Genomic DNA, 51,662 nt, shown 5'->3' on the forward strand with positions numbered 1-51,662 from the left:
TGTAGCATTACTAAAATTAGGCCAACAGGCCAGTATCAAGCAAATCTAATCTAGGCATGCGAAGCAAGCTTTGGGGCATAAACGAGCTGGAGTAGTAATCTCGAAGATGTTTATACAACTCTTTATTTCAAAGAACTATGTATGCTATTTGTAGTAAAAAGTGGTAAACGAGGCCGGACGGCTCTTTATCGAAAGAATGGCACGCCTGATTTTCAACCAGAGCGCGAGGGATTTTGCTTTTGCCTTAACAATAAATCTAAATTGCAGACGTAAAAAAGCCCCAACTAATGTTGAGGCTTTTTTACACCACTCTCTATTACTAGAGATTATAATGGTACCCGAGGCCGGACTTGAACCGGCACGCTTATTCAGCGAGGGATTTTAAATCCCTTGTGTCTACCGATTCCACCACTCGGGCAAAGTGTTGTTTTAACCGTTACAAATAGTAACCATTAAACGCAATTTTGTGGAGGCGCGACCCGGAGTCGAACCGAGATCGACGGATTTGCAATCCGCAGCATAGCCATTCTGCCATCGCGCCATGCTTTCCAAAATCAAATCCATCGGAGAAGATAAGAAATTGGAGCGACATATCGGGTTCGAACCGATGACCTATACCTTGGCAAGGTATCGCTCTACCAACTGAGCTAATGTCGCATTTTCAATCTTTACAAACGCTTTATTAAATCCACAAGAAAGGTATCATCTTTCAACCTGTCCAACTGAGCTAATATCGCATTTTCAATTATTACAACCTGAGGATGTTTCCCCTGACTGCGGAATGGCATTCTACCGATTTGATCTGGATAGTCAATCAATAACAACAGTATTATTGCAACAAAATGACTGTTTGATGCATAAATCATCATTGTGCTGATTATTTGATAATTTAACACAAATTATCGTCACTAATAACTCAATCAATAATGCGTAAACTACATTATTTGAAAGTGCTAAAAGGCATAATATAAAAAGCACCTCATTTGAGGTGCTTTTACTATCTAAACTTTATTAGTTAGCCGGCAGCTAACTAAACTGACTTAAGCATTTGGCAAAGATAATGTGGTTAATCCTAACATTTTTTGCATCACACCAACAACTTGACAGCTGTAACCAAACTCGTTGTCGTACCAGACATATAATATGGCACGCTTGCCTTCTGCAATGGTCGCCTGCGAGTCAACAACACCAGCATAACGTGAACCCACTAAGTCACTTGATACAATCTCTGTTGACTCGGTAAAGTCGATTTGATTTTGTAAACAAGACTGTAGAGCGATGTCTTTAAGGTATTCGTTTAACTCGTCACGGTTGGTTTCAGCGTTCAAATTAACACTGATAATCGCCATTGATACATTAGGCGTTGGTACACGGATAGCATTACCGGTTAACTTACCTTGTAAAACAGGTAGCGCTTTAGCTACTGCTTTGGCGGCACCCGTTTCTGTAATAACCATATTTAATGGCGCACTACGACCACGACGCTCAGCACTGTGATAGTTATCGATTAAGTTTTGATCGTTGGTATACGAGTGAATCGTTTCAACGTGACCATTTTCAATACCGTACTTATCGTTAACAGCTTTTAGTACTGGGGTAATGGCATTAGTGGTACAACTTGCCGCCGATACAATGGTGTCTTCGTCTAAAATATCATTTTCGTTAACGCCGTAGACCACATTCTTAATTGCGCCTTTAGCTGGGGCTGTTAGCAATACTTTGCTTGCGCCAGGGCTTTTAAGGTGTAGGCCTAAGCCGTCTTCATCTTTCCAAATGCCAGTATTATCAACAACTAATGCGTTGTTGATACCGTATTGAGTGTAATCAACTTGGTCTGGAGAGTTGGCATAAATGATTTGAATATACGTACCGTTTGCGATGATGGCGTTATTTTCTTCATCAACTTCAACTGAGCCGTTGAACGGACCATGTACTGAGTCACGGCGTAATAAACTGGCACGCTTTTCTAAATCACCTTTTTTACCGCCACGTAATACAATGGCACGTAAACGCATTTTATTGCTTTTACCTGTACGTTCAATCAATAAACGGGCAAGTAGACGACCAATACGACCAAAACCATAAAGTACAACATCGCGTGCAGGAGTATCATCACCATGGTTGACAGCAGGTGCTAATGCATCTGCCATGTAAGCTTCAATACCGCTTGCGTCCTTGTTGTTACGCCAGTAGTTGATCGCCAACTTACCGATATCCACTCGACAATGCTTAATTGCTAATTTGCTAAGGGCTTCAACAAATGGGAAACTTTCGCGAAGGCGTAACTTTTCACCAACATGACGACGTACTAAACGGTGTGACTTAATGATTTCGATGGTTGATGCGTTTAATAATGGCTTTCCATAAACCATTACTTCAACACCTTGGTTACGATACAATTTACCGAGCAATGGTTGCATTGCTTCAGCCATTTCGAAACGTTCTTGCCAGCTTTGTAAATGTTTATCTGCGCTCATGTAGGGATCCTTTATCTCACTTTTCCAGTTTTTTTAACAGAAAGGTTTGAGTAACAAAAAGAAAAGACCAATAATAAGTTTATTGTATGGGCAAAGCCCTCTTGGTCGGCGACATTGTAATGAAATATTAGCAATTTCGCCAGTAACAAATTTTCGCTAAACGTGTAATTTTATTAGACAATTTAACTCTCGGAGACAATTTTGAGTCGAAATTTTGTATTAATTACATCATTTATTGCTATGGGGGCTATATTTGGTCTTTTTGGCTGCAATAATGACCGTAATAGCGACCTGATTTGTAAAAATAATCCTGAACTTTGTGCAGATTTGCACAAAGATAGTTGGTGTAGGTTTGAAAAAGGTGATCTTATTCGCCATCGATACCTATTAAAGCAAACGCCTGAGCCCAGTGGTAAACAACTTTATCAACAATTAATCTACCTTGAAGACTATAGTCATTGCATTGAACTTGCCGCTGGCGTCAAACATAAGCTCAATACCGATCGTACCCGAGACCGTGAGCGGGCTTTTGCGGTAAGCACACAAACATTAGCAGAGTTACAAGAGTTTACTCGCACGAACAATGATGTTTATTTAGCGTTTTATCGCTGGATGCGTTTTAATGACCCAGCAGGCTTAGCAATCGTTGAACAACACTATCAGCAAGGTCAATTAACTGACCCAGACATGATTAGCCAACTTGCTGCTCACTATGTCCGTTCGTCACCAGATAATGCAAAAAGCTTGTATTTACATCTTTTAGGCACAACCGACTCAGGCCAAATTAACCCCGACTGGTTTTTAGCCCTCGCCTCAATTTATCGGCATCAACAAAATCCTGAAAAAGAATACCTGTTAACACGGGCTTATTTATTGCTGAGCTTACAACATGCTGATGAAGCTCAATTGTTGGCTATGGTTCATGGCAACCAACAATTAGCCCAAATATTAGATTCACAAGCCTCTGAACTGGTGGCGGCGGTAGCGAGTGAACGATTTGCTGGTAGTGAAAGTGAAATGTTGCTGAAATAAACTACGATCATGCTATCTCAATCGCATAATGAATTAATGGATGATATATGCCAACTTACAAAACTGTGCTTAAATTATCTTCAAAACGTGCTAAATGTAAAAAAAATACGAAAATTATCACCCTAAATTGCCCTTTTGGGGTAATTTCACTTGACCATTACGGTTAATTTGGTAATTTTACAACTAGGCGATCAACATGCCACCAAATTATTTTATCACTTGAGGGATATGAGATGACTATCCGTGTTGCTATTAACGGCTATGGCCGTATCGGAAGAAATGTTTTACGCGCACTTTATGAAAGCGAAAAAGATTACCCAATCGAAATTGTTGCGGTAAACGATTTAGGTGACGCATCAATCAACGCACATTTAACCAAGTACGATTCTGTACATGGACGCTTCAACGCAAAAGTTGATCACGATGATGAAGCCATTTATGTCAATGGCGACAAAATCTTAACGTTCCAAGAACGTGACCCATCAAAGTTGCCTTGGGCAGAGTTAAACGTTGACGTAGTGTACGAATGTACCGGAATTTTCACATCTAAGGCAGCGGTACAACCTCACTTAGATGCTGGCGCAAAGAAAGTGATCATTTCTGCACCGGGTAAAAACGTCGACGCTACCGTTGTTTACGGTGTTAACCAAGACGTCTTAACTGCAGACATGACTGTGATTTCAAATGCTTCATGTACCACTAACTGTTTAGCACCTGTGGCTAAGCCGTTAAGTGATGCTGTGGGTATTGAATCAGGTTTAATGACTACGATTCATGCTTATACTAACGATCAACGTTTATCAGATGTATATCACACTGATTTACGTCGTGCTCGTGCTGCGGCAATGTCAATGATCCCTACACAAACAGGTGCTGCTGCAGCTGTAGGCTTAGTCGTTCCTGAGCTACAAGGTAAGTTTGACGGTTTAGCAGTTCGTGTACCGACTGTTAACGTATCATTAGTTGACTTAACGTTCTTGGCGTCACGTGACACTACCGTTGAAGAAATCAACCAAATTGTGACTGATGCTGCTAAAGCTTCTCCGTTAAATCAAGTATTAGCGATTAACGAAGAGCCGTTGGTGTCTATCGATTTCAACCACAACCCATTCTCATCTAATTTCGATGCGACACAGACACGTGTTAAAGGTCGTTTAGTGAAAGTAATGGCATGGTATGACAACGAATGGGGTTTCAGTAACCGCATGTTAGACAACACTGTTGCACTAATGAACGCTAAGTAATCTACCTTGTAGATTAGCTAGTTGAATTTAGCTTAAGAGCCTCGCATTGATGCGGGGCTTTTTGTTACTTGCAGCAAATCATTTTAGTCTTATTCAATACGTCCTGTGTTCATTAACGTCTCAGCCCCAACTCCTAAGAAATACCATTGCGCATTAATAAGTGACGCGCAATGGTATAAGTAAAGCCAGTGCATAAAAAAGCCGACAACATGTCGGCTCTTTTACAATAACTAACCTAAGCTAAATGTTGATTAAGCATTGCCCTTCACTTTCATGTTTAACTCTTTGGCAAAATCAAGCATGCGTGTCAGTGGGATAAGCGCCTTAATGCGTAGCTCATCATCAACAAAGATTTCATGATTGGTTTTATCACTATTGATCAATGACTGTTCAATGGCTTGTAAACCGTTCATCGCCATCCATGGGCAGTGCGCGCAGCTTTTACACGTTGCACCGTTGCCGCCAGTAGGCGCTTCAAGCAGTGTTTTACCCGGCGCCGCTTGTTGCATTTTGTAAAAAATGCCGCGGTCAGTGGCCACAATAAACGTATCATTTGCCATTGTTTGCGCTGCTTTAATCAACTGGCTGGTAGAGCCTGCAGCATCAGCAAGTTCAACCACGCTAGCTGGAGATTCGGGGTGAACCAAAATGGCTGCCGTTGGATGCAGTTTTTTAAGCTCACGTAATGCTTTTGCCTGAAACTCATCATGCACAATACATTCGCCCTGCCACAACAACATATCTGCACCAGTTTGTTTATTGATATATGAACCTAGGTGACGGTCTGGAGCCCAAATGATTTTTTTATCTTGGCTGTCTAGGTGTTCTACAATCTCTAAAGCAATACTCGAGGTTACCACCCAATCTGCACGCGCTTTTACCGCCGCGGAGGTGTTGGCATAAACAACCACAGTGTGGTCTGGATGAGCATCACAGAAGTCATTGAACTCTTCGATAGGACAACCTAAATCTAATGAGCAGGTTGCTTCAAGGGTTGGCATTAAAATGGTTTTTTCTGGACTTAAGATTTTGGCGGTTTCGCCCATAAACTTAACCCCAGCAACAATCAATTTTTTTGCTGGATGATCACGGCCAAAACGCGCCATTTCTAGCGAGTCAGATACACAGCCGCCCGTCTCTTCTGCTAAAGCTTGAATTTCAGGATCGGTATAATAATGGGCAACTAACACCGCATTTTGATCAATCAATAGTTGCTTAATTCGTGCTTTATATTGTGCTTTTTCAGCGTCAGACAACACGGCAGGTTTGGGTGGAAACGGATACTCAATAGTTTCAATTTTAGGTGCCGACAGACTCATACAGGTTCCAAACTAATGACAATATCAGAGTATTATACGAAAAAGAGCTTAAAAACAAAAGGACGCTTTATGCGTCCTTTAGGTTAAGTTAGTCTAATGTAAACTATCTCATTGCGATTATGCTTAACGCATTGCTAAAAGCATTTCTTGCGGTTGCTCTAAATAATGTTTCCACAGGTTACAAAAACGAGCAATGGTGCCACCGTCAATCACACGGTGATCGCCAGACCAGCTCACTTGCATAATTTTACGCGCTTCAACTTCACCTTTGGCATTAAAACGTGGCAATACCTGTAACTTGCCTAATGCCACAATAGCCACTTCAGGTTTATTAATAATTGGCGTCGCTATTGTGCCACCTAATGCACCAATATTAGAGATTGAAATCGTACCGTCTTTTAAATCTGCTGGTGATACTCGTCCACTGCGAGCCGCAGTCGTTAACCGGGTAATATCAGCGGCAATATCTAAAATGGATTTGCTTTGTACATCTTTAACATTGGGTACCAATAAGCCCACTTTTGAATCAACAGCCATACCAATGTTATGTCGTGATTTATACGTCAGTTCGGTGCAATCTGCATTTACTTGGCTATTCAGTATCGGAAACTCCGTCATAGCAAGTGACATGGCTTTCATAAAGAAAGGCATCATCGTCAGCTTAACTTCATCACTTGAGTGACGTTGTTTCATTTCTTCACGCAAAGCGACTAATTCTGTTAAATCAAACTCTTCACAGTAGGTAAAATGTGGAATAGTTGATACAGACTCAACCATCATCTTAGCCATCACCGCTTTAACGCCTTTGATAGGTTCAACGCGATCTGCGCCAGACTGACTAATGGTAGCCACTTCTGTACTGGTTGGCGTTGCGACACTCGACGTTTTTGCTGGGGAGACAGCAGGTTTAATTGCTAAACCTTGTTGATGGCGTTCAATATCTTCTTTATAAACTCGGCCGTTTTTACCACTGCCAGCAACAAGTGCGATATTGATATCAAGTGAGCGAGCCATACGTCGTACCGCTGGACTGGCTAAAGCCTTGCCTTGTGCCACGGGCTCACCCGTAACAGGCGCACTTTTGCTTGCAGCTTGTTGAACCACTTGCTCTGCCGCTTCAGTCATTGGCGCGTCTTCACTTTCTACTTGGATAGCGAATAGAGGCGAATGCACTTTAGCAAGTTGGCCTTTACGGTAATGCAATTTTACAATTTTACCGGCTTTCATCGCGGGTATTTGCACTAACGCTTTGTCGGTCATCACATCTGCAATAGGTTGATCTTCAACCACCATATCGCCTTCTTCAACAAGCCAATCAACTAGTTCACACTCAACAATGCCTTCACCAATATCGGGCAGTAAAAAGTCTTCTATGTTTGAGTGACTCTCGGTGACTATCGCAGTAGTTACAGCTTCAACCACGGGCGTCACTTCTGCTGTAGGAGTTTGAGCGTGCCCGGTATCATCACTATCCATTTCAACCGCATAAAGTGGTTGATGCACAATGGCAATATCGCCTTTGGCATAATATAACTTGGTAATTTTTCCGGCATGGGGCGCTGGAATTTGCACTAACGCTTTATCGGTCATCACATCGGCAATCGGTTGGTCTTCAGTGACAATATCACCTTCGCTAACTAACCAATCGACTAATTCACATTCAACCACACCCTCACCGATGTCGGGTAAAATAAAGTCTTTAATCATATCTTACTCCTAAAACGCCACTGAGGCCTTGATGGCTTCGAAGGTTTTCAATTCATCAGGCATGTATTCTTTTTCATGAATTAACGGATACGGGGTATCTAATCCACACACACGGCTAATTGGCGATTCAAGCGATAAGAAACACTCTTGTTGTATGGTTGCAGCGATTTCACCGGCAAAACCACCGGTTAGCGGCGCTTCGTGGTTAATCAACAATCGACCGGTTTTAGTCACAGATTTGGCAACGGTGTCAACATCCCAAGGCGCTAAAGTGCGTAAGTCGATAATTTCGCATGAAATACCTTCTTTTTCAGCACGCTCGCAGGCCTTTTCAACAATTTCCATCTGCGCGCCCCATGCAAGCACAGTAATATCGCGACCTTGCTTAACCACTTGAGCTTTACCTAGCTCAATTTGGTAGTCGCCCGCTGGCACTTCGCCTACAGAGGCACGATACAAACGCTTAGGCTCAAAGAAAATCACTGGGTTTGGGTCGCGTATTGCAGCCAACAACAGGCCTTTGGCTTGCTCAGGATTACGCGGCACCACCACTTTTAATCCAGGTGTTTGCGTAAAATAAGCTTCTGGCGATTGTGAATGATAATGACCACCGGCAATACCGCCACCATAAGGTGTGCGGAACGTTAATCCACCCACATCAAATTGATTACCACTGCGGTAGCGAAATTTAGCTGACTCGTTGACGATTTGATCAAATGCCGGAAAAATATAATCAGCAAACTGAATTTCAGCAACGGCTGTCATGCCATAAGAAGCCAGGCCATTGGCAAAGCCAGCAATACCTTGTTCGGTTAATGGAGTATTAAAGCAACGCTCTCGACCATATTGCTCTTGCAAGCCAGAAGTTGCACGGAAAACACCACCAAAGTGGCCAACATCTTCACCAAAAATAACCATGCGCTCATCGGCTTTCATGGCAATTGATAACGCCTCATTGATGGCGTGTAACATATTCATTTGAGCCACGATTAGAGTCTCCCTGCGCTTTTTGGATAGGCCTTTGGATACTTATTAATATGCTCTTTTAACTCTTTAAGCTGCTTTTTAAGCGCAGGTGTCGGTTTATCAAGCACATCTTCGATGATTTCATCCAGTTTCGGGATAGGCAATTTCTCAGCCACTTTTACAGCAGCTAATACTTCTTCACGATAACGTTCAAATAACGTGGCTTCTTCAGCTTCGTTAGTCCAACCTTTATTAATCATCCATAATTTAAAGCGTTTAACCGGATCGTGTTGCTGCCATTTGGCTTCCTCATCTTTTGAACGGTAACCCGATGGATCATCTGATGATGAATGCGCGCCTAAACGGTAGGTCATGGCTTCAATTAATACCGGGGCATTATGCTCTAACGCGTATGCACGAGCCTGTTGGGTGGCGGCTAACACGGCTAGCATGTCATTACCGTCAACACGGATAGTGTGCATGCCATAACCCACACCACGGCTAGCAATACCATTACCGGCAAACTGCTCTTCTGTTGGCGTTGAAATGGCATAACCATTGTTACGACAAAAGAATATAACCGGTGCTTTTAATACTGCTGCCATGTTTAAGCCAGCATGAAAATCACCTTCTGATGCAGCGCCTTCACCAAAGTAACAGATGGCAACATTACGTTTACCTTGTAACTTCATGCCGTAAGCCACGCCTGTAGCTTGCGGGATCTGCGTTGCTAATGGTGACGAAATGGTTTGATAATTGAGCTCGCGGCTGCCGTAATGGATTGGCATTTGACGCCCTTTACCTAAATCTTTTTCATTACTGAACATTTGGTTCATAAATTGTTCAGTACTGAAACCGCGATAACGCAATGAGGCATGCTCACGGTATTGAGCTAAAATAACGTCATCTTTATCGAGGGCGGCAGTGCTACCAATAATTGAAGCTTCTTCACCGGTACAGGTCATGTAAAAACTGATACGGCCTTGACGTTGCGCACCCAACATACGCTCGTCTAGTACGCGTGTGAAAACGCAGGTGTCGAATATTTTATCGGCTAAAGGCTTGTCGATAACGGGTAATACGGCATTTTCATACGTGGTGCCGTCAGCTTGCAAAATACGCAAAATGGGGATGTGCAATGACGCTTTGTCTAAGAAGCTGACACGGTGCACTGTTTCATTGGTCAGTGGTGCGTTGCTCATATTATGCTCTTGTTATTGTTGAGCGATATTCAATATTAATATCGCTTCATTTATATGGTTCAAGTAAACATTACGTTAACGTAAACTACCTATCAATACCTACTTTCATTGTAAACGTATTTTACTCACGATTAACATGTATATATTGCTTTACGACTAGACAATCGTTTCGTTCAGCGCGGGCACTAAACACAATACCGTACGCTGACCAACCGGTACGTTCGCATTAGGGAATACTATCGCTTCTAACGGTTGTTCTACTGTGATTTGCTTCCCGCCTTCTGTTGCTAAGACTTCACCTTGCTTAAACGCACTAAAATTCTTGGTGTCACCAGCAAAGCTAAACTCAAAATCATCAAAATGTTTATTGATTGAGCGTGAAACTTTGTACAAATTGACTTTATCTGGGTCAAAGGTTACTGCGGGCAATGATGATTCCGTGATTAACTTTTCAAGCATAGTATGAGTTTGGGTAAATCGACTCATATCATTTTGGCCAAATGGCATCACTTTACCTAACTCAACGGTAAAGGCGTCTGCTTGAAATTGCTCAGAAGAGTAATAACTAAATGTAGTGGTGGGTTCATGATGGAATAAAATGGTGTCAACGCCGCAATCAGCTAAGAACATCATTTGCTCGCCGCTGAATGCGCGACCTGGGCGGTACGGATAAATGGCAAATTTTTCGTGCTTTGATGGACGAATAGCCGTGTGTAAATCGTAATGGATCCGTTGGCGGTCACTGTTAACATTAAAGAAGTCTGCCACATATTGCTCTAGCGCTTTAGCACGATGGCGTTCTGGGTGGGTTAAGCCCTCACCTTTTGAATGAGCGCCGCTAAATAACCGGTTCATATTTTCGTTTATAAAGCGGGTTTTGTTAAGGATGGCCGCTGGATTACCAATCAAAAACATCACACGTTGTTTAGCAATAATACGCTGGTTGAGTAAATCGCTAATGAGTTGGTTACAAATTTCGATGGGGGCGGTTTCATTACCGTGTACCGCACATGACAACACAATATCTTTACTGGCTGTTGCGGGAGAAAACGAGATCACGCCAGTGTCTAGCACCTCAACGCGAGTGTGTTGACCCAACATAAAATGATACCCGGCAGGTAATTGAGTTGGGTTTGCTAAGGTATAAGCTAAAAAATCATTGTTTATCATAAGGTCAGATAACACGATTAACTCCTTGTTTCATTATTATACGGCGCAGTAAATACCACGTACCTGTGGATTCATTCGCACTTATTGGCGCGGATTCTATCATAGCCCTAGCGTATTTTATTGTTGCTATAAGTTAGATTTATTTATTAAGCAAAGTTTGCTTGCAAAACATCAAAATATTCCACACAATTATAGCCATCTAGACTTCTATATTTGTTTTAAGGGTATGTCATGGCGTTAGCAACATTTGGTGCAGGTTGTTTTTGGGGTGTTGAGTATTTTTTTCGCGAAATTAATGGCGTGAGTAACGCGACTTGTGGATACATGGGTGGCAAAGACAGTTCAACTACCTATAAAGAAGTTAAAACAGGTATTACAGGCCATGCAGAAGTCGTACAAGTTGAATTTGACCCAGAAGTGGTTAACTACAGTGAGCTCTTAGATGTATTTTGGAAAAACCACAACCCAACCATGCTCAACATGCAAGGTGGCGACATTGGTACCCAATATCGCAGCACGATATTTTTCCACGACAAAGAGCAAAAAGCCCAAGCTGAAACATCTAAACTGGCATTAGCGCGCAGTGGTAAATGGGGGCAACGCCATATTGTGACTGAAATAGTGCCATTACAAACATTCCATGTGGCAGAAGAGTATCACCAGAATTATTTAGAAAAAAATAATCTACCCACGTGTCATTTAGTGTATTAATCGCTGTAAGATTAAGCATCTAACCAATTTTATCAGCAATTCAGGCTGGTTTATGGACGCCATTTCCCAGCCTGAACAATAATATTTACACAATAGATTAGCGCAATCGATTTACTACCGTTAACTTCCCTTTACCCGCCGATGTAAATTCCATACAATTCCATGCATATTGCTTAAGGCATGTTATCGGAGAACAAAATCATGAGTGAACCTCGTCACGTTAACCTATTAATTTTAGGTTCTGGCCCTGCGGGTTATACCGCTGCAGTTTATGCTGCACGTGCAAATTTAAAACCTGTAATGATCACAGGTATGCAGCAAGGTGGCCAATTAACCACTACAACAGAAGTTGAGAACTGGCCAGGCGATGCTGAAGACTTAACCGGTCCAGCGTTAATGGAACGTATGCAAAAGCATGCTGAAAAGTTTGATACCGAAATTATTTTCGATCACATCAACGAAGTTAATGTTACTGAGCGCCCTTTCCGTTTAAAAGGCGACAATGGCGAATTTACCTGTGATGCATTAATTATTGCCACTGGCGCGTCTGCTAAGTATTTAGGTCTACCATCTGAAGAAGCGTTTATGGGCCGTGGTGTGTCTGCCTGCGCAACCTGTGACGGTTTCTTCTATCGCAACCAGAAAGTGGCTGTTATTGGTGGTGGTAACACTGCTGTTGAAGAAGCACTTTACTTAAGTAACATTGCCTCTGAAGTACACTTAATTCACCGCCGTGACAGTTTCCGTTCAGAAAAAATTCTGATCAACCGTCTAATGGACAAAGTGGCTAACGGCAACATCATTTTACACCTAGACCAAACACTTGAAGAAGTGACCGGTAACGAAATGGGTGTAACTGGTCTTAAAAAGAAAAGCACTAAAGACGGTTCTGTTACCGATTTAGACGTTGCTGGTGTATTCGTGGCCATTGGTCACAGCCCAAATACTGGTATCTTTGCTGGCCAGTTAGAAATGAACCACGGTTACTTAAAAGTAAACAGTGGTCTTCAAGGCAACGCTACACAAACTAGCGTTGAAGGTGTTTATGCTTGTGGCGACGTAATGGACCAACATTACCGTCAAGCTATCACCTCTGCCGGCACAGGTTGTATGGCAGCATTAGATGCTGAGCGTTTTCTAGACGCACAAAAGTAATTCTTTTATTCACTCATATATCACCGAGTGAAAGACATATATAAAAAGAGCAGATTTTCTGCTCTTTTTTATTGTCTACAAAATCAAATCTAATCACTCAATCCAACAATAATATCTACACTGCCTTTTGATAAAACACGGCTTCGGTATCTCCCAGTGGGTCGCGGTGAAGTCGTTTATATTGAAATTGCATTCCGAGCTTTTTCATAATCGCAATGGATGCAATATTATCTTCAACAGCTACGGCGCTGATATGCGTCACTTCATCTAATGTACTCATTACTTGCATCACAGCGCTAGCCGCTTCTGTCGCATAACCTTTACCCCAACAGGCATACTTAAAACGCCAGCCAAGTTCAATATTATTAGGCTCTGCGTGGGTAAAAAAATGCATTGGCCGAACTAAAATCCACCCCAAATATTGACCACTTAATTGGTGTTTATCATTTTCGGCGCAATCAAGTGCCTGGACCTTCCACAAGCCCCAACCTTTTTCTGGGTTTAAATATTGCGCTAACCTTGGCAACATCACAGTATCTATTTGTTGTTGCGTGGTTTTAATGCCGCCATTTAAAAAGTGCATTACCCGCTCATCTTGATCTAATTCAAACAATAATGCACCGTCATCAAGCGTTAATAATGACAGTTGTAATCTAGACGTATTGGCAATTTGCATGGGGTTTCCTATAAACCGATTACAATATGGTTAAAAATCAATCTTGGCTGAAACACAAGTTTACACATTGAAACAACAAACAAGAAACATTTCGATTACCATATAAGATATAAAATAGATTAGTTGCAGTTTGTTGGGGAAGACACTGCAATACAAAATCACTTAAAAGGAAGCATTGTGGCTACTAAAAAACAGATAATTTTACCGTTTGTGGTGTTAGGCATTGGCGTTGCCGGTCTGGTTGGGCTTTCTGCATTAAAAAAACCACCAGAAGAGAAACCTCCAGTCGATACCACACCATTAGTGTCTGTTAAAGAGATTATCTATCAGCCTATGACCTTTAACGTTGATTCGTATGGTGTGGTTAATGCCAAATACACCACTGAGATCGTTGCCCAGGTTGGTGGTGAAATTATTTATTTAGACCCAAACTTCGTTAAAGGTGGATTTGTTAAACAAGGTGAAGTATTGGCCAAAATTGATCCTAGCGATTATGAATCAAGCCTACTTGATGCCGAAGCCAATATTGCTTCCTCAAAAGCCTCTTTAGTGCAAGAGCGTGCAAATGGTGAAGTGGCCATAAGAGATTGGGCAGATATTACCAATCAAAAACCGACGGACTTAAGTCTGCGTAAGCCGCAATTAGCCCAAGAGATCGCCAAACTCAAAAGTGCTGAAGCTAGCTTAAACCGCGCAAAACGAGATTTAGAGCGAACCGTGATCCGCGCCCCTTATGATGCATTAATCGAAGCGCGTGACATCGGCTTAGGTTCATATGTCAGCAAAGGCAGCATGATAGGTAAAGTGCTCAACACAGACAAAGCCGAAATTCGTTTGCCTATCGCCGATAGAGAAATGCAATATTTACAAGCAAAAGGCGTAGGTACTTCGGTAAATTTATATAGCAATTTTGCCGGTAGTAAACACACCTGGACCGGTAAGATTGTGCGCAGTGAAGGCGTGGTTGACAGCAAAAGTCGTATGACTTACCTGGTAGCAGAAGTTGACGATCCATACGGCTTAAATACCAACAAAAAAGAATTACGCTACGGTACCTATGTCACTGCAGAAGTCACAGGGCTTAAAGCGGGTAATGTTACCGTTGTGCCTCGTCATTTAGTGATAAACGGTACAGTCGCCATTATGGATGCAGAAAAAACCTTGCGTTATAAACCCGTGACGGTTATCCGCCAAGATGGCGCGAATGTGGTTATCTCTGACGGACTTGAAAACGGTATGCAACTGATTACCTCTGCCCTTGACTACCCTATTGATGGTATGAAAGTAGCACTACCCGAAGACCGCATTCTGCAAAAAGAAGCAGAAAAAGATGCCTCTGAACTTGCGATGGAAGGTGAATAACAATCATGGCTGATACTCACAAAGGACTCATAGCCTGGTTTGCTCGCAACAGTGTTGCAGCAAACTTGCTAATGATCATCATATTATTAGGCGGTTTACTCACCGCGAGCACCATTCGAAAGCAATTTTTTCCAGAAGTTGAAATTAACTGGATTGAATTTAGCGCCGTCTATCCTGGTACTGCCCCCCAAGAAGTAGAAGAAGGCATCACCATTAAGATTGAACAAGCCCTTGAGAGTATTCAAGGCTTAAAACGGGTGATTACCTACTCAAACCGTAACATGGCTCAGGGCTATTTTCAGGTTGAGGAGTCGTACGATCCTTTAGTGGTGCTAGATGAAATCAAATCTGAGATTGACTCAATATCAACCTTCCCGGCTGACATGGAACCGCCAAAGGTTGAGCGGATCAAATTTAGACAAGAAGTAATGTACTTAAGTCTTTATGGTGATATGTCTGAGCGCCAGTTAAAAGATTTAGGCGATAAAATTCACAACGAAATCATGCAACTGCCCAATGTGAATATTTCAGAATATTACGGTGGCTTGGGTTATGAAATTAGCATCGAAGTCAGCAAAGATAAGCTGCGCGAATATGGACTGACATTTAATGATGTTGCCCAAGCGGTACAAGGGTATTCTCGTAATATGTCGGCGGGGCAAATCAAAGCTGAAAATGGTTATATTAACTTACGAGTTCAAAACCAAGCCTATGTAGGCTATGAGTTTGAAGAGTTACCCTTACTGACATTAGATGACGGCACTAAATTATCATTAGGTGAAATAGCCGTAGTCGATGATGGCTTTGTCGATGGCATTCAATATTCTAAATTCAACGGTAAAAACTCTGTCACCTTCTTTATTGGCGCCGCAAAAAATCAAAGCATTACCGACATTGCAGATATTATCCATACCTATGTTGATAAAAAGCAAAAAGCCTTACCGCAAGGGGTTAAGCTTGAGCCTTGGGTTGATATGACCTACTACCTCGACGGACGTTTACAGTTGATGTTAGACAGCATGAAAAGCGGTGCAGTATTGGTATTTTTAATGCTGGCATTGTTTTTACGTGTGCGTTTAGCATTTTGGGTGATGATGGGCCTACCAGTGTGTTTCCTAGGTACGCTACTGTTTATGCCAATGGCATTTATTGATGTCACTATCAACGTCATCAGTTTGTTCGCGTTTATCTTAGTGCTTGGTATTGTGGTCGATGATGCGATTGTGATGGGAGAAAGTGCCCACAGCGAATCTGAAGAACACGGCCAAAGTATTGAAAGCGTTATCCGTGGGGTGCAAAAAGTGGCGATGCCAGCTACTTTTGGCGTATTGACAACCATTGCCGCATTTTTACCTATTACTATGGATGATGGCCCCTCTTCAGCCTTTGGCCAAGCCATTGGTTATGTCGTTATTTTATGTTTGCTCTTTTCATTGGTTGAGTCAAAGCTGATCCTGCCTGCGCATTTAGCACACATGAAAAAACCTAAAGTCGTTAAAGCCGGGTCTAAAAACCCATTGGATTGGTTGCGTAATGGCGTCAACTTTATTCAAGGTGCTGTAGATCGAAATTTAACTAAATACATTGAGAATATTTATCGTCCCTCATTGGAAATTGCCATTAAATATCGCTACGCGGTGATCATGCTGTTTATCAGTTTGATTTTAGTCTGTGCCGGTCTTTATAGCGGTGGTTTAGTGCGTTTTATTGGCCAACCTAAAATCCCTCATGATTTTCCGCGCATCAATATTGAAATGAACGTGGATGCGTCTGAAAAAGCGACTTTAGCCGCAGCGCTTGCCATTGAAGAAACTTTATATAAAGTCGATAAAGAGGTTGAGCAGCAATACGGCCAACGAATGATTTCTGACATGCAAGTTGACCTAAAAGGCCAAACTAATGCAGAAGTGATGACCAAATTAGTTGACCCAGAGTTGCGCCCTATGGACACCTTTGCCCTAGCAGAACTCTGGCGCCAAGCCATGCCATTAATTCCTGGGGTTAAGTCGTTCACCATTCAAGACAGTTTAATGGGTGGCGGCCGTGAAGATGGCGACATCAGCTTTAGACTTGAGGGTAACAACGAAGAGCAACTCATTGCAGCTGCTATGATGTTAAAAGAAAAGCTCAATAGCTTAAAAGGCGTGAGTGATGTCAACGACAGTCGTCAATCAAGTGCCAAAGAGGTGCAGTTCCAATTAAAACCGTTAGCAAACGCATTAGGCTTAACCTTAGCCAATATTGCCTCGCAAGTGGGGAACAGTTTTTATGGTCTCGAAGCGCAGCGTATCATCCGTAATGGCGAAGAAATCAAAGTCATGTTGCGCTACCCTGAAGAGCAACGTAACTCGATTTCGTTGGTACAAGATGTACTAATTAAAACACCGCAAGGTGGTGAACTGCCGTTATCTGAGGTGGCTGATATTAAAGTGGTTCAGGGGGTTAATAGTATCCGCCGTGAAAATGGCAGCCGAACCATTAACGTATGGGGTTCTGTCGATGCTGAACAAGCTGAACCCTTTAAGCTTGCCAAAGATATCCGCGATAACTTTATCCCTGAGCTACTGACTAAGTACCCTCAAGTTCGCAGTGAAGTGTCTGGTAATATCCAAGAACAGCTAGATAGTGCTAACACTCAAATGCGCGACTTTATCTTGTCGTTATTGGTGATTTACAGCTTATTGGCCATACCGCTTCGCTCATACATTCAACCTGTGATGATCATGTCGGTTATTCCGTTTGGGGTCATTGGCTCAGTTATGGGTCACATCATTTTAGACATTGATTTAAGTGCTCTATCAGTGTTTGGCATTATCGCAGCAGCCGGGGTGGTGGTTAACGACTCACTGGTGATGGTCGACTACGTCAATAACTCACGAAAAGCGGGTGTGCCGATGCGTTTAGCGGTGCTCAACGCCGGTTGTAAACGCTTCAGAGCGATTATGTTGACCTCATTAACCACCTTTATCGGTTTGGTGCCTATTATGTCTGAAACTAGCATGCAGGCTCAAATGGTGATCCCAATGGCTGTGTCATTAGCCTTTGGTGTGTTGTTTGCCACCGTGGTAACCCTGTGTTTAATTCCATGTTTATATATTGCCATTGAAGATTCAAAGGCTTTAATTTCGCGAATTATTGGTATTTACTCACCAGCCACGCCAAATAACAAGCTAGAAGAGTCACAACAAAACTAGCACTCACAGCGATAAATGATTAAGGGGCCTTATTTGTAAGGCCCCTTTTTTATCTCATATAAATGAATTACGTGATATGAATACCTCGGTAACATTATTTACTGCCCGCTGATTGAGCGGTGACATAAATAAATAGGTAATAATAAATAGTGCAACATCATCATTTTATTGAGAATATGCTAGTCTGATTAGCATAGGTTATCACCACAGGACACTAATATGAGTCAACGTAGCATTCATTCCCTTTTTAAACCCACGTCAGTCGCGGTTATTGGTGCATCAAATGGTGATAAACGTGCCGGCAAAGGCATTATGAAAAACTTATTATCCAGTGGATTTTCGGGGCCGATAATGCCCGTCACACCAAAATACACTGCGGTAATGGGAGTACTTGCTTACCCTAATATTGAAGCCCTACCAATTAAACCCGACTTAGCCATCATATGTACTAGCGCCCAAAAAGTGCCCGGCATTGTAGAACGGCTAGCTCAATTTGGCTGTAAAGTGGCCATTATTATGGCTTCGGGTATGGCGTTAAAAACCGACGAGCACGGTAACGATTTGCTCACTCTAACCAAACAATATGCTAAACGTTATGGTATGCGGCTATTGGGACCCAATAGCCTCGGGATGATTTTACCGCCCATCGGCTTAAACGCCAGTTTAGCCCATGCTGGTGCCATACCTGGCAAGATTGCTTTTGTGTCTCAATCAGCAGCCATTTGTACCACAGTGTTAGATTGGGCCAACAATAAAGGCATTGGTTTTTCATCGTTTATTTCGCTCGGTGATGCCACCGATATCGACTTTGATGAGCTGCTGGATTACCTCGGCCGCGACAGCAAAACCAGCGCTATCATGCTTTATATTGATTCCATAAATGAAAAACGCCATTTTTTATCTGCAGCCCGCGCCGCTGCGCGTAATAAACCTATTTTTGTGATCAAATCTGGCCGCAGTCATGAAGGCGTTAAAGCAGCCATGCTCCATACCGGCGGCATTGGTGGTAATGATGCCGTATATGAAGCGGCGTTTCGTCGTGCCGGTATGTTGCGGGTAAATGATTTAATTGAATTGTTTGCCGCAGTAGAGAGTCTTGCCCACTCAACCACATTAAAAGGTGAGCGGTTAATCATTATGAGCAATGGCGGCGGCCCTGCAGTATTGGCGGCTGATGAGTTAATTATCAAAGGCGGTAAATTAGCGCAGCTGTCTGACAACACCATTAACGAACTGAATCAGATTTTACCTGATACCTGGTCAAGGCAGAATCCTATCGACATGATTGGTGATGCAGACTACCAGCGCTATGCTAAAACTCTCGAGATTTTAATGAATAGCAATGATGCCGACACGATTTTAGTGTTGCATTCGCCGTCAATATTGGCTGAAAGTGTCGAGATTGCCACAAGCATCATTGACACGATTAATAAAAACCCGAATCGGCATAAGTTAAATATTTTAACCAACTGGAGCGGTGAAGACTCGGCCTATCTGGGGCGCAAACGCTTTACTAAAGCCGGCATTCCTACGTATCGGACCCCAGAGGGGGCTGTACGGGCCTTTATGCACATGGTCGAATACCGCCGGAACCAAAAATTATTGCAAGAAGTGCCGTTGTCGATACCCGACAATATCCCTGCCGATCGCAACATTGCCAAAACCTTATTACAACAGGCTCTCGAACGCGGACAAACGGTGGTAGAAACCCATCAAGCGGTTGATATATTAAAAGCCTATGGATTAAACACCATTGATACTTGGTTTGTCAGTGATGTTGACGAAGCGGTTAATGTCGCCAATAGCGCGGGTTACCCGGTCGCGCTAAAAGTGCAGTCACCTGACCTACTCTATAAATCAGATGTTCACGGCGTGGTGCTCAATTTGACTTCAGATGACGATGTCAGCCATGCAGCGCATTCGATTATCGACAGGGTTCATCAAATCAATCCACAGGCAAAAATTGATGGGTTGATTATCCAAAAAATGGCGTTAACTGCAGGCGCACAAGAAATTCGCGTGTCGGTCATTAACGACCCAGTATTTGGGCCTGCTATTTGTCTTGGCGAAGGTGGGTCTGATTGGGATCCTACCCGCGATGCCGCCGTAGCATTGCCACCACTGAATATGGCCTTAGCGCGTTACATGGTGATTCAAGCACTCAAAACCAATAAACTGCGCGACAAGCATTTACCACTGGGCCTAGACATGAATGCGCTATGTCTTATGTTGACCCAAATATCTCAGTTAGTTATCGACTGCCCAGAAATTGCTGAAATAGACATCAACCCCGTGTTAGCCGCGGGAGAAAAAATCACCTTGTTAGATGTCAATATGCGCTTGCATGACAACCCACAAGACAATATTGGTCGTTTGGCTATCATGCCTTACCCCAAAGAGTTAGAACAAACATCGACGCTTAAAAATGGTTTAACCGTTATGTTAAGGCCCATTTTGCCAGAAGATGAGCCCAAGCACTTAGAGTTTGATAATTCATTGAGCGATGAAGACAGATACAAACGTTATTTTGGAATGCGTTCAAGGATGACCCATGAAGAGATGGCAGTACTCACACAAATCGATTATGCGCGTGAAATGGCGTTTATTGCGACCACCACAACCACAAAGGGTGAAGAATTAACCTTAGGTGCAGTCAGAGCCTCTATTGACCCCGATAACACCGAGGCAGAGTTTGCGATGGCTGTCCGCAGTGATTACCAGGGGATTGGTCTGGGTAAGCTTCTGCTTGAAAAGCTGATTACGTACTACAAAAACAACAATACCTTGTACTTAACCGGTTTCACTATGTTTGAAAACCGTAATATGGCCAGTTTAGCCAAATCATTAGGTTTTACCGTATCGTTTGATATGGAAGAGCATCTGATTAAAATGCATATGGACTTAGAAAACAAAGACAAACAAACAAGCGGTTAAGCCAATACGTTAAGCAAAAAGGCCAGCAGATTGACTGCTGGCCTTTTTATTGACTATAAATCAAACAAGGTTAATTAAGCATATTTTACGCAGTTTTTACCCGCTCTTTTGGCAACATATAATTGTTCATCTGCACGCGCTAATAAGGTGTCGGCATCATCACCGGTTTGAATGCTGGCGACTCCAATCGATACCGTAATATGGCCTAAGTTTTGTTTCTTTTCTTTACCAATCGATAATTGTTTAAGTGAAATTCGTTCACGAATTTTTTCGGCCACATTGACCGCATCGGTTAACTTCGCATTGGGCAACATCACTACAAACTCTTCTCCGCCATAACGCGCCACTAAGTCATCGCCTTTTACCGTGTGTTTCATGGCCAATGCGACATAAGCCAACACTTTATCTCCAATCAAATGACCAAAGGTTTCGTTAAATTGTTTGAAATTATCTATATCTATCATCAACAAGCTGCACACGGTTTGCGTGTCGGTAAACTTAGTCATTTGTTCAGCGGCAAACAATTCATAAGCGCGGCGATTATTGAGCGAGGTTAACTCGTCGGTCATGGCCACCTTGCTTAAATTATCCATCTCGCTTTTAAGGTTGGCGATTTCATCAGACAGTGACACTAAGCTTTCAGACATGTGGCGGTTACTGGCAATCACTTGTTCCACTTCGGCAGCAATACTCATTACTAACAAGGTTAACTCATCAGAATTAGGGTTAGATTGCAGTTTTTGGTTAAACTCGCTTAAGTTGCCAGAAAAGTTTGCCGTCCCCTCGCCTAACTGCTCAATTTTATGGACCAAACTATTGATTAGAATTTGCGTTTCAATTTGGACATTTTCGATGATTTCAGGCGAGCGTTCTTCAATAAAGCGGTTATACAAACCCAGATTGACTTCTGGTGTAAACTTAACATCATTGGCAATTAAGCCATCGATAGCCCGTTTTAAATTGAGGTTGGTTTCTGCAAAATAATCAAACCAAATTGCATAGTTTTCAGGCGTGACCGGAATGGCTAACTCAGACATCTTAGGCAACACGAGGTGCAATATGTGCGAGGTTTGTTCTAAATTTTGATTATTGTGCATCGAAAACGATACCTTATGATATAAACAATGTGTCAAAGGTTATCAGTATGTTATGTCATACTTATGATCTAAACTCAATTAGAGATGTTAATTTTGAGCAAACTTTTGTTTGAAAATAAATCCTTCAAAATAACCCTTTTGTCAGTCTCTGTCGTTTAACTCGTTATTCATACTCATTAAGGAAAGACCAACAATGCACACAACCATACGATGTAAGGCGCTACTCATGGCCGCCAGTTTACTTCTCGCTAGCGTGTCATTGGCAAGTCAGGCTACACCTAAAACCAATAATGACGCAATAAACACAATCACGGTACAAACCACTGTGATGAGTGCAGAAAACTATCAAGCTCAAGCAGACACTAACATGTATCCTGCACCTCAAGGCAGCATGGTGCAGCACATATTAACCCTGCCTAAGCTTAACAGTGAGTCAGAATACTTAATTGAAATCCAGATAGGCCAAAACAAACTGGTCGATTGCAACAAGGTAAAATTAATGGGCGAGATAGAAACCATGTCGATTGATGGTTGGGGCTATCGTTATTATCAAGTGGACAGCATTATACAAGGGCCAAGTACCCTAATGATGTGTACCGATGCAAAAAAAGCACAATTTGTGGTTCTCAATGACAGCCTTACCCAAGCATACGATAGCCGTTTGCCAAAGGTATTTTATTTACCTAAAGACGCTCAATTACGTTATCGCATTTGGCAAATAGCAAGTGACTTTGAATATAGCGGCCAATAACCCCTTATAGCGTGCAAAATGGCTATATTGGTCGTTATTGTTAAAGAGTATTCATTGAGATGGCTTTCGGCCCTAAGCTCCCCGCAGCCAATATCAAAGATAAGCCAGTACTTATCTAATGATCAAAAATAACAGAGGGCTTGTCTGCGAAATGACCTTAGCTGAGGTTGAGGTCAAGCTCCTAGTAGCGTCTAACCCGAACCACTTGCATGACTTCAATTTCAAATCCAGCCACGGATTCTTTGGCTGGATAATAAATCAGGTTGACCTTTTGGCCCTGTAAACTTTTAAAGCGTTTAGGGCGTTTGTACTTAAACGGCACATCGCAACCTTCTATCATCAAGGTTTGTAATACCCACTCACCCACTTCGCGCTGGGTGTGGGACACCACTGTGACCCCCTCACTTTGAACTAAATTGGCGTGTTTTTTTAATAATGCTTCAGGAACGGGTTTCATGAATTCACCTTGTTAACAGCAGCCAGAATATCTTTGTATCGGTAAGCACTAAAACGGCCAAAGCCTTCAAATTGTTTGACTTTTAAACGGCTAAATCTTGGCATCACCATACCAGCAAGAAATTTAGCCTGTGTCGCAACAGTCACAGTGGGTAGCGATTTAGCCTGAGCCACTTGGTGTAATGGCGCAAGCAATGCAACAACGTTAGCTGAGTCTGGTAATGGAGCTAACGCCTGTTTAGATAATACCGCAATTTGACCACGACAAACACTGCAATGACCACATGATTTCGGCGCGGCTTGATCATCGAAGTATTCGGCCAGTGATGCACTTAAACAAGTGTTGAGTTCAAAAAATGCCACCAGCTGGCTAATACGGACAATTTCTTTGCGCTCGTTATCAGCAAAATAATCGCTTAACTGTACGCTTAACGCCTGTAACTGTGCAGGATTGACGAGTGCTTGTTGGTTGACGTTATACACCTGAGTGATTTTTTTAGTTTCAAGAATAATCAGCTGTTGCTCCGCTAAGTACTCTAATGCCGCCACAACACGTTGACGCTCGGCGCCATATTGTTGGTACAAACTGTCAAAATCTAACTGCCCCCAGATTTTTTTAAACAGAGTATGCTCAAATAACTGGTTTAAAAAAGCCTGACGCTCAGGATTAAAGCGGCTCAAAATAACCTGCTTATCTTCAACAAAGCGGTATTTAAAATCAGCAAAATACGCAAAGCTTGGGCTAATCACCCCAAGTAGCTCTAATTGTACAAACAAGGTTTTTAACGGCAAGCTGCGAATGTTACAGGCAGTTGATAAAGGCAACTCTTGTACTTCCCAGCGGCCTTGATCGGTTTCATCAGCAATAATCTCAAGCAATTGCTTGATACTTTCAGGCTCTGGCGTATCACCATAGACAAAATTTTCTACCGTATTAAGGCCATCTAGATTCGCTAACGTGACACAATGAGACAATTGGCCATCGCGCCCTGCACGGCCGATCTCTTGACTGTAATTTTCAATCGATTTGGGCAAATCATAATGAATAACAAAACGGATATCGGACTTATCAATGCCCATGCCAAAAGCAATGGTCGCCACAATGACTTGCACCTGATTATCCATAAACTGTTGCTGAATACTTTGGCGCGCCTCCTGCTCCATACCAGCATGATATGCGCGAGCATTAATCCCCTGGTCCATTAATACTTGTGCCACATCTTCTGCCGTTTGTTGCAAAGTCACATACACAATACCAGCACCCGTTTGGCCGTTGTTAGCATAATAATTAACGCAATCGACGAGCTGGTTATTTTTATCTTGCTGACTCACTGCCAAGACCGACAAATCAAGATTAGCGCGGTAAAAACCGGTTTGAATGATTTGTGTTGGCGTTAAACCAAATCGCGAGGCCATATCGTGCTTAACTTGCGCAGTAGCTGTCGCGGTCAGTAACAGAGTTTGTGGGATAGAAAATGCCTGGCAAAATTGCGGTATTTTTAAATAATCAGGACGAAAGTTATGACCCCACTCAGAGATACAATGGGCTTCATCGACCACCAGTAATGAAATCGGCACGGAATGTAAAAACTGTCTAAAACGTTCATTCTTAAAACGCTCAACCGACACCATTAAAATCCGGGTGCGGTTATCGCGCACATCTCGCATCACTTGTTGGGTTTGTTCATAAGTTAAACTTGAGTCAATACTGGCCGCAGCGATGCCTTTACTGGTCAAAAATGCCAGTTGATCTTTCATTAATGCTAATAAGGGTGAAATCACCAAGGTCAGATTCGGTAATTGCTGAGCACAAAATTGATAGCACAAAGACTTTCCCGACCCCGTTGGAAAAATCGCTAACGCAGACTGGCCGCTTAAGATGGTTTCGATAACTGCTTGTTGGCCAGTTCGAAAATGATCAAAGCCAAATTGCTGCTGTAATAATGAATGAAGTTTTACGGAGTTAACGCCCTGTTTAATATCAGCGTTTGGGGTCATACTTGACATAAATAATCCCGGATCATGGTGATTAAACCCAACACATCATAGGGTTATGTGAAAAGAAAATAAACGGCTTAAGGTACTACTTTACGGGCGATGTATTGATTAATCAGCTGAGTAAGCTTGTCTTCAAATTGCGCCTCAATCACATCAAGTTGCTGTTCAAACGACGCAACAAACTTAACGGCTTTGTCGTGAGACAACACTTTGCCTGCCAAACTGTATTGAAATTCAATGAGGGACTTGTCAAAACGAGGCGCTAAAAACCACTGGCATATATCGGCATTTAAATGCACTAAAGCACGTTCAGCTAATTGACAAAAAGTGGCAATGTGATCAACGCCATCAGGGCCTAAACACCCAGGTTCAAGACGATATAAAATCACTAATTTTGTCGCGCTCTGTTGTGAGCGAATGTTGAGCAAGTCTTCCATAATACCTGCTATACCGTCCTTGTTAATAAAATGAAACCACTATCGCGTTATCTAATTAGCATCCCGTAAAAGCGGTCAATATGCAAATGTGACCTGCGATTTAGTCTACTTGTTGCTTGCTCGCGTTAAGCGCATCAGTAAAGGCGCCGATATAGTGTTCAATTGGGGTTAAGGTTTCTTTAGCTCGACGATTACGCCCAAGCAGTGATGATTCAACAAACAAATCAAACCAGGCAGAAAGGGCTAAACCGTTTTGTGGTTCGTGTGCTGCACTTAACGCTAATGACGCTACTTCAGCGGTACCTAATTGAAAATCATGGCTGCCTTTACGCAACGCATAAGTCGCTAAGGTTTCTGGTGCAAACGACAACACCGGCATTAAATGTAAATATGGGCTTTTACGGTACATTTTAATGGCTTCTCGCCAGCTACCATCTAACATCACCAACAAGGGCGTTTTAACCTTGTGGCTGGGTTGTAATAACGCTTGCGGCATAATTTGATTCACCACAGGTTGTTGATTTTCGATGTACTGCTGCGGAAACACTAAATAAGGCTGGTAGTGCGGATCATCTAAAAGCGCCAACATCTGTTGATCAGTGTTAGTTCGAGTCCACAAAAAGGCATGCGTATCTGGAATTAAATCGGCAATTAAGCGGCCACTGTTAGTGGGTTTTAACACTTCATCATTATACATAATCAGCATAAAACTGACCTGAGTAGTCAAAAACTGGCGATGTTTACAGGTGCAAAATAATTCACCCAACAAACATAAATCACAGCGAATGAGCTTTTTACCTCGAGCGCCAAACGGTTTGGTTGACAGCGACTTACGGTATGCATGCAGGCGATGAACTGCATGTATAGGTGCTTTTGGGGTTTGACTAACAGCTTGGGTCATAAAAAACTCTGAAGTGAAAAAAATTCATCACCCTGAGGTGATGAATGTAGAATATTGATTATACACTGAGAATTATAGAATACGTCGCAATAAAAAGTCAGCTTTTAAACGGCGAATGCGGTTCATGATCTTTTTCACAGGTTTTGGGTATTTACGTAACGTATCGATTTGGCTGTAATGAAATAAGCGTTCAGTGTGCAACAAGATGTGCTGCTGTTCGGCGATAAACGACGCTTTCCAACTACCCGACTCATCATGTAGCAATAAACCATTTTCTAAATCTAATGCCCAGGCGCGAGGGTTGAGGTTAGAACCTGTAATCAAGTGTTTACGGTTATCGGCACTGATACCTTTTAAATGGAAACTGTTAATACCGTCTTTCCATAAATGGATATTCAACTGGCCGTTTTCGATAGCCCACTGCTGACGTTTAGCAAATTTTCGTAACGATTGTTCATACATGTAAGGCAATGCACCAATGGTCGAAAAATCTTGCTCTGGCGGAATATAAAAATCATTTGCCGTTTTGTCACCCACCACAATATCAATCTTTTTACCTGCTCGCAGGTGTTTGGCTAATGCCCTGCTCAACACGGCAGGAGGATTAAAATAGGGCGTACAAATAAACAAGTGCTCTTTAGATGTTTCAACCAGTTTAATCACAGTATTATTTAATTGGTTCTTTTTACGACCTAAACCAATTAAAGGGGTAACCCGATTGCCAACTGTTGTAGATTGGTACTGATAAGTTGCCTGAGATAATCGATGTTTAAATGTTTTAACATCTTGTTTTTCAGGGTTGATTTCATTCGCAGCGGCATGACTCAACACACTCACGGCAGAGTCGCTGGTAATGTGTTGTTTAATCATGTCGCGCATACTGCGAGCTAATTCAGCGCTCTCGATTACGTGGTAACGGTCAAAACGGTATTTGTCTTTTTGTTGCAAGTAAATATTGTTAATGCTGGCGCCACTGTAAATCACTGCATCGTCAATAATAAAACCTTTGAGGTGCAACACCCCCATAAACTCACGTGACTTTACCGGTACACCAACAATATCAAATGGATGCTCAGCGTTAGCCATCAAGTTGCGATAAAGAATGTAATTGCCGCTATCGCCTTTATGGCCAATTAAGCCACGACGAGCACGGTGGTAATCAACTAATACTTTGATGTCTAAATCTGGTTGGCGTGCTTTTGCGGCTAATAATGCATGCAAGACTTCACGGCCTGCTTCATCGTCTTCGACGTATAACGCGGCAATATAAATTGAAGATGTTGCAGACTCAATTTTAGCTAATAAGGCTTGCTTAAAATCCTTAGGATTAAGTAACCAAGACACAGCATCAGCTTTTAGCGCAATACCACCTAGCTTATCCAGCAAGGCATCCTCCTTAAAATGGGTGAACATCGCAGTGCAATGAGAAAAAATGAACAAACATCACAGGACAGGTTTCACTGTTACACTTGTGATTTTTACCACTCATTGACTTTACTTTTAATCGGCTACAAGTGGGCATCAATCAAATAGACTTTGTTGATGTACTAACTTGGTTATCGATATTTTTGGCCTAACAAATATTGCGGTTTTCCGTACTCACAAACACCGTAAAGCGTGGTACTCGAATCACATGTTCGTTTTGGCGCATAATTTAGCTGATAGAAATTACCGACTAACAAGGGGATGAGCAAGGTGTTTCTTACTTAAAGGCGGTTTTAATGGCCTTATTTGTATAAAATATGGGCGACAGCACTAAAATATTACCTATCTGTTTGCTAAGCGAGCAGCTTGAATATTGGGTAAATGGCTTTAAATTTGTATTACTGTCTTTTTTTAAGAGAGTATTGTTTGACACAAATACCCAATAAGACGAGCACAATGATAGTGCTAACCTCTTGGCGTTCTTTGTGTACAGAGCTACTTTCAGCTTGCCTCATGTTCACTTGAAACAAATAGCGGTGAAACACTCTCCGTAATATATTTTATTCATCAACGTCATAGCCATATCAGCGATTGCTTTGTTAAGCTAAAATATATTTACACCGTACCCAGATTGAACATAATCCTTTTTATATAAGTTGTAGGCCGATATGTATTTAACGTTATTAACGGCGTCACCCCACTCTCTTACCAAATATCTTGCGGGTTTAGTTTATGCGTTAGCCCGCCCAATCTTAGGTGTAAGTGTATTATGTGGGGTGATTAATCAGGCAAGTGCTGAAATCGTTATTCCGCCGAGTTTAGCATCAAGCTCAACCACTCAAGCCCCTTCAGAGCTCGCTGCAACTCAATACCTTGACGATATGTTGCAATTACTTAAGCCTACCTATTCGCAATTGGGCATTAGCGTATGGGATATGACCACTCAGCAAGCCGTGTTCAGTTACAATAATCAATCGTTAATGCAACCAGCCAGTATTCAAAAGCTGCTTACAGCACTGGCCGCGACAAAACAATTAGGCCAGGGATTTTATTATCAAACCCAACTCAGCACTTACTCTGAGCTACCCATTGATGAACAGCAAATCGTTAACGGGGTATTTCGAGGAGACATTTATATCGAATTTAGTGGTGATCCCACGCTCGAGTATCAAGATTTACAACAGTTATTGGCATCGCTAAGCACACGAGGTATCACTGAAATCAGCGGGCAAATTATTTTAGTCAGTGAGCAAGACAGCCAATTGCAAGCTCCTGGTTGGGTTTGGGACGACTTAGGCATTTGTTATGCCGCGCCAATATCACCTTTTATTATTGATAAAAATTGTGTTTATGGCCGTTTATCTACTACAGGTTATGATAAAACTGCCACCATTAATATGGTAGGAAAGCGCCCGATTGAAATTACCAATGAGGCCTATTTTATTAATCCCGTGGTGGCCCAATCACAACACAAGCTGGCACCGACAGGATCGGTTTATGCTCAAGCCAATAGCCAACCGGCTTGTCAATTAACCTTAAGCCGCTTTGATAATAATCGTTATCACCTTAGCGGTTGCCATTTGGGTGCTAAATCGCTGCCATTGGCGATTGCCATTACAGACCCCGCCCTTTATGCCAAAAACATTGTCGACAAACAATTAACCACTCTTGGAATACAGCACAAGGCACCTATGGTGCTCAGCCAAAGCCAAATAACACCTGCTGCAGGGCTACAACATTATGTGATTGCTAGCCATCACTCGGAAACCTTAACTGATTTGCTGTCGACCATGTTGTTAAAATCTGACAACTTAATCGCCGACAGTTTATTGAAGAAAGTCGGCGAAGCTTATTTTCAAGCCCCCAGTGACTTTGCTCGAAGCAGCCAGGCTATGAAAGCCATTTTGTATTCGTTAGGAATTGATTTAGCCGACGCCAACTTAGCCGACGGGTCGGGTTTGTCACGCTACAACTTACTCAGTGCAGAACAAGTGTTAAGTGTATTAACAACGGTTTACCAGATGCCTGAATATCATTTTTTACTCGATACTTTGCCTGAGTCGGGTGTCAGCGGTACCTTACGCTATAAACGCTACTTTAATAAATCACCGTTAAAAAACCATGTTTTTGCCAAAACCGGCAGCATGTTAGGCGTGGCCAATTTAGCCGGCAGAGTCAAAGCCAGTAACGGCCATGATTATTTATTTGTACTCATTGAAAACGGCTTAAGCCCACAAATTAAAAAACAACAAAAAGCACCTTTTTCGGCGGTGTTTCTACAAACTATGTTGGATGTGCCTATCAATTAATCGCCATTTACACTCAGGCTGTTGGCACAATAAAACTTCAATAATTTCAATCTAACACTGACAGATATAGACTGTTGCGCTAACATTGCCAGCAGTATGTAAACGTTAGTTGTAAATCGTGTGGAGATAATATGGATAAGCAAGTCAGTTCACGTGGCACCAAAGAAAAAGCCCTTCGTCTTAATTTAGATGAAAAGAAGTACGGCACCATCGTTGAAATTGGTGCTGGCCAGGAAGTGGCACGTAACTTTTTTGTGGCAGGTGCAGCAGCCGGAACAATCGCTAAAACCATGTCGGCATACGATATGAAATTCTCTGACGCTATTTACGGCGTACAAGAAGACGGCCGCTATGTCAGCAAAGCCCGAGTCCTTGCGATGATGGAGCAAGAATTCGATTTAGTGGTTGACCGTGTCGGGGGCGTTCGCTCTAAATCTTCACGTTACTTTACTTACGCTGCGACCGTTTCAGCCAAAAGTTTCAACCGTAAAAATGAATGCCACGCCTGGTGTGGTGTGCGAATTCAAATGTACCCTGGCGCAGAGCCGTCTAACATTATTGTCCATGTGCGCATGTTTGACGATACCGCCGAAGCTCAACAACAAGCATTAGGCATATTAGGGGTAAACCTGATTTACGCCAGTTACTATTATTTTGAAGACCCAAAAATGATTATCGACTCACTGAGCGATAACATGAAAGCCAATCGAATTGAAATTGATTGTATCGACTTTCAAGGGCCTTACTTTGAAGATGTAGATAATCAAGCTAAAAACATTCACCTTATTCGCAGCTGGAAAACCCGCGCGATTATGTTTAAAGCCGATGGCAGCGTCGCTGTACCAGCAGACATGCTGTACAAAAAGAATGTATTAACCATTCGTGGCTCGTTTAAACCGATTACTAAACTCAATGTAGATATGATTGAGCAAGGCTATAAAGCTTTTGCCACACAAGAAGGCGTAACAAATAAAAATACTGTATTAATTGCTGAAATATCCCTAAATGACTTGCACGGTAAAGATGCCAATATGTCTGAAAAAGACATTATGGAGCGCGTTAAGTTGCTTAATTTATTGGGCTATAACGTGATGATCTCGGATTACACTCGTTACTTCTCATTACGGGCTTATTTCCGCCAATATACCCAATTACAAATTGGTATTGTGGTGGGCATCGTCAATATTAAACAAATTTTCGACGAAGAATATTACCGCGGTATGGAAGGCGGCATTCTTGAAGCCTTTGGCAAATTATTCCCTGATAACACCCGTTTATTTGTGTACCCTGAACGCGATGACAAAGGTGAAATAAATGATTTAAACACCCTCAGTGTGCCTAATAATCTGCGTTACTTATTCCGCCATGTGCTCGATAACGGTTTTATCACCAGCATTGAGTCAAGTAACCCCGAGTTGTTTAATATTTTTTCCAGAGAAATTTTACAACAAATTTGTCGCGGCCAAGGAGAATGGGTTGATACCGTACCCGAGCCCGTCAGTAAAGCCATTATGGAACACAAACTATTTGGTTATAGAGGCTAACACCCGCAGTCGATTAACCTATTTACAACCTCTATGCGGTTATATCTTTGATGATATAGCCGCATTTTTATAATGTGAGAACACTTAAATTAAGCGTAAATTCAAATTTTACACTATGGTTATATCATCACTTTGGGAGCATTCGATTTAAAAATCATCACAATTGACCAGGCTGGAGTATCAAGTTACGTCGAATGGACTCAATACACAGTAAACTGATTTAATCCCGTCTTAAGAACACACACTACAATCAATACGCTTAACTTGATTAAGACGTTGTACTTATTTATATACCCAAACAACCTGAAGATGCTCGATTTCAGCAAGAATTTACATGCGTTTTGGCAAGGCATTGATTGCGGGAAATGGTTGTTCCCCTTCCACAATCAACTAAATTAACAAAAGCCGCAGCATAAACGCGTGTAAAACTTACCCTTTTGGAGTTTCAACGTGTTCCTCTGATGTTTAAAACAAGAGCGTTGTTGAGTTAATTTTATAAGGTGCCTGCATTATCGCATTAACGCGCCTAGTATTAAAAACACGGTGAAGCTCTGAAACACGTATCTTCAAGTTGATTGGGTATACAGCTCCCCCACCCAGTTCATTGACACAGGACATGACGATTGCTACAGATTTCAGCTTTGTTAATGCTCGTATTAGGGATCGGATTATTAGTTTACAGCTTACGAGCAGTAACTGACATTTGTCACAAAGACACAAGCCTAGGATGGCGAATTCTGCGCTCACTCATTGTCTTCTTTATAATGGGTTACCTTGGCGTATTTTATTATTTATGTGAACGTGATGACATTGCCACGGCTGATATCATTTTCTGCGTGATCATGCTCTTTGGTGGTGGTTTTGTGGTATTGGTGACACGCCTTAGTTTACTCAGTTTGCTTAAAGTAAAAAAGTTGGTAATAAGTGAGCGTAACCTTGCATTACATGACAGTTTAACTGGCTTGCCCAATCGAAAATACTTGATGGCAGCGTTAGATAAACACTTTGTCTTAAACAAACCTTTTAGTTTATTGATGTTAGATTTAAACCGCTTCAAACAAGTTAATGACGCACTGGGGCATCATTATGGTGATTTGTTGCTCATTGAAGTCGGAAAAAGGATGAATGAAAAACTGCCGCATAATGTTCAGTTATTTCGATTAGGCGGTGATGAGTTTGCCGCAGTTATCGGCCAATCTTCTCAATCTCAAGTCGACAGCACTATCGATGCAATTCAAAATGCACTCGACTCAGCCTTTTTTATTGAAAACTATGAGTTAGTGGTTGGGGTTAGCATAGGTGTGAGTCATTTCCCGAGTCAAACTCGTGATATCGGCCAACTGTTACAACAGGCCGATATTGCCATGTACACCAGTAAGCGATTATCGAGCGCCTATTGTGAATATCACCCATCGATGAACGATAATGCAGCCGAAAAAGTCAATATCATCTCATTGTTGAAACATGCACTTTATCACCAAGAGTTTCGGTTATGGTATCAACCCATCATTAGGCTCAGCGATAACCGTATTTATGGTGTTGAAGCATTAATTCGCTGGCCGCGTCCCGATGGCAGTTATTTTAGCCCAAGTGTGTTTATCCCGATTGCAGAACAAACCGCATTAATAAATAAAATGACCACTTGGGTGTTAACACAAATCACCAAAGATCTGCTCTATTTTGACAGTATTGGCTTAGCGCTATGTATCCATGTCAATTTATCGGCGAAAGATTTACAAGACCCTAATATTATTGAACAGTGCGTTAGCTTGTTAGAAAACAATCAATCATCACAAAAAATTATGTTTGAAATTACCGAAAGCGCCATGATGATTAATGTTGAGCAAGCAAAAAAAGCAATGGATAGAATCGCGATGGCAGGTGGGAAATTCAGTATCGATGATTTTGGAACAGGCTTTTCATCCCTTGAAATGTTACGCGACCTGCCGGTAACGCAAATTAAAATTGACCGTTCATTTATCAACAATATCCATCATCAAGATGCCGACTTAGCCATTGTTAAATCGGTCATTTATTTAGCCACTCATTTAAATTACTCGGTTGTTGCTGAAGGCATTGAACATGCAGACACAGCTGAATTAATCCAGTCACTCGGAAGCCACCTTGCTCAAGGGTACTTTTTTGCTAAGCCTATGCCCAAATCTGAACTTAGCCAAATCTTACAACTGCCCCTTTCTTCAATAAGTTAAGCTGCATCGCTTGCCATGTGACGCGTCAATTCGCGTTATTAGTATCACAAATGACAAAATTTAACGTGTTCTTGGTTAATATGCTGATTTTAAAAGTGTAAGTGAATCCTTTTTAGCGAGTTCAGCTTAATAAAACATGTAAAAAATTGTTTTCGCCGTTGCTAATGTAAATGTTTGTCATTTACAATCTCGATCTTGAATATTGGCTACTCACATTGACACATAATCAGAAAACGCATTTCTCAATCAATTAGTCTATTGCTAAATAACCGCCTTGAAGCAATATCAATGTTGTACGGACTATCGACTAGGTATTTTATGCACCTTATATCATCCATAACGATTCTGCCTTACAGGCCGTACTGGCTAACCACACAATGCAAAAGCGAGTGTATCTTATGAGTGCTAATCAACCAATCAATGCACTAGATGGCGCAGTCAAAGCGAAACGAATATCGAGCATTGATATGATGCGCGGCGCGGTGATGTTGATTATGCTGCTTGATCATGTTCGTGAACGTTTTTACTTACACATGCAAGTGAGCGATCCCATGGATTTAAATACCACTTCATGGGAATTGTTTATTAGCCGATTTGCCGCCCACTTTTGCGCCCCTATATTTGTGTTTTTAACAGGGGTATCAGCTTGGTTATATGCCAACCGCAACCCCTTACAACCACGTTCAGCGCGTGAGTTTTTAGTCAAACGGGGCCTGTTTTTAATCGGACTTGAAATAGTTGTGATCAATATTTCATGGATGGGCAACTATCACACCTTGTGGCTACAGGTCATATGGGTGATAGGCCTTAGCATGCTCACCTTGGCTGCATTAATCAATTTACCTCGTCCTATCATGGCGCTGTTAGGCTTTGCGATAGTATTTGGTCATAACCTATTAACCCCAATTCAGTTTATGCCCAATGAATGGGGCTATAGCTTATGGACTATTTTGCACGATCGGGGCTATTTAATTGCTGATGGCGTGTTAAAAGTGAAAATCAGCTACCCAGCACTACCTTGGATGGGTGTGATTTTACTGGGTTATGCCGCAGGACCAATATTTTCAAAATCGTCCATCGCTAACAAGCGCCAACGCCAATTACTTCAATTGGGTATTGGCTGCTTAGTGCTATTTATCATTTTACGAGGCGGCAATATTTATGGTGAAACACTACCCTGGCAAATGGGCAACAATTTAGGTGAGACGTTAATGTCGGTATTTAACTTAACTAAGTACCCTCCCTCATTAAGCTTTTTATTGATAACCCTTGGGGTCATGTTTATCGGCTTAGTGGGCTTTGAGCGCTTAAACAATCAGTTTGGCCAGGTATTGATGACCTTTGGCTCGGTGCCCATGTTTTTCTATATTCTGCATTTATATGTATTACTGCTTGTATATAGCATCAGTAAATACGTTTTTGGTGCCAATCATGGTGAACTATTAGGCGTTGACAATATGGCTTGGGTTTGGCTGATCGCCTTAAGCTTAATCGCTCTTTTGTATTATCCAGTAAAGCGATTTAGTGCCTATAAACAAGCCAGTCAGCAAGCGTGGATTAAATATTTATAATTCCTCAAATCTCACCCCATGTGGTGCCAGAAATAACCGGCACCACATGATTTATCTCTTCCCCCCTTTTATCAACATTCATTGAAAAACCTTTACCACACATCCATAAATTTAATGACTTAGATCATAATTTTAGAAGAAATAAATCTTTAACCTAGTTTATTCATAATTGGACTATTATTAATCAGTTTTTGTACTTTTTTGTATTAGCAAAACCGATTGGACAGATAGAAAAATCTCGCTTTAATTTGTAATCACAGTCAGTTAGCCTAAAAAAGTAATCCAATGATGCTTAACGTTTAAACTATTTAAGTGATAAAGGAACATCTCATGGAAAAAACACAACAATCACTCGGTAAATGCCCGGTAAATCACGGTGGCAATACCGCTGTCGCCAGCGATGTAATGGAGTGGTGGCCGAACGCACTTAACCTCGATATTCTTCATCAACACGACAGTAAATCAGATCCGATGGGTCCTAATTTCGATTATCGTGAAGCATTTAAATCATTAGACCTTACTGCCGTAAAACAAGATCTCACCGCATTAATGACAGAGAGCCAAGATTGGTGGCCAGCCGACTGGGGACATTATGGTGGTTTGATGATCCGTATGGCTTGGCACTCAGCAGGTACATACCGTATTGCAGATGGTCGTGGCGGTGCTGGTACAGGTAATCAACGTTTTGCCCCTCTCAATAGCTGGCCAGATAACGGTAACCTTGATAAAGCACGTCGTCTTTTATGGCCAATTAAAAAGAAATATGGCAACAAGCTGTCTTGGGCAGACTTAATCATTTTAGCCGGTACGGTTGCCTATGAATCAATGGGCTTAAAAACCTTTGGTTTTGCTGGTGGACGTGCAGATATCTGGCACCCAGAAAAAGACATTTACTGGGGTTCTGAAAAACAATGGCTGGCCACTAGCGGCTCAGAAAATAGCCGTTACTCTGGTGAGCGAGACCTTGAAAACCCACTCGCAGCTGTAATGATGGGCTTGATTTACGTTAACCCTGAAGGGGTTGATGGTAACCCCGATCCGCTCAAAACCGCACACGATATTCGCATTACTTTCGCGCGCATGGCAATGAATGACGAAGAAACCGTTGCCCTTACCGCGGGCGGACACACGGTAGGTAAGTCGCACGGTAATGGTCGCGCAGAAAACTTAGGCCCAGATCCAGAAGGTGCTGATTTAGAAGATCAAGGTTTGGGTTGGATAAATAAAACCAGCCGTGGAATTGGCCGTGACACAGTAACCAGTGGTATTGAAGGTGCATGGACCACAAACCCAACGCAATGGGATAACGGCTACTTTGAGCTATTACTGAATTACGATTGGGAACTCACCAAAAGCCCTGCGGGAGCATGGCAATGGAAGGCTATCGATCTTAAAGAAGAGCACAAGCCTGCAGACGTTGAAGACCCGTCAATAAAAGTTGAACCCATGATGACTGACGCCGATATGGCGATGAAAATGGATCCTAAATACCGTAAGATTTCAGAACGTTTTTATAAAGACCCTGCTTACTTCTCTGACGTATTTGCTCGCGCCTGGTTTAAGTTAACTCACCGAGATCTAGGACCTAAAGCACGTTACTTAGGCCCAGATGTACCAGCAGAAGAGTTAATTTGGCAAGACCCTGTACCACAAGTGGATTACAGCTTAACTGAGCAAGAAGTTAGCGACTTAAAAGCTAAAATCTTAGCGACGGGTTTATCTGTTGCTGAGTTAGTGGCTACCGCATGGGACAGCGCCCGCACCTTCCGAGGCTCTGATTTCCGTGGTGGTGCAAATGGTGCCCGTATTCGTTTAGCGCCACAAAAAGATTGGCAAGGTAATGAACCTGCAAGATTGCAAAAAGTGCTTGCTGCACTCGCTAGCGTTCAAAGTGGTTTGAGTAAACCAGTGAGCATGGCAGACCTTATTGTTCTGGGCGGCACGGCGGCCGTTGAACAAGCAGCAAAAGCTGCTGGCGTTAACATTACTGTGCCATTTACCGCTGGTCGCGGTGATGCTACGCACGAGCAAACTGATGTTGAGTCATTTGATGTGTTAGAGCCATTACATGATGCTTATCGTAACTGGCAAAAGAAAGACTATGTCGTACAGCCAGAAGAGATGATGCTAGACCGTACCCAACTTATGGGCTTAAGCGCACATGAAATGACAGTATTGGTTGGCGGTATGCGTGTATTAGGCACGAACTACGACAACACTCAACATGGGGTATTTACCGATAATGTTGGCGTGTTATCAAATGACTTCTTTGTTAATTTGACGGACATGTCATATAGCTGGAAACCTGCCGGCACTAACCTGTACAACATTGTTGAACGTGGTACAAATAAAGTGAAGTGGACAGCAACCCGCGTTGATCTGGTCTTTGGTTCAAACTCTATTTTACGCTCGTACGCTGAAGTTTATGCGCAAGACGATGCTAAAGAGAAGTTTGTAAAAGACTTTGTTAAAACATGGACTAAAGTGATGAATGCCGATCGATTTGATCTCGCATAACCCTCACTGTTAGACACAAAAAAGCACTGATTATTCAGTGCTTTTTTATTTAAACTTTAAAAATTACTGCCGTAATCTTATTCTAACCAAACCTAACTAAATCAGGCTTAACCTTTTAAAGCCGAATCAATCATAGTTTGCGCCTGGGCGATAATATCATCAAGATGTTGTTGGCTTACAAAGCTTTCAGCGTAGATTTTAAATAGCGCTTCAGTACCAGATGGACGCGCTGCAAACCAGCCGTTTTCGGTAGTCACTTTAATCCCACCAATTGCCGCATTATTTCCTGGTGCATGACTTAAAATCGCAGTAATGGCTTCGCCTGCAAGCTCAGTATCGGTAAAACTTGCTGCATTGAGCAATTCAAACTTAGCTTTTTTCTTAAGGCTTATTGGGCTATCAATACGAGTATAAAAGCTTTCGCCAAATTGATCCGTAAGCTCTTTATAACGCTGCGCTGGGGTTTTACCGGTCACAGCTAAAATTTCAGCCGCAAGTAGCGCCAAAATAAAGCCATCCTTATCGGTACACCAGGTGCTGCCATCACGTTTTAAAAACGCTGCGCCAGCACTTTCTTCACCGCCAAAGGCAATAGTACTGTGGGCTAAACCATCCACAAACCATTTAAAGCCCACTGGTACTTCTAAACATGGGCGACCTAGCGCATGACAAACCCTATCGATCATCGCACTCGATACCAGCGTTTTACCTACCGATAATGAAGCTGACCATTGCGGACGATGAGTCATTAAGTAATCGATGGCCACGGCTAAATAATGGTTAGGGTTCATTAAACCAAAGCCTGGGCACACAATGCCATGGCGGTCATAATCAGGATCGTTACCAACGCACAAATCATAACTTTCGCTATGGGCTAACAACCCGGCCATAGCATAAGGTGATGAGCAATCCATACGAATTTTGCCGTCTTTATCCAGCGGCATAAAACCAAAGGTTGGATCAACTTTGTCATTCACCAAGGTAATATCAAGGCCATATTGCGCTGCGATTTGCTCCCAATAATAAATACCAGAGCCACCAAGAGGATCGACGCCTAAACGAATGTTGGCTTTTTTAATCGCCTCCATGTCAATCACTTGTGCAAGTGATTCAACATACGGCGCAATAAAATCAACTTCATCAATCCAGCCAGATTGTACCGCAACACCATAATTGACCTTTTTAACACCGCTTAATTGCTCGGCAAGATAATGGTTGGCTTTGGCTTCGATGATTTTAGTGATGTCACCTTCTGCAGGGCCGCCATGTGGCGGATTGTATTTAATACCACCATCTTGCGGCGGGTTATGCGACGGAGTAATAATGAGTCCATCAACTAATGCTGCAGGCTCAGAGGCATTGGCACGCACAATGGCTTGTGACACCACAGGCGTAGGCGTAAAACCATCGTCTTTTTGAATGAGCATTTTGACTTGATTAGCCGTTAATACTTCAACCACCGACATAAATGCCGCATAAGACAAGGCGTGAGTATCAAAACCGACAATCATCGGGCCGGTGATACCCGCAGATTGACGATAATCCACAACGGCTTGGGCAATGGCCCAAATGTGGTTTTGGTTGAAGCTGGCGTTAAAAGCACTGCCACGGTGACCTGATGTACCAAATGTCACTTTTTGCTGCACATCTTCCACATTGGGAATAATGCGATAATAGTGACTCATCAATTTAGGAATATTCACTAAATCCGTTTGTAAAGCTTGCTGTCCTGCGCGTTGATGAATGGCCACAAGTGGTCTCCTATGAGTATACGAAAATTGATGAAAAACTTAAAAAATTTTAAATATAGTCTGCGATGGTGCGGGCATATTCACTGTCACAACCTAAATGCTCTAATACTTCGGTAAAAATGTTTTGTTTTTTGGCGGTATTATTATTGGTTGTGACCCAAAAGCCACTGGCACCGATTTCTTTTGGGTTCGATGATTGGCTTGAATCCAGTAATGCTTGCTTAGAACGAGCAAAATACAAACGACCTTTACCTTGAATGTCGAGTACTTTATTAAAATCACTGCCAGTTGCCGCCTGTAAATTACCGAGTAACCACATAAAACGGCCAACTGCGCCTTTTTGTTGAGCTAATAAATGTTCATTAACAATCGATTTAAAGTCAATCTCAGTTACGCCTTGTGCAATGTGAGCCTCAACCTCAGGTTGAGCTTGAACTGCCATGACTTTTTCGACAGCAGCTTTAGCCTGATTAAATAACTCACTACGCTGAGATTCTGCTTCTGTTGTTTCTGCGGGTTCGGCTTCAAGGCTCGGTTCGCTGATCGCTTGCGGTAAATCAACCTCTACGCTTTCCACTGATAAATGCAATAATCGACGTAAAATATCAGAAGCACTCTCACCAATACGTTCCGTTTTACTGGCAATAAAACGATAAAGTTCTTCATCAATTTCAATGTATTTCATCAGAGTCATCCTTATTCTTCTATTTGTCTTAGGCTTAACGTCAGTGCGTAACACGTTAAACAGGCGATCGCCGATCAAAATAATTTAGTGCGATCAAAAATATGGCTTCAGTGTAAGCCAAGCTTAACCTACTAATAAAGTAGCAAAATCATTTAATGGCACATATTCACAAAAAATTCGCATCTCGCGTTTAAATTTACAGCAAAATTGATGTCATCGGTCATCAAAACTTGATTTGCTGTGTGCATTATCGCAAAATTCGGCTCCATTGTTTGATGTCACGAGTTTATCGCACTATGCATTATGTCTCTCACGGCCAAGGTGAAACCGTCCTGCTTATTCATGGGCTATTTGGCAACTTAGATAACTTGAAAAACCTTGCCAGTGTGTTGGAAAAAAACTATCAGGTTATTCGCGTTGATGTGCCCAATCACGGCCTAAGTGAGCATTGGGACACGATGGACTACCCAACACTTGCCAATGCAATGGTGGCATTACTTGACCAACTCAGCATTGCGAATGCCCACATCGTAGGCCATTCAATGGGCGGTAAAATTGCTATGGCTATGGCATTATTGCATCCAACACGAGTAAAAAGCTTGGTTGTTGCCGATATTGCCCCGGTAGCTTATGAGCCGCGCCACCAAACCGTATTTGCGGCGTTAACCAGTTTAGTCTTTGACGAACATACCAGTCGTAAATCAGCATTGGCCCATTTAATCAGCTCAGGTATTGATGAAGGGACTTCTCAATTTCTATTGAAAAACCTGCAACGTACTGACACAGGTTTTGAATGGAAGATGAATCTTGATGGTCTAATTCATTGTTACCCGCGTATTATTGGTTGGGATTTGCCAATCAGTGCTGATGTGCATTTTGACAAACCAACACTGTTTATACGCGGCGGCGACTCAAACTATGTTACCGCAGAACACCGCGATGACATTGTTCGCCAATTTCCTCAAGTAACCGCAAAAACCTTAAATGGTACTGGCCATTGGCTGCATGCACAAAAGCCTGAGATATTTAATCGTATCGTGGCTGAGTTTATTGAACAAAACCAAGGGTAAATTTTAATAATTTACTGTTTTTCACATACCCAATTCTGACACGATGTGATATATTCGCGCCCTCTTTTCGCCAGACATGACTAAAGCGAAGGTAGAAGTATGTTAAATCAGTACATGGATCAAATTGAAGCCGTTGGGTTGAACTTGTTTTTTGCGTCGATATTCTTTTTTATCGGCATGGCAATCCATGATGTGCTTAAACAAGGTGATGTACCTAAGTTTGGTCGATATATTGTTTGGGCAGTGTTATTTCTCGGCTGTGCCGGGTTTATTGCAAAAGGTATTATACAGATGACCTGGGAAGGCTCTGGGATCGGTTAAAATACAATGGCAAAAGAAACAACAGATAGAACGACTATTGACCTTTTTGCCAGTGAAACACGCCGGGGGCGTCCGAGAAGTAACCCACTTTCTCGGGAACAGCAATTAAAGATCAATAAGCGAAACCAAATTCAGCGTGATCGCGCTAACGGTTTAAAGCGAATAGAGTTAAAAGTGTCACAAGATTTATATGATGCCTTGAACCAACAAGCTTTGGACAGTAACATCAGTCGTAGCCAGTTAATCGAATTTATTCTGCAACAGCAACTCGACAACTGAGACGTTTTTCGAACATCGCACAACGCGAACTAGATATTTAAAGGATAGACAATGGCAACTGTAGGTCTTTTTTTCGGTAGCGACACAGGTAACACCGAAGCTGTAGCCAAAATGATCCAGAAAAAACTGGGTAAAAGCATGCTCGATGTTAAAGACATCGCTAAGAGCACTAAAGAGCAAATCGCTGAATACGACTTGCTTATGTTTGGCATTCCAACTTGGTATTACGGCGAAGCGCAGTGCGACTGGGATGACTTTTTCCCTGAGCTTGAGCAAATCGACTTTACCGATAAATTAGTAGCAATTTTTGGTTGTGGTGACCAGGAAGACTACGCAGAATACTTCCTTGACGCTATGGGCATGGTCCGGGACATCGTTGAAGCTCGCGGTGGTATTATCATTGGTCACTGGCCTTCTGAAAGCTATGACTTTGAAGCCTCTAAAGGCATGGTAGACGACAATCACTTTGTCGGTTTAGGGATTGACGAAGACCGTCAACCTGAACTCACTGAAGAGCGTGTTGATGCATGGGTTAAGCAAATTTACGAAGAAATGTGCTTAGCAGAATTAGCAGACTAATTCTGGCCTCACCCAACAAAAAAGCGGCTATAGCCGCTTTTTTACTATTTGAAATAAACATAAATGACCACAGCCAAGCTCACTCAAGCAACAAAACACTGGGACATCTTTTGCACCGTTGTCGACAACTATGGTGACATAGGTGTCACCTGGCGTTTAGCCAAGCAATTGGCAGCTGAATACCATATCCCAGTCAATTTGTGGGTAGATGATCTACACAGCTTCTCCCATATTTTACCCAGCCTTAATCCTGCACTGCGTCAGCAAACGTTCAACAGCGTGAATATATTTCAATGGAACAACCCACTAGATATAAGCTATGTAGCGGGTAGCGTGGTTATAGAGGCATTTGCTTGTGAATTACCCGAACAGGTAAAATCGGTCATTGATAAGTTGCACAACCAAGCGCAAAGCGTTGCGCCACACTGGTTAAACCTTGAATATTTAAGTGCCGAAGATTGGGTTGATGGTTGCCACGGTTTACCTTCAACGCAACCTAGTGGTATAAAAAAGTGGTTTTATTTCCCAGGTTTTAACCGCAAAACTGGCGGCTTAATTCGCGAGAAAAATCTCTTTAATGAGCGAGACCAATGGCAAGCCAACCCCAATAATAAAATGGCACTTTTTAAGCAGCTAGGTTTAAGAGGCATTCATGTTGATGACACTGTTGTTAGTGTGTTTAGTTATGAAAGCCCGGCATTAACGGCATTAATGGCCCAATGGCAAACATTAGCCAAACCGATACACGCACTCATTCCCAAAGGTCGCAGTTTAACCAGCGTAGCGCCTTTATTACCTGTTGACGTGAATGATTTGATGCCCGGCCAACAATTTAAGATGGGAAATCTTACACTGCATATATTACCCATGACCGACCAAATAGGTTTTGATCGCTTGCTATGGAGCTGTGATTTTAATATTGTGCGAGGAGAAGATTCATTTTTGCGGGCCCAATGGGCAGCCAAACCTTTCATTTGGCACATTTATCCGCAAGAAGATGATTATCATCTCGTAAAATTACAAGCTTTTATGCGGATTTACTGCGATAATCTTGCGGCAGAAATATCGACAGCTTGGTGTGAGGTGAATTTGGCCTTCAATCAAGGTGATCAACAAGCCGTAGTGAACTACTGGCAACAATTACATTCTGTTATTTTGCCGTTACAGCAACACGCACTTAATTGGCCAAATAACGCGTTAAATGATGCAGATCTTGCGAGTCGACTAGTTCAATTCGTTAAAAATAGCTAAGATACTGCTCTGTAAATATAGAAAATCCATATATATAGGAAATAGTACAATGAAAACTGCTCATGAAATCCGTCCTGGCAACGTGATCATGTTAGATGGCAGCCCATGGGTTGTTCAGAAAACTGAAACAACTCGTTCTGGCCGTAATGCTGCAATCGTTAAGTTAAAACTAAAAAACTTATTGCTTGATTCTGGCACTGAACAAACCTTTAAAGGTGAAGACAAGTTAGACGATATCGTTTTAGAACGTCTAGATTGTACATATTCTTACTTTGCTGATCCTATGTATGTATTTATGGATGAAGAATACAACCAATACGATGTTGAAGCTGACAACCTAGGTGATGCGGCTGCATACATCGTTGATGGTATGGAAGATCAGTGTCAAGTGACTTTCTACAACGAGAAAGCTATTTCTGTTGAGTTACCTGTTCACATCGTACGTGAAGTTACCTACACAGAGCCTTCTGCTCGTGGCGATACTTCAGGTAAAGTAATGAAACCAGCGACCATCACTGGTGGTGGTACTGTTACTGTTGCAGACTTCGTTAAAGTCGGTGACAAGATTGAAATTGACACTCGCACTGGCGAGTTCAAAAAGCGCGTTTAATCGCCCGTTAATTTGAGTTTCAGCTGAAATAGCCATAACTCAAGTAAACTCTCTAAAAGTCAGCATACGTGCTGGCTTTTTTGTCTCTACACATTATACAAACGCTAAAAATAGCCACAAAAACAGCACAAAACACTAAAGAAAAGGCTTAATTACCCTAAAAAATAGCATGAACGACTGATATTATTCTTCAATTTACTCGTTTCCCTCTTCCACAATATCAATAAATTCGTTATGGTTCGCTAACTTAAGCCGTATTTAGTTATTGAGAGTAGTATGCGACCCATTATCAAATCCAATAAACTTGACTCTGTTTGCTACGACATTCGTGGACCAGTGCATAAAGAAGCCCGCCGTTTAGAAGACGAAGGTCACCGTATCTTAAAATTAAATATCGGTAACCCGGCCCCGTTTGGATTTGAAGCCCCTGAAGAAATCGTGCGCGACGTGATTTTAAACCTGCCCAGTGCGCAGGGTTATTGCGAATCCAAAGGCTTATTTTCAGCGCGTAAAGCCATTGTGCAACATTACCAGGCTCAAGGCATTTTTGGCGTTGATATTGAAGATATCTATATCGGTAATGGTGTGTCAGAACTCATTGTGATGGCCATGCAAGGTCTACTGAACACCGACGATGAAGTGCTAATCCCCTCGCCTGACTACCCATTGTGGACTGCAGCGGCTAACTTAGCTGGCGGCAAAGCCGTGCATTATCGTTGTGATGAAGAAGCGGATTGGTTTCCTGATTTAGACGATATAAAAAGTAAGCTCAACAGCCGCACTCGAGCCATCGTGTTAATTAACCCAAACAATCCAACCGGCGCTGTGTATAGCGAAGAGTTACTGTTACAGGTTATCGAGTTATGTCGTCAGCACGACTTAATCTTATTTGCCGATGAAATTTACGATAAAATTTTATATGACGAAGCAAAACACATTCCTGCAGCGGGTTTATCTGATGATATTTTAACGATCACTTTTAATGGCTTATCAAAAGCGTATCGTGCTGCGGGTTTCCGTGTTGGCTGGATGATGCTTTCGGGTAATTTAAAAGCAGCAAAGAGTTACATCGAAGGCCTAGAAATGCTCGCGTCAATGCGCTTGTGTGCCAACGTGCCTAATCAGCACGCAATTCAAACTGCACTTGGCGGTTATCAGTCTATTAATGAGTTAATCTTACCTAATGGCCGCTTAACCGTTCAGCGCGACGCAGTTTATGAGCTATTAAACCAAATCCCTGGTGTGAGCTGTAAAAAACCCAAGGGCGCTTTGTATGCCTTCCCCAAATTGGACATGAAAAAGTTTAATTTACGTGATGATGAACGCCTAGTGCTCGACTTATTGAAGTCAAAAAAAATATTGCTGGTGCAAGGCACGGCCTTTAATTGGCCAGAGCCAGACCATCTTAGAGTGGTATTTTTACCGCATAAAGAAGACCTCACCAAAGCCCTAGTTGAGTTTGGCGAATTTCTTGATGATTACCAACAATAATCATTAAGCCTCAAACATAAGCGACTGAACAGTCGCTTTTTTTTATCCTAAAGCTCAGGTAAGCTGGCAATATACAGATTATTGTTGATTGAGCGCAGTAAGGAGTCTCATGAGTCATCTATTTGCCCATTTAGCCCGAATGAAATTAATTCAACGCTGGCCATTAATGTACAACGTTCGCCGCGAAAACGTCCAGGAGCATTCATTACAAGTGGCCATGGTTGCACACGCATTAGTGATTATTAGTAATAAAAAATTCGAAACCAATTTAGATCCAAATCAGGCAGCAACCATTGCCATTTATCACGACGCCAGCGAAATCTTAACCGGCGACTTGCCGACTCCGGTTAAGTACTTTAATAAAGAAATCGAAGCCGAATATAAAAAAATTGAAGCCATTGCCGAACAGCGTATGCTTGAAATGGTACCCGATGAGTTTAAAGATGATTATCGCAGTTTGTTTATCAGCGAAGAAGCGGACCCGCAATACAAAGCGATTGTTAAAGCCGCTGACACGCTCTGCGCCTATTTGAAATGTTTAGAAGAACAAAAAGCCGGTAACAGTGAATTTAACAGTGCCCGCAAACGTTTAGAACATATACTCGATGACAATCCCAACCCTGCGGTACGCTATTTTAGAGACTGTTTTATTCCAAGCTTTACCCTCAATCTAGATGAAATTAACCAAATGCTGTAAGGAACCTTATGCCCGATACCACAGAGCAGCAAGACAATATTTGGCACCAGCGCCTACTTGGTGAAGATAAGCAGCGCCGAAATGATCATCGCAGCGCGTTTCAACGCGATCGCGCCCGCATTTTACACTCTGCTGCCTTTAGACGGTTACAGGCAAAAACCCAAGTCTTGGGTGTCGGCATGAACGACTTTTATCGCACTCGGTTAACCCATTCGTTAGAGGTGTCGCAAATTGGTACCGGTATTACCGCACAATTACGTCGTAAATATCCAGAGTTTAAGCCGTTACTTAACTCGATGAGCTTAATCGAATCGGTTTGCCTGGCTCACGATATTGGCCATCCGCCTTTTGGCCACGGTGGCGAGGTGGCACTCAATTATATGATGCGTCATCACGGTGGTTTTGAAGGCAATGGCCAAACCTTCAGAATTTTATCGCGCTTAGAGCCTTACACGCCATCCTGGGGAATGAACCTCACGCGGCGCACCTTACTTGGGATCATGAAATACCCAGCCATGCATTCGCAATTGTTTATTGACCAACAAAAACCCGACATTGCTAATCATCGGCAATTAAAACCCTCTGACTGGCCGCCGGTAAAAGGGTTATTTGATGACGACCAACCCATTATCGATTGGGTGTTATCAGCGTTAAGTGAAAACGATCGCCAACTGTTTATTAGCAGTGAACAAAGCACTGTCAATGCCCACTACCCTCACCTTAAAACGCGGTTTAAGTCGTTAGACTGCTCGATTATGGAGCTGGCTGATGACATTGCTTATGCTGTCCATGACCTAGAAGATGCCATTGTGATGGGCATTGTCAATCAACGCCAGTGGCAACATGATGTTGTCGATCAGCTGCACAGTATTAATGATCAATGGCTCAAATCCGAAATCGCCAACATTGGTGAAAAGCTGTTTTCCCACGAGCATCATTTACGTAAAGACGCCATTGGCACCCTGGTCAATGGTTTTGTCACGGCCATTAGTATCAAGACCAATGACGACTTTGAAGCCGAATTACTCAAATACAATGCAGAGTTGCAGGCCGACTTTGCCTTAACCCTTCATGTTCTCAAACAGCTGGTGTTTAAATACGTCATTCGTAAGCCTGAAATTCAAATGCTCGAATACAAAGGCCAACAAATTATCATGGAGTTGTTTGAAGCTTTTGCATCGGATCCTGAACGTTTATTGCCACTTAACACCCGCGAGCGTTGGTTAGCCGCAAATGCAGAAAACAGTAATCCCATGCGTGTTATTGCCGATTATATTTCAGGGATGACCGATGGATTTGCAGGGAGGTTACACCAACAGCTATTTGGTTCTAAAACAGCGGGGATTTTAGAATTAAGCAGCGAGCAATAATCATATTGTCTAGAAAAGAAAAAAGCGCTTGGTTTTTATATTTATAAATATAAAAACTAAGCGCTAGCGGGTTAAATAAAGGGGAACTAACCCAAACGACACACGACACTTCACTTTTACATACAACAACGTTTTACATACAACTGGTTACATACAATTGGTTACATACAACTCTTTATATCACCGCCAACATCAGCATTTATGCAGGTTGCATAAACGTGTTAATTTGTTCAAGCGTCAACAATGGTGTGGCACCAGCAGATTGCGCCACCATAGCGCCGACAGCACAAGCAAAATCGATGGCATATTGCGGGTTATTGTCACTGCACAATTGATACAATAACGAGCCTAAAAATGAGTCCCCAGCGCCCACGGTATCAACCACATTGATCAGATAGCCAGAGTTGTAAAACTTCTGTCCTTTTACACTTAATAACGCACCATGACTGCCTTTAGTTACACACAAATACTGAGTTTGTGTTTGCCCAGCAATGTAATCGACATTCTGCTCTAATGAATTAAACGGCGATCCCATTGCTTTGGCAATTTCGTACAGTTCATCATCATTTAACTTAATAAAATCAGCTTGATTCATTAGCTTAACAATACTGTCGATATCATAATGCGGCGCACGTAAATTAACGTCAAACACCGTAAAATGAGCCGCGTTCACTAACTCAGTTAGTGTGGCTAATGACACCGGGCTGCGGCCAATTAAACTGCCAAATACCAATACATCAGCTTGCTTAACCTGGCTAATAATGGTGTCGGTTAACGCCACATTGTCCCAGGCGGTGTCAGCCACGATGTCATATGACGCAGAACCATTTTTGTCTAACGTCACCTGAACCGTACTGGTACTTTTATGCGGATTAATCGCAATACAATCACGATTAACGCCACGCTCATCGATAAATGCCAGTAATTCATGGCCTAATTGATCATCGCCTACTGCACTGATCATTGAGCCTTTAATCCCTAACGCATTGAGCCTGACACACACATTTAACGGTGCGCCGCCAACACGTTTACCGTCAGGGAAACAATCCCATAAGACTTCACCAAAACAGCTGATATTGATGTCAGCCTTGGCTTTATGATTCACTAATACACTGTTCATCATACTTAACCTTTTGCTTGTAATCTTGCTTGCATAATCACTTTAATATTACTGTCTTCGGCGTACAAGTCAGCAATAGCGTTACGGTAGTCTTTACAAAAAACGGCTTGATTGTTTAAGTCGCCAAATAAATCGGTTAACTGTAAAAACGCTAATGGGTCTTCACTCGTTTTACTGGCGAAGGTATGTAATTGAGCGGCCATTTGATCGTTAATATCCAGTGCTTCACCTTGTTGATTAACCTGTTTATCGCTGTATAAGCACCAGGTTGCAATCACTAAACACGCTAAAGACGTATCGCGATTTAACGCAATGTTTTCGTTAATGGATGCAATGATAAACTTAGGCAATTTTGCAGAGCTTTCTAAACAAATACGCGCCAAACTGTCTTTAATGTTTGGGTTAGCAAAACGCTCAATTAGGGTATCTTTGTATTGGGTTAAATCGATACCTTCTAACTGATCAATCAATGGCGTGACTTCATCGTCCATAAAACGGCGTAAATAGGTGGCAAATAATGGATCAGAAACCGCCTCATCAATCGTGGCAAAACCATGAATAGAGCCGAGTAAACCTAATACAGAGTGACCGGCATTGAGTAAACGGATTTTCATTTTCTCAAATGGGGTAACATCGCTCACAAATTGTGCACCAACAGTATCTAACGCTGGGCGACCATCACTAAAGTTGTCCTCAATGACCCACTGAGTAAACGCTTCACAGGTGATTGGCCATTCATCCTTAATGTGTAAGGTATTGGCGACATGTTCAATATCGGCTTTGGTGGTGACAGGCGTAATACGGTCAACCATTGCATTAGGGAACGCAACGTTAGTTGCTATCCATTGACCCAGTTCAGCATCAATTTTACTGACAAATGCTAATAACATTTTGCGGGTCATATCACCGTTATGTTGAACGTTGTCGCAAGACTGAACGGTAAAGGGTTTCATGCCATTGGCTTTGCGCTGCATTAATGCGGCAGTAATATAACCAAAGGCGGTGATTGGGTCGTGCAGATTAGCCATATCATGGATAATTTCAGGGTTAGCAAAATCAAACTCACCCGTTGCAGGGTTAAAGTTGTAACCGCCTTCGGTAATGGTCAGAGAGACAATTTTTGTTTGTGGGTTAACTAACTTATCAATCACCTGTTGCTTGTTGTCTGGCGCAAACAGAAAATCAATCATTGAGCCAATCACTTGATGATCAATCTGACCATTTGGGTGACGAACGGTAAGGCTATACAAGTAATCTTGCTTAACCAATACATCACGTAAACCACGATTGGCTTCTAATAACCCTACACCACAAATGGCCCACGACTCTGAGCCTGGTGTTTTGAGTAATTCATTAACGTACATTGCTTGGTGAGCACGGTGAAAACCACCCACGCCAATATGCACGATACCTGCCGTTAACTTACTGCGATCGTATTTCGGCACATCAACATCAGCAGGTAAAGTAGAAAGAGATTGTTGGCTTAGCGTATTCAATGATGCGCGATTGAGTTGAGCGTTCTGCATGGGCATGTGCCTCATAAAAATAACAAATAAACAACTACGTGTTATTAGGGTTAATAACACACCAGACTTAAGACGATTAACTAAGAGTATTCACTCGCCTTAAGCCATTACAGTAATTAATAAATAATAAATAATAAAATTAGACATTCAGTTTCTTATGGCGTTTTAATGCCACGTATGAACAACTAAAATAAATGATAGTACAAGCAAAGCACACACTTTCGAATAATGTCTTATTGTCTGCATATACATCCATATTAGGACTGAAGAACATCACATTAACCGCCAATGCTGTAATGGTTATTAATGAGACAAATGCAAAACCATTTAATAACTTGGTAAAATTACTTCTGTCGTCGATAATGTCTTTATCATTAATAGCCATAGACTCTTGATACTCAGCAATTTGTTGTTGCTCATTCTCATCAGCTAAAATGGCATCGGTATAATCTAAATCAGCACCGTATTTTTTAGCTAGCACGGTATCATACACTGGACCTTAAGTATTAAGTCTGACATAAATCCCATCTAAGGTTATGTCTTCTTT

At 42.2% G+C, this 51,662-nt stretch carries 41 protein-coding genes and 3 tRNA genes; 22 read left to right on the forward strand and 22 right to left on the reverse strand.

Annotated elements, in window-relative coordinates; genetic code table 11:
- Nucleotides 1-332 precede the first annotated feature (332 nt).
- From IEY42_RS14480 to IEY42_RS14500, 5 genes are all read right to left on the reverse strand, one after another.
- Nucleotides 333-418: transfer RNA gene (locus IEY42_RS14480), tRNA-Leu, on the reverse strand.
- Nucleotides 419-467: 49 nt separating this feature from the next.
- A tRNA-Cys gene (locus tag IEY42_RS14485) sits at nt 468-541 on the reverse strand.
- 40 nt (nt 542-581) lie between these two features.
- Nucleotides 582-657 (reverse strand) — tRNA-Gly (locus IEY42_RS14490).
- 11 nt (nt 658-668) lie between these two features.
- Nucleotides 669-896 (reverse strand): hypothetical protein, encoded by a 228-nt coding sequence (locus IEY42_RS14495; protein ID WP_188925912.1) that lies wholly within the window; start codon nt 894-896, stop codon nt 669-671.
- Nucleotides 897-1,040: 144 nt separating this feature from the next.
- The gene (locus tag IEY42_RS14500; protein WP_188923311.1) at nt 1,041-2,477 is read right to left on the reverse strand and encodes a glyceraldehyde-3-phosphate dehydrogenase; all 1,437 of its coding nucleotides are present in this window, start codon (nt 2,475-2,477) and stop codon (nt 1,041-1,043) included.
- Nucleotides 2,478-2,678: 201 nt separating this feature from the next.
- Between IEY42_RS14500 and IEY42_RS14505 the strand changes: the two genes are divergently transcribed.
- Both IEY42_RS14505 and gap read left to right on the forward strand, forming a co-directional pair.
- Entirely contained in the window at nt 2,679-3,509 is an 831-nt protein-coding gene (locus IEY42_RS14505) for a DUF2989 domain-containing protein (protein ID WP_188925913.1), read from the forward strand.
- A gap of 233 nt (nt 3,510-3,742) precedes the next feature.
- Nucleotides 3,743-4,753, forward strand: coding sequence for a type I glyceraldehyde-3-phosphate dehydrogenase (gene gap, locus IEY42_RS14510; protein WP_188925914.1), 1,011 nt, complete (start codon nt 3,743-3,745; stop codon nt 4,751-4,753).
- 251 nt (nt 4,754-5,004) lie between these two features.
- Here gap and nadA read toward each other — a convergent pair whose 3' ends face one another.
- The 5 genes from nadA to astE form a co-directional block, all read right to left on the reverse strand.
- Nucleotides 5,005-6,072 carry a quinolinate synthase NadA gene (nadA, locus tag IEY42_RS14515; RefSeq protein ID WP_188925915.1) on the reverse strand — a complete coding sequence of 356 codons (1,068 nt, stop codon included), beginning with the start codon at nt 6,070-6,072 and terminating at the stop codon, nt 5,005-5,007.
- A 123-nt stretch (nt 6,073-6,195) separates the two neighbouring features.
- On the reverse strand, nt 6,196-7,779 hold the full coding sequence (locus IEY42_RS14520; protein ID WP_188925916.1) for a dihydrolipoyllysine-residue acetyltransferase: 1,584 nt from the start codon (nt 7,777-7,779) through the stop codon (nt 6,196-6,198).
- A 9-nt stretch (nt 7,780-7,788) separates the two neighbouring features.
- On the reverse strand, nt 7,789-8,766 hold the full coding sequence (locus IEY42_RS14525) for an alpha-ketoacid dehydrogenase subunit beta (protein WP_188925917.1): 978 nt from the start codon (nt 8,764-8,766) through the stop codon (nt 7,789-7,791).
- Nucleotides 8,767-8,768: 2 nt separating this feature from the next.
- Entirely contained in the window at nt 8,769-9,947 is a 1,179-nt protein-coding gene (locus IEY42_RS14530; protein ID WP_188925918.1) for a thiamine pyrophosphate-dependent dehydrogenase E1 component subunit alpha, read from the reverse strand.
- A gap of 156 nt (nt 9,948-10,103) precedes the next feature.
- Entirely contained in the window at nt 10,104-11,132 is a 1,029-nt protein-coding gene (gene astE, locus IEY42_RS14535) for a succinylglutamate desuccinylase (protein WP_188925919.1), read from the reverse strand.
- Between the two features lie 216 nt (nt 11,133-11,348).
- Here astE and msrA point away from each other — a divergent pair, with 216 nt between their 5' ends.
- Together msrA and trxB are read left to right on the forward strand one after the other, a co-directional pair.
- Nucleotides 11,349-11,828: a peptide-methionine (S)-S-oxide reductase MsrA gene (gene msrA / locus IEY42_RS14540; RefSeq protein WP_188925920.1), complete on the forward strand. Its 480-nt coding sequence runs from the start codon at nt 11,349-11,351 to the stop codon at nt 11,826-11,828.
- 201 nt (nt 11,829-12,029) lie between these two features.
- A complete protein-coding gene (gene trxB / locus IEY42_RS14545; protein ID WP_188925921.1) occupies nt 12,030-12,983 on the forward strand; it encodes a thioredoxin-disulfide reductase in 954 nt (317 codons plus the stop codon).
- 115 nt (nt 12,984-13,098) lie between these two features.
- Here trxB and IEY42_RS14550 read toward each other — a convergent pair whose 3' ends face one another.
- Nucleotides 13,099-13,659: a GNAT family N-acetyltransferase gene (locus tag IEY42_RS14550; RefSeq protein ID WP_188925922.1), complete on the reverse strand. Its 561-nt coding sequence runs from the start codon at nt 13,657-13,659 to the stop codon at nt 13,099-13,101.
- A gap of 177 nt (nt 13,660-13,836) precedes the next feature.
- On the opposite strand from IEY42_RS14550, the gene IEY42_RS14555 reads away from it, so the two are divergent.
- From IEY42_RS14555 to IEY42_RS14565, 3 genes are all read left to right on the forward strand, one after another.
- The gene (locus IEY42_RS14555; protein ID WP_188925923.1) at nt 13,837-15,021 is read left to right on the forward strand and encodes an efflux RND transporter periplasmic adaptor subunit; all 1,185 of its coding nucleotides are present in this window, start codon (nt 13,837-13,839) and stop codon (nt 15,019-15,021) included.
- A 5-nt stretch (nt 15,022-15,026) separates the two neighbouring features.
- Nucleotides 15,027-18,215: an efflux RND transporter permease subunit gene (locus tag IEY42_RS14560; RefSeq protein WP_188925924.1), complete on the forward strand. Its 3,189-nt coding sequence runs from the start codon at nt 15,027-15,029 to the stop codon at nt 18,213-18,215.
- Between the two features lie 219 nt (nt 18,216-18,434).
- The gene (locus tag IEY42_RS14565; RefSeq protein ID WP_188925925.1) at nt 18,435-21,149 is read left to right on the forward strand and encodes a bifunctional acetate--CoA ligase family protein/GNAT family N-acetyltransferase; all 2,715 of its coding nucleotides are present in this window, start codon (nt 18,435-18,437) and stop codon (nt 21,147-21,149) included.
- A 74-nt stretch (nt 21,150-21,223) separates the two neighbouring features.
- Here the strand turns inward: IEY42_RS14565 and IEY42_RS14570 are convergent, their stop codons facing one another.
- Nucleotides 21,224-22,246: a GGDEF domain-containing protein gene (locus IEY42_RS14570; RefSeq protein ID WP_188925926.1), complete on the reverse strand. Its 1,023-nt coding sequence runs from the start codon at nt 22,244-22,246 to the stop codon at nt 21,224-21,226.
- A 226-nt stretch (nt 22,247-22,472) separates the two neighbouring features.
- On the opposite strand from IEY42_RS14570, the gene eco reads away from it, so the two are divergent.
- Nucleotides 22,473-22,997 (forward strand): serine protease inhibitor ecotin, encoded by a 525-nt coding sequence (eco, locus tag IEY42_RS14575; protein ID WP_188925927.1) that lies wholly within the window; start codon nt 22,473-22,475, stop codon nt 22,995-22,997.
- Between the two features lie 181 nt (nt 22,998-23,178).
- Here eco and IEY42_RS14580 read toward each other — a convergent pair whose 3' ends face one another.
- From IEY42_RS14580 to pssA, 5 genes are all read right to left on the reverse strand, one after another.
- On the reverse strand, nt 23,179-23,454 hold the full coding sequence (locus tag IEY42_RS14580) for a hypothetical protein (protein WP_188925928.1): 276 nt from the start codon (nt 23,452-23,454) through the stop codon (nt 23,179-23,181).
- Complete coding sequence (locus IEY42_RS14585; protein WP_373292858.1) at nt 23,451-25,460, reverse strand: RecQ family ATP-dependent DNA helicase; 2,010 nt, start codon at nt 25,458-25,460, stop codon at nt 23,451-23,453. Before IEY42_RS14585 ends, IEY42_RS14580 begins: the two co-directional genes overlap by 4 nt.
- Nucleotides 25,461-25,528: 68 nt before the next feature.
- Entirely contained in the window at nt 25,529-25,888 is a 360-nt protein-coding gene (locus IEY42_RS14590; protein WP_188925929.1) for a hypothetical protein, read from the reverse strand.
- Between the two features lie 100 nt (nt 25,889-25,988).
- Nucleotides 25,989-26,789: a tRNA-uridine aminocarboxypropyltransferase gene (locus tag IEY42_RS14595; protein ID WP_188925930.1), complete on the reverse strand. Its 801-nt coding sequence runs from the start codon at nt 26,787-26,789 to the stop codon at nt 25,989-25,991.
- A gap of 72 nt (nt 26,790-26,861) precedes the next feature.
- Complete coding sequence (gene pssA, locus IEY42_RS14600; RefSeq protein ID WP_188925931.1) at nt 26,862-28,202, reverse strand: CDP-diacylglycerol--serine O-phosphatidyltransferase; 1,341 nt, start codon at nt 28,200-28,202, stop codon at nt 26,862-26,864.
- 680 nt (nt 28,203-28,882) lie between these two features.
- Between pssA and dacB the strand changes: the two genes are divergently transcribed.
- The 5 genes from dacB (at nt 28,883) to katG (ending at nt 38,365) form a co-directional block, all read left to right on the forward strand.
- Nucleotides 28,883-30,523, forward strand: coding sequence for a D-alanyl-D-alanine carboxypeptidase/D-alanyl-D-alanine endopeptidase (gene dacB / locus IEY42_RS14605; RefSeq protein WP_188925932.1), 1,641 nt, complete (start codon nt 28,883-28,885; stop codon nt 30,521-30,523).
- Between the two features lie 131 nt (nt 30,524-30,654).
- On the forward strand, nt 30,655-32,067 hold the full coding sequence (locus IEY42_RS14610) for a TonB-dependent receptor (RefSeq protein WP_188922325.1): 1,413 nt from the start codon (nt 30,655-30,657) through the stop codon (nt 32,065-32,067).
- A gap of 623 nt (nt 32,068-32,690) precedes the next feature.
- The gene (locus tag IEY42_RS14615) at nt 32,691-34,277 is read left to right on the forward strand and encodes a putative bifunctional diguanylate cyclase/phosphodiesterase (protein WP_188925933.1); all 1,587 of its coding nucleotides are present in this window, start codon (nt 32,691-32,693) and stop codon (nt 34,275-34,277) included.
- A 398-nt stretch (nt 34,278-34,675) separates the two neighbouring features.
- On the forward strand, nt 34,676-35,848 hold the full coding sequence (locus IEY42_RS14620) for an acetyltransferase domain-containing protein (RefSeq protein WP_229780080.1): 1,173 nt from the start codon (nt 34,676-34,678) through the stop codon (nt 35,846-35,848).
- Nucleotides 35,849-36,178: 330 nt separating this feature from the next.
- Nucleotides 36,179-38,365, forward strand: a complete 2,187-nt coding sequence (gene katG, locus IEY42_RS14625; RefSeq protein ID WP_188925935.1) for a catalase/peroxidase HPI — start codon at nt 36,179-36,181, stop codon at nt 38,363-38,365.
- A gap of 107 nt (nt 38,366-38,472) precedes the next feature.
- Here katG and pgm read toward each other — a convergent pair whose 3' ends face one another.
- Both pgm and seqA read right to left on the reverse strand, forming a co-directional pair.
- Nucleotides 38,473-40,116: a phosphoglucomutase (alpha-D-glucose-1,6-bisphosphate-dependent) gene (gene pgm, locus IEY42_RS14630; RefSeq protein ID WP_188925936.1), complete on the reverse strand. Its 1,644-nt coding sequence runs from the start codon at nt 40,114-40,116 to the stop codon at nt 38,473-38,475.
- 49 nt (nt 40,117-40,165) lie between these two features.
- Entirely contained in the window at nt 40,166-40,801 is a 636-nt protein-coding gene (seqA, locus tag IEY42_RS14635; RefSeq protein WP_188925937.1) for a replication initiation negative regulator SeqA, read from the reverse strand.
- 296 nt (nt 40,802-41,097) lie between these two features.
- On the opposite strand from seqA, the gene IEY42_RS14640 reads away from it, so the two are divergent.
- From IEY42_RS14640 to IEY42_RS14680, 9 genes are all read left to right on the forward strand, one after another.
- Nucleotides 41,098-41,871, forward strand: a complete 774-nt coding sequence (locus IEY42_RS14640; RefSeq protein ID WP_188925938.1) for an alpha/beta fold hydrolase — start codon at nt 41,098-41,100, stop codon at nt 41,869-41,871.
- A gap of 99 nt (nt 41,872-41,970) precedes the next feature.
- Nucleotides 41,971-42,192: a DUF2788 domain-containing protein gene (locus tag IEY42_RS14645; protein ID WP_124014960.1), complete on the forward strand. Its 222-nt coding sequence runs from the start codon at nt 41,971-41,973 to the stop codon at nt 42,190-42,192.
- A 6-nt stretch (nt 42,193-42,198) separates the two neighbouring features.
- Complete coding sequence (gene ybfE, locus IEY42_RS14650; RefSeq protein ID WP_188925939.1) at nt 42,199-42,471, forward strand: LexA regulated protein; 273 nt, start codon at nt 42,199-42,201, stop codon at nt 42,469-42,471.
- A gap of 51 nt (nt 42,472-42,522) precedes the next feature.
- Nucleotides 42,523-43,050: a flavodoxin FldA gene (gene fldA, locus IEY42_RS14655; RefSeq protein WP_188922309.1), complete on the forward strand. Its 528-nt coding sequence runs from the start codon at nt 42,523-42,525 to the stop codon at nt 43,048-43,050.
- Nucleotides 43,051-43,113: 63 nt separating this feature from the next.
- On the forward strand, nt 43,114-44,301 hold the full coding sequence (gene earP, locus IEY42_RS14660) for an elongation factor P maturation arginine rhamnosyltransferase EarP (protein WP_188925940.1): 1,188 nt from the start codon (nt 43,114-43,116) through the stop codon (nt 44,299-44,301).
- A 49-nt stretch (nt 44,302-44,350) separates the two neighbouring features.
- Nucleotides 44,351-44,911, forward strand: a complete 561-nt coding sequence (efp, locus tag IEY42_RS14665; RefSeq protein ID WP_188925941.1) for an elongation factor P — start codon at nt 44,351-44,353, stop codon at nt 44,909-44,911.
- A 276-nt stretch (nt 44,912-45,187) separates the two neighbouring features.
- The gene (locus IEY42_RS14670) at nt 45,188-46,402 is read left to right on the forward strand and encodes a pyridoxal phosphate-dependent aminotransferase (RefSeq protein WP_188925942.1); all 1,215 of its coding nucleotides are present in this window, start codon (nt 45,188-45,190) and stop codon (nt 46,400-46,402) included.
- Between the two features lie 109 nt (nt 46,403-46,511).
- The gene (yfbR, locus tag IEY42_RS14675) at nt 46,512-47,099 is read left to right on the forward strand and encodes a 5'-deoxynucleotidase (protein WP_188925943.1); all 588 of its coding nucleotides are present in this window, start codon (nt 46,512-46,514) and stop codon (nt 47,097-47,099) included.
- A gap of 8 nt (nt 47,100-47,107) precedes the next feature.
- Nucleotides 47,108-48,469: an anti-phage deoxyguanosine triphosphatase gene (locus IEY42_RS14680; protein WP_188925944.1), complete on the forward strand. Its 1,362-nt coding sequence runs from the start codon at nt 47,108-47,110 to the stop codon at nt 48,467-48,469.
- 199 nt (nt 48,470-48,668) lie between these two features.
- On the opposite strand, the gene IEY42_RS14685 is transcribed toward IEY42_RS14680, so the two are convergent.
- The 3 genes from IEY42_RS14685 to IEY42_RS14695 all read right to left on the reverse strand — a co-directional run bounded on the left by IEY42_RS14685 (nt 48,669) and on the right by IEY42_RS14695 (nt 51,608).
- Nucleotides 48,669-49,589: a carbohydrate kinase family protein gene (locus IEY42_RS14685; RefSeq protein ID WP_188925948.1), complete on the reverse strand. Its 921-nt coding sequence runs from the start codon at nt 49,587-49,589 to the stop codon at nt 48,669-48,671.
- A 5-nt stretch (nt 49,590-49,594) separates the two neighbouring features.
- Nucleotides 49,595-51,115: a mannitol dehydrogenase family protein gene (locus IEY42_RS14690; RefSeq protein WP_188925945.1), complete on the reverse strand. Its 1,521-nt coding sequence runs from the start codon at nt 51,113-51,115 to the stop codon at nt 49,595-49,597.
- 139 nt (nt 51,116-51,254) lie between these two features.
- Nucleotides 51,255-51,608 carry a hypothetical protein gene (locus IEY42_RS14695; protein ID WP_188925946.1) on the reverse strand — a complete coding sequence of 118 codons (354 nt, stop codon included), beginning with the start codon at nt 51,606-51,608 and terminating at the stop codon, nt 51,255-51,257.
- Nucleotides 51,609-51,662 lie beyond the last annotated feature (54 nt).

This window comes from Shewanella algicola (assembly GCF_014648035.1).
In the GTDB taxonomy this organism is placed as follows: domain Bacteria; phylum Pseudomonadota; class Gammaproteobacteria; order Enterobacterales; family Shewanellaceae; genus Shewanella; species Shewanella algicola.

Coding starts and splice junctions, on each gene's coding strand:
- IEY42_RS14500 (WP_188923311.1), bottom strand. CDS start 2,477: ATGAGCGCAGATAAACATTTACAAAGCTGGCAAGAACGTTTCGAAATG.
- gap (WP_188925914.1), top strand. CDS start 3,743: ATGACTATCCGTGTTGCTATTAACGGCTATGGCCGTATCGGAAGAAAT.
- nadA (WP_188925915.1), bottom strand. CDS start 6,072: ATGAGTCTGTCGGCACCTAAAATTGAAACTATTGAGTATCCGTTTCCA.
- IEY42_RS14520 (WP_188925916.1), bottom strand. CDS start 7,779: ATGATTAAAGACTTTATTTTACCCGACATCGGTGAGGGTGTGGTTGAA.
- IEY42_RS14530 (WP_188925918.1), bottom strand. CDS start 9,947: ATGAGCAACGCACCACTGACCAATGAAACAGTGCACCGTGTCAGCTTC.
- msrA (WP_188925920.1), top strand. CDS start 11,349: ATGGCGTTAGCAACATTTGGTGCAGGTTGTTTTTGGGGTGTTGAGTAT.
- trxB (WP_188925921.1), top strand. CDS start 12,030: ATGAGTGAACCTCGTCACGTTAACCTATTAATTTTAGGTTCTGGCCCT.
- IEY42_RS14550 (WP_188925922.1), bottom strand. CDS start 13,659: ATGCAAATTGCCAATACGTCTAGATTACAACTGTCATTATTAACGCTT.
- IEY42_RS14560 (WP_188925924.1), top strand. CDS start 15,027: ATGGCTGATACTCACAAAGGACTCATAGCCTGGTTTGCTCGCAACAGT.
- IEY42_RS14565 (WP_188925925.1), top strand. CDS start 18,435: ATGAGTCAACGTAGCATTCATTCCCTTTTTAAACCCACGTCAGTCGCG.
- IEY42_RS14570 (WP_188925926.1), bottom strand. CDS start 22,246: ATGCACAATAATCAAAATTTAGAACAAACCTCGCACATATTGCACCTC.
- eco (WP_188925927.1), top strand. CDS start 22,473: ATGGCCGCCAGTTTACTTCTCGCTAGCGTGTCATTGGCAAGTCAGGCT.
- IEY42_RS14580 (WP_188925928.1), bottom strand. CDS start 23,454: ATGAAACCCGTTCCTGAAGCATTATTAAAAAAACACGCCAATTTAGTT.
- IEY42_RS14585 (WP_373292858.1), bottom strand. CDS start 25,460: ATGTCAAGTATGACCCCAAACGCTGATATTAAACAGGGCGTTAACTCC.
- IEY42_RS14590 (WP_188925929.1), bottom strand. CDS start 25,888: ATGGAAGACTTGCTCAACATTCGCTCACAACAGAGCGCGACAAAATTA.
- IEY42_RS14595 (WP_188925930.1), bottom strand. CDS start 26,789: ATGACCCAAGCTGTTAGTCAAACCCCAAAAGCACCTATACATGCAGTT.
- pssA (WP_188925931.1), bottom strand. CDS start 28,202: ATGTTCACCCATTTTAAGGAGGATGCCTTGCTGGATAAGCTAGGTGGT.
- dacB (WP_188925932.1), top strand. CDS start 28,883: ATGTATTTAACGTTATTAACGGCGTCACCCCACTCTCTTACCAAATAT.
- IEY42_RS14610 (WP_188922325.1), top strand. CDS start 30,655: ATGGATAAGCAAGTCAGTTCACGTGGCACCAAAGAAAAAGCCCTTCGT.
- IEY42_RS14620 (WP_229780080.1), top strand. CDS start 34,676: ATGAGTGCTAATCAACCAATCAATGCACTAGATGGCGCAGTCAAAGCG.
- katG (WP_188925935.1), top strand. CDS start 36,179: ATGGAAAAAACACAACAATCACTCGGTAAATGCCCGGTAAATCACGGT.
- seqA (WP_188925937.1), bottom strand. CDS start 40,801: ATGAAATACATTGAAATTGATGAAGAACTTTATCGTTTTATTGCCAGT.
- IEY42_RS14640 (WP_188925938.1), top strand. CDS start 41,098: ATGCATTATGTCTCTCACGGCCAAGGTGAAACCGTCCTGCTTATTCAT.
- IEY42_RS14645 (WP_124014960.1), top strand. CDS start 41,971: ATGTTAAATCAGTACATGGATCAAATTGAAGCCGTTGGGTTGAACTTG.
- ybfE (WP_188925939.1), top strand. CDS start 42,199: ATGGCAAAAGAAACAACAGATAGAACGACTATTGACCTTTTTGCCAGT.
- fldA (WP_188922309.1), top strand. CDS start 42,523: ATGGCAACTGTAGGTCTTTTTTTCGGTAGCGACACAGGTAACACCGAA.
- earP (WP_188925940.1), top strand. CDS start 43,114: ATGACCACAGCCAAGCTCACTCAAGCAACAAAACACTGGGACATCTTT.
- efp (WP_188925941.1), top strand. CDS start 44,351: ATGAAAACTGCTCATGAAATCCGTCCTGGCAACGTGATCATGTTAGAT.
- IEY42_RS14670 (WP_188925942.1), top strand. CDS start 45,188: ATGCGACCCATTATCAAATCCAATAAACTTGACTCTGTTTGCTACGAC.
- yfbR (WP_188925943.1), top strand. CDS start 46,512: ATGAGTCATCTATTTGCCCATTTAGCCCGAATGAAATTAATTCAACGC.
- IEY42_RS14680 (WP_188925944.1), top strand. CDS start 47,108: ATGCCCGATACCACAGAGCAGCAAGACAATATTTGGCACCAGCGCCTA.
- IEY42_RS14685 (WP_188925948.1), bottom strand. CDS start 49,589: ATGAACAGTGTATTAGTGAATCATAAAGCCAAGGCTGACATCAATATC.
- IEY42_RS14690 (WP_188925945.1), bottom strand. CDS start 51,115: ATGCAGAACGCTCAACTCAATCGCGCATCATTGAATACGCTAAGCCAA.